This is a genomic window from Salinisphaera sp. RV14, assembly GCF_052044135.1.
Classification (GTDB): domain Bacteria; phylum Pseudomonadota; class Gammaproteobacteria; order Nevskiales; family Salinisphaeraceae; genus Salinisphaera.
The window spans coordinates 1-57,671 of sequence record NZ_JBQDYF010000002.1 but is presented as its reverse complement, the minus strand read 5'-3'; the positions used below and the strand labels follow the sequence as shown (position 1 = coordinate 57,671).

Below are 57,671 nucleotides of genomic sequence, written 5' to 3'. Positions count from 1 at the left end.
AAAAAGATCGGCACGTTGAGCGCATGCCGATAGATATGGGTATAGATCGCCAGGCCCCAGATCCCGACCACCAGATAAGCCAGCGCGAACAGCGGCGACGGCATCGGCACCTGCGACGGATCGGTCGCGCTGCGCAATGCATCCAGATAGGGCCGCAGGGCGCGCGTGGGGGCGAGCATGATCAGCGTGAGCACCGTCCCCGAGGAAAACAAGGCGGTCGCGGTCTGGTTGAAGCGATTCGACAAATGGCGCAGACGCAGGATCACCGCCACGTACAGCCCGAGCATGAGCGTTGCCAGGCCCGCCTGGACCAGCGCCGCCGCCAACGGGCCGACCAGCGCGACCTGAACGAACAGAACGATACAATAAGCCGCTATGCTGACCACCAATGTTGTCTGATCGCCGGGCATGTCCTGCGGCCCGCGGCGAAACAGCATGAGGTCGACGAGTCGGCGGACAAAATCCATGGTCAACGCGAAATCCCTATGAACGACAAGCTCGATGAAGCCAAGCGCATGATACCGAAGGCGCCGCAGCGCGTCGTCACGATCGAGGACGACGCCGCCCTGGCCGCGTTCGTGGCCGGACTGGCGGATCGCGACTGGATCGCCGTCGACACGGAGTTTCTGCGCGAGCGCACCTACTATCCGAAGCTGTGTCTGGTGCAGATCGCCGACACCGATCACATCGGCCTGATCGACGTCCTCGCGCTCTCCGACCTGACCCCACTGGCCGGACTGCTGACCGATGCGCGTGTGCGCAAGGTGTTTCACTCCGCCGAACAGGACCTCGAGGTGCTCTACCAGAGCTTCGGCACGATGCCGGCGCCGATCTTCGACACCCAGGTGGCCGCGCCGCTGCTCGGCTTCGACGACCAGATGGGCTATGCCCGCCTGGTCGAGGCGTTGCTCGACAAGAAACTGCCGAAGGGCCACACCCGCACCGACTGGAGCCACCGTCCGCTGCCGGACGGCGCGCTCGACTACGCCGCCGACGATGTCCGCTATCTGGCTGTCGCCTACCCGATGCTGCGTGAAACGCTCGCCGCCGCCGATCGGCTCGACTGGCTGGCCGGCGACTTCGAGCGCATGGTCGAGCCGGATCGTTTCGACGTCGATACCCGCGCCGCCTGGCGACGGATCAAGGCCTGGAACCGGCTCGCCCCGGTCGCGCAACAGGTTCTGGCCGAGCTCGCCGACTGGCGCGAGCGCGAGGCCATGGCCGCCGATCGGCCGCGGCGCTGGATTCTGGCCGATGCCCCCTTGATCGCCATCGCCGAAAGCCAGCCCACCCGCGATATCGACCTGGCGGACACGCCGGATCTGCCCGTGCGCACGCTGGAGCGACACGGCGATGCGCTACTGAACTGCGTGGCGCGCGGGCTGACGCGCCCGGCCGAGGTGCTGGACCCGAACGCCGGACCGCCGGACGAAGCCACGCGACGCCGGATCAAGACCGGCATGCGCGCCCTGGCCCGGGCCGCGGAAGCGGCCGACATACCACCGGCCGCGGTGGCCAGCCGGGCCGACGTGGCGGCGATCGTGGCCGGTCGGCGGGATGGCCGCCTGCTCCGGGGGTGGCGCGCGGAAGTTGCCGGACGCGCCGTGGTCGAGGCGGTGGAAAGCGCCCGCACCGACGCGGCCCGGGGCTGTTAATCCGGCATCAAAACAGCTGACTTCATCAGCTGTTTTCAACGCCTTCAAAAACAAACGACGGCACCTGCTCGTCTTTTATTTTCAAAGGCTTCGCGGCCAATGGCCGCGGCGATCATGCGGTCGCATACTCGCGCCATCAACCCGAAATCATCTATTTCCGGGCCGGGTAAATGACGCCGGGCGCGCCCGGTACCGGAGATCGGCGATACCGGCGCTGATGCGCGCAAAACCGCGCTTCAGACGTCGGCCAGGGCGGCCTTGATGCGCGCGTATATCTCGTCGACCGCGCCGACACCGGCCACCGGCTTGAGCAGACCGCGCTGCTCATAATAAGCCACGAGCGGCTGGGTCTGCTCCTGGTAAACCGACAGCCGATTGCGGATCGTTTCCTCGTTGTCATCGGCCCGGCCACGCGCCATCAGGCGACTCACGAGTTCTTCGTTGTCGACCTTGAGATGCACCACGCACTGCAGCGGGCGGCCGAGCTCGGTCAGCAGCTCGTCCAGGGTTTCGGCCTGGGCCTCGCTGCGCGGGAATCCGTCGAGGATAAAGCCATTTTCCGTGTCGGGCTGGTTGAGCCGCTCGCGCATCATGCCCACCACGATATCGTCGGACACGAGCTCGCCGGCATCCATCGCCGCCTTGGCCTTCAAACCCAACTCGGTCTGCTCCGCCACCGCTGTGCGCAGCAGATCACCCGTCGAGATCTGCGGCACGCCATATCCCTCGACGAGCTTGGCGCTCTGCGTTCCCTTACCCGAGCCAGGCGCGCCCAGCAGCACGATTTTCAGCATGATATCCCCGCCAAAAGACCTTTAAATTTCTAGGGTGGAGGCCGCCGCGCAGACTGCGACGTCCGATGCGCTGGCCGACGCTCGACGTTACTGTCTGCCCCCGGGCAAGTCAATTGTCTCAGGCTCTCGGGCTCACGTATGCTTGCCCGCAGACGATTGCGCCGGTCGCGGCTTACCCGCCGCTCGCGCGCTTCGACAGCCGGAGTTCAAGCCGGGGCCCGACCGTCGGCCGTGGCGCCGGCCAGCTCAAAAGGAAAGACACGGATGACGAAGAAGAACGCCTTCTATGCCCAGAGCGGCGGCGTGACCGCCGTGATCAACGCATCGGCCGCCGGCGTGATCGAGGCGGCCCGCGAGCACGGCGATACCATCGGCACGCTCTATGCCGGCCGCGACGGCATTGTCGGCGCGCTCACCGAGGACCTGATCGACACCTCGGCCGAGGACGACGCCACCATCGCGGCGCTGCGGCACACGCCCGCCGGCGCGTTCGGCTCGGCGCGCTACAAGCTCAAGGGCCTGGAGGAAAACCGCGCCGAGTACGAACGCCTGATCGAGGTGTTCAAGGCCCACGACATCGGCTACTTCTTCTATAACGGCGGCGGCGACTCGGCCGATACCTGCGCCAAGATCAGCCAGCTGGCCGACGCCCTCGGTTATCCCATCCAGGCGATCCATATCCCCAAGACCATGGACAACGACCTGCCGCACACCGACTGCTCCCCCGGTTTCGGCAGCGTGGCCAAGTACACCGCGGTCTCGATCCGCGAGGCCGGCTACGACCTGCACAGCATGTGCCGTACCTCGACCAAGGTGTTCATCCTCGAGGTGATGGGCCGGCACGCCGGCTGGACCGCTGCCGCCGGCGGGTTGGCCGCCGAGGAGGCGGGCGATGCGCCGCATATCCTGCTGTTCCCTGAAATCGCGTTCGATCGCGCGAAGTTCCTGGCCCGGGTCGATGAAACCGTCAAGACGTATGGCTACTGCACGATCGTGGCCTCGGAAGGCGTCGAGATCGGGGCCGAGTTCAAACGCGGCGACGGCCGCGAGGCCGATGCCTTCGGCCATGTACAACTGGGCGGCGTCGCGCCCCGGATCGCCGAGCTGGTCAAATCCGGGCTCGGCTACAAGTACCACTACGCCATTGCCGACTACCTGATGCGGGCCGCACGCCATATTGCTTCGGCAACCGATGTCGAGCAGGCCTACGCCGTCGGCCGTGCTGCGGTCGAGTACGCGGTGGCGGGCAAATCCGGCGTCATGGTGACCATCAAGCGCGAATCGGACGCGCCCTATCGCTGGTCGCTGGGCGAGGCGCCGCTGGCCGATGTGGCCAACGTCGAGAAATTCATGCCGCGCAATTTCATCAGCGAAGATGGCTTCCATATCACCGAGACCGCGCGCCGCTACCTCAAGCCGCTGATCGCCGGCGAGAACTATCCGCCCTATGTGGATGGCCTGCCGGACTATGCCCGGCTCAGGAACCAGGCGGTGCCGAAGAAGCTGAATACCGCATTCGAGGTCTGAATCCGTTGCCCGACGGCGGTTCAGACAGACTCGGCTTAGGCTTTTTGAGCCTATTGAGATAACCGCATTCTTGGTCGGCAAGCCGGCGGCACCAAGGCATCGACTTGCGGCCGGACCCGGTGCGCCGCCCCTGATCGAGGTTTCACGCGGGGTCGCCGGCTGGCCCGGCCGGGGCCAGCGCACATCAAGGCCGGCCCGGCGCATCCCGGCGGGCTTGCGCCGGTGTCGCGCGCTGTTCGGGTTTGCGCCCCGCCTTCGGTACACTAACGCCCGATTCTCAATCCACCAATCACAACGGAAGGCGCAGATGGGCTACGAAGCACTGACGCCGGGCAAGAACCCGCCCGAAGAAATCAACGTCATCATCGAAATCGTCGAGGGCTCCTCCTCGGTGAAGTATGAAGTGGACAAGGACAGCAACTGCCTGATGGTGGATCGCTTCATGAACGTCGCGATGCACTATCCGGCCAACTACGGCTTCGTGCCGAAGACCCTGTACGACGACGGCGACCCGGTCGACGTGCTGGTGCTCACCCCCGAGCCGATCGTGCCGGGCGCGGTGATCAAGTGCCGCCCGGTGGCCGTGCTGGGCACCGAGGACGAATCGGGCCTGGACGCCAAAATCCTGGCCGTGCCGACCGACAAGATCAGCACCGACTACTACAAGGACGTGCGCGATCTCGGCGACATCGACGACCGCCTGAAGAACAAGATCCAGCACTTCTTCGAACACTACAAGGACGAAGAAAAAGGCAAGTGGGTCAAGATCACCGGCTGGGAAGGCGTCGACAAGGCGAAGGCCGAGATCGAGAAATCCATCGAGGCCTACAACAAGGGCTGATCGCTGGCGCGCCATCCGATGCCCGGCCGAATGGCCGGCATTCGCGCGATGAAAATCCCCTGCCGAGCGCTCGGCGGGGGCTTTTTTCTGGCGACGCGGGCCACGTCGGCATGCCGGCGTGCCGGCCAACGCCCACACGGGCGACGATCACCGGCGGCGCACAATCAACGCTCCAGCAGTCGCGGCCGCAGCTCATGGAGATTGCACGGCCGCGTGCGAATATCGATCTGGTCGGCAATGAGCTTGTCCCAGCCGTCGGCCGCCGCGCCCGACGAACCCGGCAGGCAGAAGATGAACGTGGCCCTGGCCACGCCGGCGATCGCGCGCGATTGGAGCGTGGAGGTGCCGATGGCGTCGTACGACAACATCCGGAACATCTCGCCGAAGCCATCGATACGCCGATCGAACAGTACCTCGATCGCCTGCGGCGTGACATCGCGCCCGGTCAGCCCGGTGCCGCCGGTCGTGATCACCACGTCCGGGGCGTCATCGGCGATCCAGCGTGCGACGATCGCGCGCAATTCGTACACATCGTCCGGGCAGATACGCTTATCGTGCAGGATGTGGCCGGCCGCCTGCAGGCGTTCGACCAGAACGCGGCCGGACTTGTCGGTAGCCTCGGTGCGGGTGTCGGATACGGTCAGCACCGCAATTCGCAGCGGCGCGAATTCATCGGTCATGGGTCGAGCATTCCATGGCTGGGAAGGTTGAGCGCCACGATGCCATAAAACCGGGGCGTTGCCCGCGATGACGTGACGTCCGGTACGCGTTATACTTAAGTCGGTCGGTTCCACCCATATGCCATCGCACGGGCCCCGACCGAAGCCGCGCCGCCGAGCCTTCCGCTTGGCCGCCGAAGATCGACACGGACACTGCACAACAATCCAGGTCGGTCTGCTATTCACACCACCAGGACAATGCATGTCATTCGATTCCCTCGGCTTGTCGCCGCATCTGCTGGCGTCAGTCGCCGACTCGGGCTATAGCACGCCTACCCCGATTCAATCCAAGGCCATTCCGGCCATCATCGACGGCGCCGACGTATTGGGCGCGGCCCAGACCGGCACCGGCAAGACCGCGGCCTTCGTGTTGCCGATCCTCCAGCGCCTCGGCCAGACCCACGAGAAAAAGCCGCGCGTACTCGTGCTCGCCCCCACCCGTGAACTGGCCGCCCAGGTCGCCGAATCGGTGAGCACCTACGGCGCCAACACGCAGCTCAAGCGCACCGTCGTGTTCGGCGGCGTCGGCTATCAGCCGCAGATCACTGCGTTCAAGAAAGGCGTGGACATCATCGTGGCCACACCGGGCCGCCTGCTCGATCATTTGCAGAATGGCCACATCGATCTGTCGAATCTGAACACGCTGGTACTCGACGAAGCCGATCGCATGCTCGACATGGGCTTCATCCACGACATCAAGCGCGTGCTGAAGTATGTGCCGGCCAAGCGCCAGACGCTGTTGTTTTCGGCAACCTTCTCCAACGATATCCGCAAGCTGGCCGGTTCGCTGCTGACCCGGCCGATCGAGATCGATGTCGCCCCGCGCAACTCCACCGCCGAGCGTGTGGCCCAGCGCGTGATCATGGTCGAGAAGCCGCGCAAGCGCGCCGTGCTCAGCCATCTGATCGGTTCCAACAACTGGTCGCAGGTGCTGGTGTTCGCCCGCACCAAGCACGGTGCCAACCGGCTGGTGAAACAGCTGGAAACCGACGGCCTGACCGCCGCCGCCCTGCACGGCAACAAGTCGCAGAACGCGCGCACCAAGGCGCTGGACGGCTTCAAGAACGGCACGGTTCGCGTGCTCGTGGCTACCGATATCGCGGCCCGCGGCATCGATATCGACTCGCTGCCGCATGTAGTGAATTACGAGCTGCCCAACGTGCCCGAGGACTATGTGCACCGCATCGGCCGCACCGGCCGCGCCGGCGCCGAGGGCGAAGCCCTGTCGTTGGTGGGCCCGGAAGAACGCAAGGATCTCAAGAGCATCGAGAAGCTGATCGGCCGTCAGATCGAGCGCTTCCAGCCGGAAGGCATCGACCTGCGCGCACCGCAGGGCAGCACCGATACGGACGAAGACGATCGCCGGCCGGCGCGTCGCCCGGGCAACGGCAAGCCCTCCCGTGGGCGGCCCGGCAATGACAACAAGCCCCGCGCCAATGGCGACCAGGGCGCGCCACGTCAGGGCCAGCCGCATCACGAGCGCGCGCGCCACGAAGACGGCAGCGACAAACCGCGGCGCAGCAGCACCCGCCGGGGCAAGCGTGGCGGTCGCGGCGGCCAGCGCCAGGGCAACGGCGCGCCCAACTGATCGCGGCCCGCCGGCATTGATGCGCTTCGGCCATCGATGCGGCGCCCGCAAGGCGCGTCGGGCTTCGAGCCTGGCGCGCTTTTTTCATGGGCGCCGCGTCAGCCGGTCAGCGTGCTGGTACCGGCGAACAACACATACATGACTGTCATCGCCGTGGCGAAAGATAACGTGAGCGCAAAGAACGGCCCGGTTTCGAGCGCATGCTCGCGATACAGGCACAGCGCGAGATAAACACCGCCACTGATCAGAAACGACATCACCCAGTAGCACAGAGCGTAGGGCGCGCCGGCGACCACCAGCAGCCAGTAGATCGGCAGGGTGACGACCACCAGCAACACGAGACTCGCGATCGCGTAGGCCGCGCCGTAGAACCTGCGATGGGCCGTCATGGCCGCCCCCTGTGAGAACCCCGGGGCTTCAAATTAGCCTGCGCACAGGGCGACCGCAATAGCGCCCGGTCGCCCGGATGATGCGTCGGACCGGGCCCGCAAACCCGCGCGCATGCGCCACCCGGGCCGATGAATCGCCGATTGCGGTCGGTTCAGCCGCGGCGATCCTTTACAATCGCGCCCATGATCGCCTTCAAACATGTCACCCTCCGCCGCGGCCCGCGCAAACTCCTCGAAGATGTCGACCTGAGACTTCAGGCCGGCCAGCGCGTGGGCATCGTCGGTGCCAATGGCACCGGCAAATCCAGCCTGCTCGCCATGATGCTCGGCGAACTCGCGCCCGACGCCGGCGAGATCGATATTCCCGCCAGCGCCGAGATTGCCACCGTGCGCCAGCATGCGCCGGCCGGCGCCCAGCCGGCGATCGAGTTCGTGCTCGACGGCGATGTCGAATTGCGCGCGGTGGAGTCGCGTCTGGCCGAGGCCGAGGCCACCGGCGACGGCAACGCCATGGCCGAGCTGCACGGGCGCCTGGCCGAGATCGACGGCTATGCCGCCCGTGCCCGGGCCGCGCGGTTGCTGCACGGCCTGGGCTTCGCGCCGTCGACGCACGACGCCCCGCTCGACGATTTCTCCGGCGGCTGGCGCATGCGCCTGAATCTGGCCGCAGCACTCATGCGTCGCTGCGACCTGCTGCTGCTCGACGAGCCGACCAACCACCTCGACATGGATGCCGTGTTCTGGCTGCAGGAATATCTCGGCGCCCACCCCGCCACGCTGGTCGTGATCTCGCATGACCGCGATTTCCTCGATGCGCTGGCCACCCACACGCTGCATCTGGAACACGGCAAGGCGGTCCTCTACACCGGCAACTATTCCCGCTTCGAGATGATGCGCGCCGAAGCCAAGGCCCAGCAGCAGGCCGCCTTCGAAAACCAGCAGAAGAAGCTCAACCAGTTGCAGGGCTTCGTCGACCGCTTTCGGGCCCAGGCCACCAAGGCCCGGCAGGCGCAGTCCAAGCTCAAGCAGATGGAGCGCATGGAGAAAGTCGAGGCAGCACACTGGGATACGCCGTTCTCGTTCCAATTCCTCAAGCCCGACCGCCTGCCCGACACCCTGCTGCGCGTGGACGACGCCGATGTCGGCTATGGCGATGAACCGCTGGTGGCCGACATCAAGCTGCGGCTGATTCCCGGCGACCGGCTGGCCATTCTCGGGCGTAACGGCGCCGGCAAATCCACCGTCATGAAACTGTTGGCGGGCGAACTCGCGCCCATGGGCGGCGAAGTCCAGTACGACAAGTATCTCAACGTCGGCTACTTCGCCCAGCACCAGCTCGAAGTGCTGGACGATTCGGCCAGTGCCGCCCAGCATCTGCAGCGCCAGGACCCGAAGGCCTCCGAACAGCATATCCGCGATTTCCTCGGCGGTTTCGATTTCCGCGGCGACAAGGCGCTGGAGCCGATCGGCCCGTTCTCCGGCGGCGAAAAGGCCCGGCTGGCGCTGGCGCTGGTCGTGCACACCCAACCCAACCTGCTGCTGCTCGACGAGCCCACCAACCATCTCGATCTGGACATGCGCCATGCGCTCGAGACCGCCCTGGCCGGCTTCACCGGCGCGGTGGTGATGATCGCGCATGACCGCCACCTGATCGACGCCACCTGCGACCAGCTCTGGCGCGTCGCCGACGGCTCGCTGGAACCGTTCGACGGTGATCTGGACGACTACGCGAAATGGATATCGCGCCAGGCATCGGCGCGCGAAGGCAGCGATACGAAAAAGACCACCGCCGCCGGCGCCACGGGCGCGGCCAACCGGCGCAGCTCGGCCGAACAGCGGGCGAAGGAAAAACCCTTGCGCAACGCGCTGAAGAAGGCCGAGAACGAAATGGAGCGGCTGGCCAAGCAGATCGATAACGTCGAAGCCGAGCTCTCCAGGCCGAGCGTGTACGAAAACCCGACCGAGTCCGCGCGGCTGTCGCAGGAACAGGCCCGGCTGCGCAAGCAGCTCAATACCGCCGAGGCGACCTGGATGGAACACGCCGAAGCGCTGGATGCATTGCAAGCCGAAACGAGCGCTGCCTGATGGCCGAGCCGACCTTCTTCTGGCACGACTACGAAACCTTCGGCGCCGACCCCAGGCGCGATAAGCCGGCCCAGTTCGCCGGCATCCGCACCGATATGGATTTCAACGTCATCGGCGACCCGCTGGTGCTGTACTGCCAGCCGTCGGCCGACATGCTCGGCCACCCCGAGGCCACGCTGATCACCGGCATCACGCCGCAGTACGCGGCCGAACACGGCGTGCCCGAGCCCGAGTTCATCGAAACCATCGTCGCCGAAATGGCGCGACCGGGCACCTGCAGCGTCGGCTACAACAGCCTGGCGTTCGACGACGAAGTCACCCGCCATACCCTGTGGCGCAATTTCTTCGACCCGTATGCCCGCGAGTGGCAGAACGGCTGTTCCCGGTGGGACATCATCAACATGGTGCGGCTGACCTATGCGCTGCGCCCGGACGGCATCGAGTGGCCGAAGCGCGAGGATGGCGCCCCGAGCTTCAGGCTCGACCAGCTCGCCCCGGCCAACAACCTGGTCCAGGAGCGCGCGCACGATGCGCTGTCGGACGTATCCGCCACCATCGGCCTGGCCAGGCTGATCCGCGACAAGCAGCCGCGGCTGTACGACTACGTCCTCAACCACCGCGACAAGACCAGCGCCCGCCAATTGCTGGACATGGACACGCGCAAGCCGGCGCTGCACGTCTCGTCCAAATTCCCGGCCGAGAACGGCTGCCTGTCGCCGGTGATGCCGATCGCGGCCCACCCATCGAACAAGAACTGTCTCATCGTCTACGACCTGCGGGTGGACCCGGCGCCGCTGCTGGAACTGGCCCCCGACGAAATCCACGAGCGCATCTTCACCCCCAGCGCGGATCTGCCGGAAGACACGCCGAGAGTCGCGCTCAAGGGCGTGCATCTGAACAAATGCCCGGTTCTGGCGCCGTTCGAGATGATGCGCGAGAGCGAAGCCGCCCGGCTGAATCTCGACATCAACCAGTGCCGGCGCCACTGGAAGGCGATCCACGACCGGCTGACCGAGGTCGAGGCCAAGGCTACGGCGGTGTTCGATGCCCGCGTATTCGATGCCGACTCCGATGCCGAGGCTGCCCTGTACGACGGCTTCGTCTCCAACGACGACCGCAAGCGGGCCGACGCGGTACGCGCCACCGCCCCCGCCGAACTGGCCGACGGGGCCATTGTGTTCGCCGACAACCGGCTCAACGAACTGCTGTTCCGCTACCGCGCCCGGCACTTCCCGGATTCGCTGACCGACGCCGAACGCGACGACTGGCGCAACTGGGTCGCCAAGCGGCTGGAATTCGCGCCCGACGGCGGCCTGACGCTGGACGAATACGACGACGTCGTCGCCGCGCTCATGGAACGCGTCCAGGGCGATCCGGCCCGGCTGCAACTGCTGCTGGATCTGAAAGCCTGGGCCGACAAGCTGCGCGGCATGCTCTGACACCCCGCCCCGGGGCCCGCATGGCCCGTGAATCGGTGTATGGTGGCCGACGCCCCGCCGGCACCCGTCGGCAGCGCGACTTCATTTGAGCCGATATCCCTGCATGACCCCGAGCACGCCGAGCACTTCCCAGTTCGACCAGACGCTGATGGCGCTGGGCCAGGCCCGCCAGGCCGACCCGAATGCTTCCAATGCCCAGGCGCTGGCCGCCGCCGGCATGGTGCTGGCCGAGGAAGGCGGCCCCGCCGCCCTCTATCATCGCGTCAAACGCTTTGAGTCGGCGGGCGTGTTTCGCGGCACCGACTGGGACCACCCGGCTATTCTGCAGCCCGATATTGCCAAGCTCTCGCTACGCACCGGCGATGCGCAGACCACCGTCATCGAAGCACTCAGCCAGCTGCGCCTGCTGGCCGTCGCGCGCGGCGACTATGCGCACCCGCGCATCACCGCCGAGCACGCGCGCCAGTTCATCACCCAGGTCATGGCGCTCAACCTCGACCTGCTCTCCGGCCAGCTGCGGGAGGCCGACCGCGAACGGCCGTTTTCCCTCGGGCCGATGGTGGCCGCGCTGTACCAGTTCCAGGTCGAGGCGATGGGCTACGAGAGCATCCTCGACAGCCTGGTGGCGGAAGTCTGGCGTATTCTCGAACAACGCCCGATCGACGTCGACGACGTGCGCGAAATGGTCATCCAGATCGCCGAATGCCTGTTCGACCCGACGCTCGACACCGACAACACCGCCGCCCAGCAGCTCGTGAACTGCCTGTTCGCGCCCACGCCCGGCTGCGCCGAAGACCCCGGCGTGGATGTCTACCGCATGCGCCTGCCGACCTTCACCGACGACGAGCTGCGCGCCGAAGCCCAGGGGTTTGCCCAGGCCATGCACGACACCGGGTTGGTCTCGGTGTACAACGCCGTGTTCCTGCGCCACCTGCGGACCCCCGAAATCGGCGGCGAGCACCTGATCCCGGTCACGCTCGGGCTGGGCCGTACCGGCACCGATGCCTACCAGTGCCATACCGCGCTGGTGCACGAAATCATCGACGACATCATCTTCGTCGAGACCGCCCAGGCGGTCTATGGCCTCGCCCAGTTGCTCGAGCGCGGCACCCTGTTCAACGGCCCGGTCGCCGCCGGCCTGTCGCGCCAATTGCGCCTGCCCCTGTCGGCCGAGACGGAGGCCACGCTCAGCACCGCTTTCGGCGCGCGCCGCGCGCCGCGCGTATGGCTCATGGCCGGCGTGCTCAACCTGCTCGGCCAGCCGCTCGGCGTCGGCCAGGGCAACAACCCGACCTGCCAATCGGTGATCGGCCTGTCGATGTGGGCCGACAACGATCCGGACTACCTGCTCCAGCTCATCGCCTGGGCCGCGCGTGACAACGAAGTGCTGCTGCGCTTCGAGGGCGACATCGTCTCCTCCAAGGGCCTGGCGGCCGGGCTGGCCAAACAGCGCCCGCTGGACGTGGACCCGGTGTCAATGATTCTGGTGCCGCATCTGGACCGCATCTACATCGAAATGGGCCGGCTCTGCGGCGAACGCGACGACGACCTGCACCGCTGGATTCATCCCGAGTTCTACGGCTGGTGGGTCGGCAACGGCTTTCGCGTCGTCGCCAACGCCCGCACCGATCAGATCCAGGACCACGCCGCCTTCATCCGCGACTTCTACGCCAGCTACCACCCGGCCTATAACGGCGGTGTGCCGGTGATCCACCCGCAGCCGGCCGGCATCGCCGCCACCGACAGCGCCGCCCGCTACATCGGCCGCCACGCCATCGCCATCCGCCGCGTCGCGCTCGACCCGGACGGCGAAATGCGCGTCTATTTCTTCAACCCCAACAACGACAGCGGCCAGGACTGGGGCCAGGGGATCTGCACCGACACCCACGGCCACGGCGAACGCCATGGCGAGGCCAGCCTGCCCTTCCACCAGTTCGCCTCGCGCCTGTTCGTGTTCCACTACGACCCGCTCGAACAGGGCAATCGCGAGGGCGTGCCCGCCGAGGCCGTCGACACCGTCCTGGCACTGGCCAACGACAGCTGGACCGTCGCCTTCAAGCCGTAGCGCGAATTCACGCCGGCCGGGTACCCCATCCCGCCCGCTTTATGCGTAGCATGGGGGCGGATTCCACAACACCCTGCCCATGCTCCCTACCCTCACCGACATCGAAGCCCGCCTCATCGGCTGCCTGATGGAGAAATCCGTCACCACGCCCGACCAGATGCCGCTCACCCTCAACGCGCTTACCAACGCGGCCAACCAGAAGTCGGCCCGCGAACCGGTGATGTCGCTGACCAAGATCGAAGTGCAACGCGCCGCCCGCGCCCTGGCCGCGCGCAGCCTCGTTCAGATCGACGAAAACTTCAAAAGCGGTATCGAGAAATACAAGCAGCGGATGTGCGGCGCCGGCCAGTTCACCGACATCAAGCTCACCAAAGCCCAGTTCGCGATCCTGACCCTGCTGCTACTGCGCGGGCCGCAGACGCCCGGCGAAATCCGCTCCCGAGCCGGCCGGCTCTACGACTTTGCCACCAACGAAGACGTCGCCGCCGCCGCTCGGGAACTGATTGACGACGACGATCCCGACAACTCGGTGCTCGTCGAACTACCGCGCATGAAAGGCCGCAAGGAGGCCGAGTTCATGCATCAGCTCTGTGGCGCCGTGGATCTGGAGGCTCATGCCGGGATGGCGGCCGAAGGACCGGGGCGGTCGGCCGATAAGGAAAGGATTGCGGAGTTGGAGAAGCGGGTGGCGGAGTTGGAGGCAGAGAAGGCGGAGTTGTGGGAGCAGCTTGATGCACAGGGCAAGATCTGACCCCGGAAGCCGCGCGAACCTTTGGAGCCATGTCTTGTGGCGTGCATGGCTACCGAATGGATTAGCCTTTAATCACATCAGCATCCTGATTCCCGACTCCAACCCAGCGGCCTGCCCCATACCGTCTTGAACCTTCAGGGCCATATCTTGAATTGAAATATTTGCACAACACAAGACTGCCCCGGTAATTGCTGCAAAACATAGCGCGCTGATCTGTGGGATGCCCGTCGTGGATGTGCCTGCAACAGCGGCGATCGATTCGGACTCGGCTCAAGCCATGTGCGCAGCAACGGGATATCACCCGGCATTCTTCCGGGCTAGGATGAGCATCGGGCATTATCTAGGCTTGGGTCGGCTGACGGTTTCGGCAAGCTCAAGTCATCCATCGCCCTCGCGATGCCCGACCTCACCCCGCCGTATTGCACCTAGATTTATCAGTCCGCCGTTAGCCCAGGGAACGCCCGATGACCAGTGATGCCGAACCGGCTCTCTCCGCTACAACGGCCCGCGACCGTATCGCGAGCGGCGCGCTGTCCTGCGAAGCCCTCGCCCGGCAATGCCTGGCGCGTATCGAAGCCCGCGAATCCGGGATCCGGGCCTGGACGAACTGCGATCCACAAGCCGTGCTGGACGCCGCCCGGCAGCTCGACCGTGTGCCGGTGCAGGGGGCGTTGCACGGGCTGCCCGTGGGCATCAAGGACATATTCGATACCCACGACATGCCCACCGCCTACGGTTCGCCGATCTATACCGGGCGCACGCCGGCCGCGGACGCCGCGGCGGTCGCTCTGATCCGACAGGCCGGCGGGCTCGTCATGGGCAAGACGGTGACCACCGAGTTCGCTTTCTTCAATCCCGGCAAGACCCGCAACCCACACGACTGCCAACGCACACCGGGGGGATCGTCCAGCGGCTCGGCGGCCGCGGTCGCTGCCGGTCAGGTACCGCTGGCCATCGGCACCCAGACGGCGGGCTCGGTCATTCGGCCGGCGTCGTTCTGCGGTATCGTCGGCTACAAGCCGTCTTACGGCTGGATCAGCCCGGCCGGCCTCAAGCCCGCGGCCTGGTCGCTGGACACCGTGGGCGTTTTCGCCGCCGATGTCCCCGGTGCCGCGCTACTTGGCAGCGTGCTCAGTGGCCGCGATCTGAGAATCGATACCGCATCCGGCACGCTGCCGCGCTTTGGCTTTTGCCGTACCCCGCAATGGCACGCAGCCCGTTCGGCCACGCGCACGGCCTGCGATACGGCGATCAACCGTGTAACCGCGGCCGGCGGCGATGTCGAGACCGTGACCCTGCCGGCTATCTTCGACGACCTGCTTGCGGCCCAGGAAACGATCATGGCCTTCGAAGCCGCGCGCTGCCTGGCGTTCGAGCACGACCGGCACCGCCGCCAACTCAGTGACCGGCTGGCCGCGCTGCTCGATCACGGGGCGACGATCGCCGCCGGCCACTACGAGGCCGCGCGCCGTCTCGCCGCGCAGTGTCGCGCTGCGTTTGCGGATTGCCTGGCCGAGGTGGATGTGTTGCTTACGCCCAGTGCGCCCGGCGAGGCGCCGCTGGCGACCTCGGGCACCGGCGATCCGGTTTTCAATCGGATCTGGACGCTGCTCGGCGTGCCCTGCGTCAACGTGCCCGGCCTGACCGGCCCGAATAACCTGCCGGTCGGCATTCAGCTGATCGGATCGCGCGACGGGGATGCCGCGCTTTTACGGGCCGCCCAATGGCTGGCGCAGGCGTTCGAAAGCGCCCCCGCCGATCCCGACCGAAAAGTCCGGTAAGGCAAGTTCACGCCATGATGGGCAACGCATGGGGCTGCTGGGAGTCGGGACCAAGGCGTGTTGCTGCCTCACACAGCACCGCGCCCGGCGCTACGACTTCCGTCTATAAGTAAAAACGCAACCCTATGAATCCTCATTACTCTTAGGCTTAAGATAAGACCATTAACGAAGTCTCTGTTGATCCCCGGTCTCGGCTGCACCGACAGTAGCTCAGTGGGTGACGCGAAAATAAATCAACAAAACCCTCTTGTTGCAAAGGCACCGGATGCGCGCGGATGACTTCGGTCACCGGCGCATACGGCCGTGACAAGAGCGTAAGCCAGATAACGCGTGACGCCATGGGGCCGCTCGCCGATCCGCGGATCGGCATATCGTCGCCGTCTATTGAATCCAGGTTGCAACGGACGCCGGCAGGGCGCGACGTCAAAGGCTGTACGGCACCCCGGGTGCCGCCTATCGGAGGAATCGAAAATCATGTCAACTCGTAGATCGAACGGGTTCGGACCGGCCACGAGCCGCCGCGCCTTCATGAAGACCGGATTGGGCGCGGCGGGCGCGCTGATGTTGCCCGGCGCACTGCTCAATACCGCCTGGGCCAAGGACTACCCCAGCCTCGGGACCTTCCCGGCCGGGGCGAGCGGCGACAGTGTCTTCGTCGGCCTGAGCGTGCCGTTGACCGGCGCCTATTCCACCGCCGGCCAGGATGAGAAGAAGGGCTACGAGCTGGCCTTCGAGCACATCAACAACGGCACCGGCATGGCCGCGATGATGGATTCGCTCAAGGGCAGCCAGGGCGTGCTCGGCAAGCACGTGGAGTACGGCATCGGCGACTCGGAGACCAAGCCCAACAGTGCTGTCCAGGTGCAGACGCGTTTCATCCACGAAAAGAAAGCGATCATGATCAGCGGCTGCTCGAGCAGTGCGGTGGCGATCGCGCTTGAGAAACTCGCCCAGCGCGAGAAAGTGGTCAACATGGTCGGGGCCAGCGGCTCCAACGACACCACCGGCAAGGACTGCCAGCGTTACGGCTTCCGCTCGCAGCCCTCGGCCTATATGGCCGGCAAGGCGCTGGCACCGGTCGTGGCCAAGGAAATCGGCACCAACGTCAAGGCCGCTTACCTCGTGCCCGATTACACCTACGGCCACACCGTGTTCGACTCCACCCGCGAGTTCACCGAGAAACAGGGCTGGAAGACGGTATCGAAAGTGCTGGTGCCGGTGGGGGCCTCCGACTACAGCTCCTACCTGCTCAACATCGCCAACAGCGGCGCCGATGTGTTCGTGAACGTGTGCTTCGGCAACGACTCGGTGGCCTCCAGCAAGCAGGCCCAGCAGTTCGGCATCCTCGACAAGATGAAGATGGTGGTGCCCAACATCTCGCCCTTCCAGGCTTCCGAGCTCGGCCCCGACATCATGGCCGGCGTCTACGGCACGCTCGATTTCTGGTGGACGATGGCCGATCGCAACGACTACGCGAAGACCTTCGTCGATTCGTTCGAGAAGAAATACGGTTCCAAGCCGCGGTGGACGGCCCACATCGCCTATCTGCAGTCGATGATCTGGGCCGATGCGGTCACCCGTGCCGGTACCTTCTATCCGCCCGAGGTGATCAAGACCCTGGAAAGCGGCAAGCACATCCAGAGCACGCTGGGCGAGGTCTACTACCGCGCCGAGGACCACCAGATGGTGCGTGAAGTGCCGGTGGTCGTCGGCAAGAGCAAGAGCCAGATGAAGAGCAAGGAGGACTACTTCGAGATCGTCGGCGTCACGCCGGGCAAGGATGTCATGCCGCCGCCCGGCACCTTTGCCTGCAAGCTCGGTTCCTATACCTAGACCCGTGCCGCCGGCGGTGCCGGTGCGGCGGTCGATCGCCGTGCCGGCGCCGCACTCTTGCCGAATACCGGATCATCCCGATTCACGGGCTCTGATCCGGCGCTTTGATGGGCTTGTCCCGCGGGTTCAACAGGACTTGTCATGCCGAATCTCTCGCTGTTGCTGTCGCAGCTGTTCAACGGGCTGGCGCTGGGCACGCTGCTGGCGCTGATCAGTACCGGTCTTACCATTATTCTCGGCACGCTGGGCGTGCTGAATTTCGCGCACGGCGCCCTGTTCATGGTGGGCGCCTATGTCGGCTATGCGGTGATGCAGACCACGCATTCCTTCGTGCTGGCCGTCACCTGCGGTGCGTTGTTCGTGCTCGTGCTCGGCGTAATCATCGAGCGCGGCCTGATCCGGCTTTACTACGATCGCCCGCCGGAAGACCAGATCCTGATGACCTTCGGCCTGGGCATCGTGATCGTCGAAGTCGTGCGTCTGATGTTCGGCGGCATCAGCCGCCGCATGGCGGTGCCGGACTGGGGCAACGGCATCTTCAACATGGGCTTCATGATCTACCCCAAATATCGCTTGATCGTGATGGTGATCGTCGCGGTCACGCTGCTGATCCTCTACCTGGTGTTGTATCGCACGCGGCTGGGGCTGGTCGTGCGGGCCGGTATCGAGGACCAGCGCATGGTCGGCTTGCTCGGCCTCAACGTGCAGCGCACCTTCATGGTGGTCTTCGGCCTGGGCGCGATGGCGGCCGGCTATGCGGGGGCCATCGACGCGCCGATCGTGTCGGTCACGCCCGATATGGGCGAGCAGGTGCTGGTGGAATCGTTCGTCGTGGTCGTGATCGGTGGGCTCGGCTCCTTTCCCGGCGCCATCCTAGGCGGGCTGATCGCCGGCGAGATCATCAGCCTCACCTCCATGTTCAATCCGGCCTACTCGCAGGTCATGCTCTACGCGGCCATGGCGCTGGTCCTGGTACTGCGGCCCCAGGGGCTGTTCGGTCAGGAGGGGCGGGAATGAGCATGCTATTGCCGCGACGCGGCGCCGGGGGCGGCGGCTGGCGGGTGGAGTTGACGGTGGCCGCCGGTCTGATCATCGCGCCCTTCATCCTGCCCTGGATCGGGCTCAACGCCGATACCATGGCGCGCATCATGATCTGGGGGCTGTTCGGTCTCGGCTTCGACCTGCTGTTCGGCTACACCGGCCTGCTGTCCTTCGGCCAGGCCGCCTTCTTCGGGACGGGCGGCTTCATCAGTGCGTATCTGCTGGTCAACGGGCTGGTACCCAATGTCTACGCCGCGCTGCTGATCGGCACGTTGCTGGCCGCGGTCTACGGGGCGGTGATCGGGGTGTTCGCACTGCGCCGGATCGGCATCTATTTCGCCATGATCACGCTGGCCTTCGGCGAGATGTCGTTCTTTCTGGAAAACTCGCCACTGTCGGCCTTCACCGGCGGCGAGAACGGCCTGCCCGGCGTGCCGGCGCCGGTCCTGCATCTCGGCGTGGCCACGATCGTCGTGAAGTCCGGCGAGTGGAGCATGTACGGCTTCATGGCTGCACTGTTCCTGGTCGGATTCGTGCTCGCCCGGCGCATCGTCAAATCGCCGTTCGGCGCGGTGCTCATGGCCATCCGCGAAAACACGCCGCGCGCCATCGCCTGCGGCCACAGCGTGCAGAAGTACAAGCTCACGATATTCATCGTGGCGGCGGCCTATGGCGGCTTCGCCGGCGGCCTGCTCGGCATCCTGCAGGCCTACATGCCACCCGACGCCTTCGCCCTGCAAACCTCCGGCCAGTTGGTGATGCAGACGGTAATCGGCGGCAGCGGCACGCTTATCGGCCCGCTGCTGGGGGCCACGATCTGGCTGTACCTGCGCGAGGTACTGCAGCATATTCCCGAGATCGGTGCCCTCTGGAAGCTGATCCTGGGCGCGGTTTTCGTGATCCTCGTGACCCTGTTCCGTCGCGGCATCTGCGGCGAGATCCTGCGCTACATGCAGCCGCGCCCGACCGGCGGCCCGGTCGAGCCCGCCTCCGGTAGCGAATCGCCACCCAGACCGCGATCCGCAGATCAGGCAGGCGCACAACCGGTATCAGCCCAACCGAGGACGACCGACGATGCACCGGTCGTGCTCGAAACACGCGGCCTGAGCAAGCACTTCGGCGGCGTGCATGCGGTCACCACCGTGGACTTCACGGTGCGGGCCGGCGAGGTGCGCGCCCTGATCGGCCCCAACGGGGCCGGCAAGAGCACGTTCTTCAAAATGCTCACCGGCGAACACATCCCCACCGCGGGCGACATCTTCTTCCGCGGCGAACGAATCACCAAGCACGGCCCCGCGGCGGTCTCACAGCTCGGCATGAGCAAGAGCTATCAGATCAATCAGCTGTTCGTGAACCTGACCGTGCGCCAGAATCTGACCATTCCGGTGCTCGCGCGCCGGCGCGGCGCATTCCGCCTCGACATGCTGCGGCGGCTGGAACGCTGGGATGAGATCAACACCAAGGTCGACTCGCTCATGGCCCTGATGGGCCTGTCCGAACGCGCCGACCAACCCACCAGCGTACTGGCCTACGGCGAAAAACGCAGGCTCGAGATCGGCCTGGCGCTGGCCATGGAGCCCGAGGTGCTGCTACTGGACGAGCCACTGGCCGGCATGAGCCCGTCGGAACGCGCCGATACGGTGGCATTGCTGCAGCGGCTCCGGGTCGGTCGCACGCTGATCGTGGTGGAACACGATATGGATGCGATCTTCGAACTGGCCGAGCACATCACCGTGTTCTACGAAGGCGAGAAACTGGCCGAAGGCACGCCCGAGCACATCAAGGGCCACCCGAAAGTCCAGGAAGCCTACCTCGGAGGGATGGAAGAAAATGAGCTTGCTTGAGGTCGACCGCATCGACAGTTTCTATGGCGACTCGCATATCCTGTTCGGCCTCGACCTGCACGTGGAGCGCAACGAAGTCGTGGCCCTGCTCGGTCGCAACGGTGCGGGCAAGACCACCACGCTCAATTCGCTGATGGGTGTAGTCCGGCCCCGGTCCGGCACCGTCACCTTCGACGGCGAACCCATCCAGGGCCGCCCGCCCTACCAGATCGCGCGGGCGGGCATGCAACTGGTACCGGAGGAACGGCGCATCATTGGCGCGCTGACCGTCCACGAGAACCTCAAGCTGGCGGCACTGACCGCGACCGACGCCTGGTCCTTCGACCGTATCTACGACACCTTCCCGCGGCTCGCGGAGCGGCGCCGCAGCGGCGGCCAGGACCTGTCCGGCGGCGAGCAGCAGATGCTGGCGATCGCACGGGCACTGATCCGCAATCCCAAGCTGATTCTGCTGGATGAGCCGTTCGAAGGCCTCGCGCCCTTGATCGTGAAAGATCTGGTCCGGATTTGCGGCGAGCTGGCCGCGGCCGGCCAGACCTTCGTCGTGGTCGAGCAGAACGTGGCGGCCGCACTGTCCCTGGCCACTCGCTGCTATGTCATCAATAACGGCCACAAGGTCTACGAGGGCACGCCCGGCGAATTACGCGCCGACAAGGACGTCATGAGCCGTTATCTCGGGGTCTGAGGCCCGGAGCTGGGCGGCGAGCCGCCATTTCGACGCCAGACGGGCTTCGTGGGCGGTAACCGCGACCAGGCTTGCAACCGTCCCGGGCGGGGCGGGGCGGGCAACCGGCCTGTTGGGCGGAAAGCCGAATTTGGCGAATAAATCACTAAACTGACGGTTTTCGGATCACTCGTGCGGTGATACCGCATAATACATATTGCCGCAGCGGGACCAGCGTAATAACCGTGGCCGTCATTGCCCCACAAGACAAGACTGTCGCCGACACGGCGCCGCAGCAACCGGGCCGCCTGGCGCCCGATAAAGACCACTTCCCAGCGCGCCCGAGGGAGCCTCACCACTGGGCGGCAAGGGGGAAACCCCAGCGCTGACCGGCAGGAAAAGGACGGCATCCGCACACCCGATATGGCGCATACGACTAACGGATTAATCGTCCCGAAAAGGCCCGAAAAAAGGCCGCTTGACGGCCGCCCATACCAAATCCCTTTGTCATTTTTTCATAATCGCATGACCGCGACTTGACACTTTTGCTCGCCCCGCCTTATACCACTTGGCAAGTTGGATATGACGGCTTTCGCGAGACACATAGCCTTGCGGCAGCGCGGCCGATCAAATCGTGCCTCGGCGTACGGACTGAAGCAGGGAGATACGTTCCAGTCCGCCACGCCCGGCACGGCCTGCCATGGCAGGATATCCAGCAATCGGGTTCGGGCCGATGGGGCCCGTGTAATCAGCATGCTCAGGGGGTTCTAAACCAATGCGTTCCATCAACAAATACCTGCTGCCGTCGGCAGTTTCGCTCGTTACCGCCATGGGCGTCGCCGCCCCGGCCGCACAGGCTTTCGATTTCAAGGTATCCGGTCAGGTCGACCGTGCCGTGACCGCCGTGGACAACGGCAAGAACACCGACGTCGGCTTCGTCGACAATACCGGCTCCAACACCCGGTTCCGCTTCACCGGCGACCAGATGATGAGCAATGGCATGAAGGTCGGTTTCGACTACGAAGTCGGGCTCGGCAACAACTCCAGCGGCGGCTGGGATATCAAGAATGCGGGTAACGAGCAGAACAACTTCTACGATAACCGCGAGGCCAATATCTACGTGGAAGGCAACTTCGGTCGCTTCACGCTGGGCAAGGTGGATGGCGCGGCCAATGCCGGTTCCGAAGTCGACTATTCCGGCCTGACCTACCTGGGTGGTGGCGTCGATTTCGCGGATTATGCGGGTGGCGTTGCATTCACAGGCAAAAACGGTAAGTACGTCGTTGACTCTAGTGGCAAACCGGCAACAGTCGGTCGCGTTTTCAACGAGTTCGATGCCCTGTCGCGCCAGAACGCGATTCGCTATGACTCGCCCACATTCAGCGGCGTGACGTTGTCCGCCAGCGTCGACAGCGGCCATGCCTACGAACTAGCCGGTCGCTATGCGAAGGACTTCGCGCGCGGGGGCAAATTTGGCTTGGCCGCCGTTTATGTCGACTCCCAGGATCATGGCCAGAAAATCAATTACGCCACCAGCACCTACATTAACGGGGATCGCTTCAAGGAAATGGGTGGGTCAGCGTCGCTGCTGCTGCCTTCGGGTATTGTGTTCACCGTCTCCGGCAAGCATCGCGACTACGTGAACTCCGGGCACAACAGCGCCAACAACTACTTCGCCGGCATCGGCTACGTGAAGGGCAACAACCATTTCCAGGTCAACTATGACCGTACGGATGGCGCCTACATGGATGGCAGCAAGGGCAACCAGTACGGCCTGGCCTACCGTCGTGACTGGACCAAGAGCATCCAGCTGTATGCCTCCTACCATCTGTACACGGCCAGCGGCCTGGGCACGAGCGTCAAGGACATCAACCAGATCTATACCGGTGTCCGCCTGAAGTTCATGTAGTCTGAGCCGACTATTCGGTGTATTGGGGAGTTGCTGTGAAGCATTACGGATGGGGCACCCTGGCGGTGGCCGCGATCATCGCAACCGCTGGCTGTGCCAACGGTCTGCATGGGCATATGCAGAGCTATGATCAGCTGCCGGGCTCCGGCGACCACATGGCCCAAGGGCCCGGGCTGATTCATTTGCGCAAGACAGACCAGAACTATCAGGGCGGCATGCGTATTTTCTCGGACAAGCCGGGGCAAGGCGCCTTGATCAATCCGAGCGCCAATCAGCAGTCCACGGACACGGCGGCCAATCAGAGCCAGGCGGCGTCGCCATCGACGCCACCTGGCTCGAGCCCGGAGCAACAACAGGAATATCGTCAGTTCGAGAAGTATCAGAAGTTCCAGAACTTCCAGCACATGTCGAAGGATTCACCGCAATACCGGAAATTCCGCGAATGGCTGCAATGGAAGCAGTATCAGCAGTGGCAAAACAGTGCCCATCAGTAGCTGAACGATTGAGTACCTGAACCTTGAAAGGCTTTCTCCGGAAAGCCTTTTTTTATTCGCTGCGACCCTGGGACAGCAAAGGCCGTCCTACCGGCCCGCTCCCGGTATAGCCGCGCAAGCCGGCATTCCGAAACGGCGCACAAACAGCCTCTTTCGCCCTGCGGCGACAAGCGCCTCTCCCCTATCGAGGTTGCGGCGCCCGCGCCGATGGGCCTGACTGGCCGCGCCAACGGTGGTAAGCAATGACCGCCCAGCAAGCAGCACGATGCACCCGAACGCCGGCAAGGCCGCCCGGCTTGAGCATCAACAACGCCCCTCCGCTGCTACCGGTGCATGCGGGTCAGCAGATAGCTCTGGGGGAGACCCGATCAGGGCGGTCAGGATCACCCGGGCCGCGTTGTACCCACTGCCGACGTTGATCAACAACCGCTGGGAATTGCAGAAGAACAGGAACGGCAGGATAGCGCCCCTGGACGCCGGTCGCGATCGGATCCGCGCGGGATCGCCGCCGCCGCATAAGCGGCCAACCCCACCGGCGGTATATCGTCGGCGAGGGTGGTGGTCGCAGTGATCGCTATGGCGATCGTCGCCACGTCGCGGGGGTCGAGTCCCGGGCCCGGAACACTTCCTTGCCCACACGCCCGAGGCGACCGCGAGCGACGACCTCAGCACCACCTACCCGATCACCGCCCTCGTTGCTCGATGGCGCCGCGCACAAGGTGCGCGGCTCGCTGTTGGCACCCGGGCCGACCTCACAGCCGGCCCGTTTGCGGCGCGGCTTCACCGAATTCCTCGTCGCCGCGATCCGCCATCGCATTGTCCCGAGGCGCCCCGCCCCTGGCCGCGGATGCGGCGGTATCCGCATCGGCCGCATCGTCGAGTGACATGCGGACCTTGAAGCTGCTCACCGTTTCCGCCAGTAGCGACGCTTCCCGCTTCAGCGACTCGGATGCCGCTGCGGACTCCTCCACCAGCGCCGCGTTTTCCTGCGTCATCTGGTCCAGTTGCGTGACGGCCTGATTGACCTGGGAAATGCCGGTTTTCTGTTCGTCGGCTGCGGAGGTGACTTCGTTGATCAGATGATTGACACGCTGGACCTGTTCCACGATGTCTTTCATCTTGTCGCCGGCCTGCTGGACCAGGGCTTCGCCGCTGGCTGTTTTCTCGGCCGACGTATCGATCAGCGTCTTGATCTCCTTCGCAGCCTCGGTGCTGTGATTGGCCAGGCGCCGGACTTCCTCGGCCACCACCGCGAAACCCCGTCCGTGCTCGCCGGCGCGTGCCGCCTCGACCGAGGCATTGAGTGCCAACAGGTTGGTCTGAAAGGCAATCGAATCGATCACATCGATGATCCTGACCACTTCCTGGGAAGACGCGCTGATGTCGCGCATTGTGCCCACGACATCGGTCATCAGGCCATTGCCGCTTTCAGCCGCCGTTACCGCACTATCGGCCAGGCTCGCGGCATGACGCGAGGATTCAGCCGAATTGGCCACCGTACTGGTGAGCTCCTCCATGGCGGCGGCCGACTCTTCCAGGTTGGCCGCCGTGTTTTCGGTACGTCGAGAAAGATCCATGCTGCCGGCGGAAATCTCGACCGAGGCCAGTTTGACGTTCTCACTGCTATGGCGAACGTCGACCATGACCCGCTCGATCTTGTCGACAAAGGAATTGAACTGGGTGGCAACGGCCGCTAGTTCATTGCGCCCGGATACCGGCAGGCGCTGCGTCAGGTCGCCATCGCCGGTGGCGATATCCCGCATACGTCCCGCGAGCTGGCCCAACGGCCGCGCGATACCGCGCCCGACCCACCAGATGAACACCAGACCCAATCCCGCGACCAGCGCGCTGATGAGGGCCATACCCACAATGTCGTGCGTGCGTTGCTGCGTCAGATCACCGTGCATGGCATTGAGATCCGCCATCACCGCCGAGACGGGCAATTGCAGCACCAGCGTCCAGATGGTGCCGGTATTACCGACCCGGATGGGGTGATAAAGCTCGATCATCCCGGCCTTGTGATCCGTCATGCGTATCGCTTTATCGCTGTGCCGGGCCTGCTTGAGGCGCGTCATGCTGGCGTCGCCCAGCACCTGGCTGGCCGGTTTGCCGAGCTTGGAGGCATCCCCGGTATAGGCGACCAGCCGCCCCAGGGGCGCGACCAGCGCCATGCGGCCGGCGCCGTTGTAGAGCGCCTTGTTGGCCTGCGAAAGCAACGACTGGATGAAATTGACGGCCAGGTCCGTCCCGGCCACCCCCTTGAAAACACCGTCGACCATGATCGGGACGTTGAACGATGTCACCAGTTTGTTCTTGCCGCCATAGTTGTAGATGGCCGGATCAATGATGCAGATCTTGTGGGTTTCCCGGGGGCACAGATAGTACTCACCCTTGCGCACGCCGGACGGCAGCATCTTCTGGCTTTCCATGCCATTCTGGATACCGAGCGCCAGCACCTTGACGTCACCATTTTTGGTCCGGTACCACCACGGCCGGAAGCGCCCGCCCCCGTCATAGCCCTTGCCGTCCTGTTGCGGCGGAACATAGGCGGTATCCGCACCGAAGGCATTCGGCTGCCAGCCGATAAACGCGTCGAGCAGAAACGGGTTCTTGACCACCGCCTGCCTGGTCAATGCCGACATCTCGTCGCGGCCGATGCCGAGCGCCGGCTTCTTGTCCGCCCCGGCCCCCATCAACTCATTGGCGTGGGCCAGGGACTTGGCCACATCCAGCGCCTGCTCCAACTTGCCGTTGATCTTCTCGGCCTGGGCATCGGCCAGCGACGTCAGGCGCTTGTCTATACCCGCTTTCAGCAACGACGAAGTCCGCGCCTGGACCATCCGCTCCGTCCGCGTCGTCGAAAAATAGTTATAAATCAAAAGCACAGCGACCACGCCCAGAATACAGGCGCCGGCAGCCAGGACAACGAAGTGCTTGATTGACTTGAAATGCTTCATCGTGAGCGCGAACTCGGCTGACCCACATCCGTGCGCATACGCCGGTTCAATACAGAAAGGCGTCGGCAACGGACTGCGGTAAGTTGCAGGGGACGGAAAGTAACGGCGCGTCAGCGGAAAGCTTGAGCCTATGGCCGCGATAGCGAAGCCGGCCTGCGCGAAGGAGAGCACGCGGCCGGAGCGGCTTGTGTTTCTGTCGCGGCGGTTGCCGTTTCACGCCGCGCCGCGTGACGGCCGGAAAGCAGGTCAGCCGGCGGGCCGGTCTATTCCGCGGGCCGGCCCTGCAGACCGGCGCCCGGGCTATCGATGACGGGCCGCAATCCGAAGGGCCGACTCATGACTCTGGCCGCCTGGGCACAGCCGAGGCAGCGTTCCGTGTTTCAGCGGCGAGGGCCGGCCGGCTGGGGGGCGCGTCCTATGCGGGCTGTCCGGCCCCCGCCCGCCCCGCTGGACGCTGCCCGCGGCATGGTGGCGATATCCGGGGATCCGCCTTGCCCGGCCCCTCGGCAAGCGGGCAACCGAGGATGGAACAGGCGGCTGTTTGTGCGCGCCGCGCCGCGGTATCACCCGGGGCGCGGCGTCGGGCGGCTGCACCGGCCAATCAATGAACCGACACCAATCCGCGCCACCGTCAGCCGGTCTTGTGGTCGCGATACACAATAATCGCCGCCTGCCGCGGGTCGCAGACGTAGGCATGATCGTGATCGTCGGTGGCCACGCAGTGCGCATGCCTGGCCGTGGGCACGGTCGCGACTTTCTGCAATTGGTCGTGCGCGGCAAGCTTGAGCACGCTGAGGGTGGCGCTGCTCGCACCGGGCGCGTACAGGTGTTGCAAGTGCGGGTTCCACGCGATCAGGTCGACACCGGCCCCCACCGCGGCGTGACTGACCTCCTTGCCGTTTTGCGCCGTATCCAGCGCCACGACCTTACCCTCGTGACAGCCGACGAAAAGCAGGTTCCGCGCCGGGGCCAGGGCCAGTCCCTGGTCACGTTGGCAGCTGTTCGGCCAGGAGGCCACGACCTGCAACGAGCGCAGGCTGATTTTCAGCGTGGTAGCGGGCCGCTGGTTGGCATAGACCGCATGATGGGCCGGGTCCACGGCGAGCAACTCGGGCGAACCTTTCGGCAGCGAGATCGCACCCAGCAGTCGCAGCGACGGATGCGCCCCGGCGGTGGCCTTGAACCGCTGGATTTCATGCGTTTCCGGCTCGGTGACCCACACCTGATCGAGCGGCTTCACGTAGCGGATGATATCCGGGCCCGAGGCCAGCCTGGCGCGCGCCACGACCTGCCCCCCATGCGGATTCACGGCAACAATCGCTTCGTCCTTGTGATCGCTGGCAAACACCAGCCCGTCGCCGGAATCGGCCGAGGTCGTGCCGGCATCGTCGTGATCGGCGCCCTGGCCCGACGGCACGATGTGTCGCCATTCACTCAGCGTCTGGCGCGCCGGGTTGATCAGCGCCAACGCGCCGCTTTGCGCCGCGGGAACCAGTACGCGATGCAGCGACGGCGCGTAGGTCATGTCGTCGAAATCCAGGCCGCTGCCTTGATGCGGCAGCTGGATCCGATGGGTGGCCGCCGCCATGGCACTGCCGGCACCGGCCATCAAGATCATGCCAAACAGAACGACGGCCGCGGCAAGGGGAACGGAGCGGCGATAAAACATGCGGAATACCGAACGATAAAGATTGTCGTTTGCAGTCTAGCGGCCCCGCGCGACCCGGGGAAACGAAAAATGTACGCCTTGTTTTCAATGCCCTCCGGCAGGCGCGCGGACCCCGGATACCCGCAGCCCGCCCGGCCGGCCACCCGGCCGGCTGGCTTGCCACGCCTGTCCCCCGTCCCGGAGCCCGGCTGCCGTCCCGTGCCGGCCAGCCAATGCGAAACAAGCTATCGGCACATGCCGGCGCACGGCGTGGCAGCGGCGGCGATGAAACCGGCGACCGGCCGCTTGGCTACCATCAGCGGTGGCTAGTGATGCCGTATACCGCCTCGGCGAAAAAAAAGTACGTCGGATACCTAAATCGAGGTGCGCGTCGGCCGAAATATAGGCGCCAGACGCGCCGATTCCCGGCGGGCTGTGCAGACCATCCGACCCGGAGCTTCGTCCGAAAATCATGCGCCATAACACGCCAGTAACCCAGAACGAGTATGTGCTCGGCCCCGATCAGTATCTGATTTCGCAGACCGATCTTGACAGCTACATCGTCTTCGCCAACCCGGCCTTTATCGAGGTCAGCGGGTTCGACTGGGAAGAGCTTGTCGGCGAGCCGCATAATGTCATCCGCCATCCCGACATGCCGCCGGAAGCGTTCGCTGATTTCTGGGCCACCATACGCGCTGGCGAAACCTGGACCGGCATCGTCAAGAACCGGCGCAAGAACGGCGACTTCTATTGGGTTCACGCCACCGTGATACCGGTCATGCAGAACGGCCGGGCCGTGGGCTATGCATCGGTTCGGCGTGGCGCAACGAACGAGGAAAAAGCCACCGCAACCCGGGTGTATGCTCGGCTGCGCGCTGGCGAGAAGCCGAAAGCCCACCTCGACCAGGGCGTCATTATCGAGCACAGCTTGCGCGCCCGCGTCGCGCGGCTGCGCAATATCACCCTCGGCTGGCGTCTCGGCCTGTTGCTGCTGGCGACATGGCTTGGTCTGGGCGCTACCGCGGCGGCGGGTGCGCTCGGACTGCATGAACTGACCACTCCCATCGCGCCCATGGCCCCGGACCACGGCCCGGGTTCGGGCGTGTTCGGCACGCACGCGCTCACCATTCAGATCGCCCTGGCGGCGATATCCGGACTGGTGTTGACCGGCTGGATCGTACAGCTCGGCCTCAGCATCCGCCGGCCGTTGCGTTCGGCGCTCACGCTGAGCCGTCAGATCGCCGCCGGCAATCTGGTCGCCGCGAGCGAAGCGCACCGCGACGACGAGATCGGCGCCCTGGTGGCTTCGCTCAACGTCATGCGCGCCGGCCTGACGCATGTCGTCACCGACGTCAAACACGGTATCGGCATCGTGGCGCCGGCCACCACCGAGATCGCCGCCGGCAACAACGACCTGGCGCGACGAACCGAGGAACAAGCCGCCTCACTGGAACAGACGGCGGCCAGCATGGAGCAAATCACGGCGACCGTGAGCCAGGGCGCAGACAGCGCCCGGCAGGCTTCCGAACTGGCGCGCACGGCCTCTGACACAGCCGAGCGCGGGGGCGAGGAGATCGGGCGCATGGTGCATACCATGCAGTCGATCCACGAGTCGTCAACCGAGATCAGCGCCATTGTCGGCATGATCGACAACATCGCCTTTCAGACCAATATGCTGGCGTTGAACGCGGCCGTCGAAGCGGCGCGCGCGGGCGAACACGGCCGGGGCTTTGCCGTGGTGGCCAGCGAGGTGCGCGCTCTCGCCGGGCGCACCGCCGAATCGGCGCAGCAGATCAAAACCCTGATCGAGGCATCCAGCAGCCGGGTGGAAGCCGGCAATACGCTGGTGAGCAACAGCCGCGAAACCATGGATCAGATCGTGTCCGCCATTCGCGAGGTGAGCGGGCTGATGGAACAGGTCTCAATGGCCGCCGATGAACAGAAATCCGGCATCGAGCAGGTCAGTCAGGCGGTCACCCGGATGGACGAAATGACACAGCAGAATGCCGCACTGGTGGAGCAATCCGCTGCGGCGGCACAGTCGGTCAGTGTCCAGGCTGGCGAACTCGGCAAGAGCGTGTCGATCTTCCGTGTCGACGACCGGCCCATGACGGCGGCGCGCCCGCCCAGAACCCACAGTCTGCCACGGGCCAGTAATCGCCCTCCGAGCCCCGCGCGCCCTGAGCACGCGCCGACACAGCGCGCCGCGGCCGAGGCCGCCTGACAACGCAGCGCATCCGGGCACCTCGGCACAGTCGTATCATGGCGATAGGGCACACCAATGGGTCCACCGATGACGATAAGAGTCCGCCACGGGGTCTGGCTGGGAATGCTGGGGTTGCTGGCGTTGTCGGGATGCGCGCTGATGCAAAGCGCCGCCACGGGCACGGCCCCCCTCCATTCAGCCGGGCAATTGCAGCTGCCTGGCGGCCCCCATGGGCACAACATCGCGATTGCGTATCGGACGCCGGGCGGCTACGACGAATATCACCGCCGCCGGCGGCAAGGCGCGATCACCGAAGCCATGTACCTGGAGGCCAATGGCATCCAGACCGCGCTCGATTTTTCCGTGTATCGGCTGCATGCACTGACCGCCAAGCAATGGCGATTCAACCGCGACCCGGCACAATTGACCTGGCACAGCAAACATCTGGTACCCGTCGGCAACGGCGCTGTCCATGCCAAGGCGATCCTGGCCCGATTCACACGCTCGGCGCCCGCGCCGGCGTCTGCGGCCCTGCGCCAGTGTGTCGCCTTCGTGCGCGCCTGGGACATCCCGCCCGACGACCCAAGGCGACGACCGAGCCGGGCTTACTTCGGCTATCATTGCGCGCCCGCCGGGCAGCCCCTGTCTCGCGCCGCGGCGCGGCGATACGTAATGCATATCCACACGGCCGCGCAAAAGCTCGCGCCGGTCCGATTCGGCGACCATGTGCCCGATGAACCCGACGCGGTCGCCAAGGCACACGGCAACCACAGCCATTATGGCGCGCCCGGGTTTCCGCTACGGCGCGTGGTCGATTATGTCGATAGCGATCATAAAATGAATTGACGCGAAACTTGATCCCGTACGACACGCAGCGTGCTGGATAAGCAGGGGCATTCTGTCCGCCAATGCACGCGAATGCGCGCAAACAAGAACGCAGACCAAGGCATTGCTGCTTCAGGTGCGCGAGCAATCGCGTCATCGAGCCTTTGCCTGAACTCTGGACGTTCAAGACGCGGGGAAACCCGAATGCCGGGCGCATGCTGCCCGGCGTGGCGGGGCCGTATTGTCGGGCGTAATTGCCATTTCGGCGCGCATCAGTCCCGGCGTTCCGGCGACGGCTCCAGTAGGCGCTGTTGACGCGCCTGCGGGGCAACCGGCTGGCTCTGGGTACGGTCCCGCCCCTCGCGCTTGGCCTGGTACATCCGCGCATCGGCCTCGGCGAAGATTTCCTCGAAGCTGTGCCCGGCCAGCGAAAAACTCGCCACACCAAGACTCATGGTCACCGCGACCGCATGATCGCGTGCCGCCACCGGCGGTTCTGCAACGGTTTGACGCAACCGTTCGGCCTGCTGGACCGCGTCGGCATGATCGAGATCGAACAGCAGAATGGCCATCTCCTCGCCGCCGACGCGGCCCACGATATCGACCTCGCGACACTGGTGGAGCAACCGCATCGCCACCGCTTCCAGCACGATGTCGCCGATATCGTGGCCATAGCGGTCGTTGATGCTTTTGAAATGGTCCAGGTCGACGAGCACCATCGAGACGCGGGTGGGCGCCCCGGGTTCGCCACGCCGGGCGGCCCGTCGGGCCTGATCGAACAGTTCTCGGAATCGCGCGCGGCTGACCAGATGGGTGAGACTGTCGAGATCGGCACGCTGACGCAACTGATGATCGGCGCGCGTGATCTCGGTCTCGTGCGCCAGCGAGATCGCGAACAGCGCCGCGGCACACAGCAGCACGTCGCTCATCTCGGCCCATTCGACGACCGTGGGCGCGAAGCCGAAACGCAGGAGCATGAGCGCGGCCGCCAGCGCGAGAAAAACCAGCCCGACAATGGACCCGTCTCGGCGCCCGAGCAGGCGGTGCGAGACCAGCGGGATCACCAGCGCCCAAACGAATACCGACACATTCGCCGCCGTGGCCAGCGCAAAAACGAGCACGGACAAAAACGGAACCAGATAGGCCCAGGTCGCAGACCGAAGCGACAGCCCACGCCCGAGCAAACCATAGATCACGCCCGCGTAGATCATCATGCCGACCTCGGCCAACGCCAGCGCCCGCCGGTCCTGAAGCAGGTTGATCGGCACGAACACCAGGCCGAACAACATCGGAAGTATCAACACCACACGCAGAACCGCGGCGCGGCGCGTATCGTCTCCACTGGATAGATGACGTAAAGACATGGCGATCTAGTGTCCTATCTCGCGAGTAACCTTACACCGCGCGCGCCCGTCACCGCGTCCGGCGGCGTTGCGAAACCAGGCCGTATGATCCGATACGACCGGGTTTCGCGCCTGGCCGGCCACGCCGACGGCCCACGCTCGTTTGACAAGAAACTTACGCGACAGAACACTGGTATGGATTGCATCTCAAACATCGGTGCCAAAAATATTTTTTTTGGCACGGATTCAGGCCTATACCAAGGGCATCATGGATTACGATGCAATCCATTTGGTCCAGCGCTCGGACGATACAGCGGACGACGTGCCGGGCACACCGGGTCGAAACAAAACATACGTTGGCGCACGCGCGGCCCGCCTACCGTACTGGCCAGCTGCCAACGCGACCATCGGCGATAAGTCGCGGGCCCCGAGAGGACACGCCCGCCCCGGAGCGCGCGGCATGGCATTAAACGCGAACGAACCGGTTTTGGACGCGGCGCCCGGTGTAGCCGTCATCCCGCGCGAGCCATGGTCCACGCGCCCCACTGCACACGGACGATATCGACGGTATAGATCGACAGCGCCAGCCAGATACAGGCAAAGGTCGTGATATCGGCCGTCGTCAACGGCTCATGGAACAGCACGACACCGGTCAAAAAATGCAGGGTCGGCGTGATGTACTGAATGATGCCGATGGTCGCCAGCGGCAGACGCCGGGCCCCGGCGGCGAACAGGGTGAAAGGCACGATCGTGAGGACACCGGCGCCGAACAGCAGCGCATCGGTACGCATGCCGTCGACACCGAACGCGGCCCCGCCGTGGGCGTACAGCCAGCCCAGCCACACCAGCGCAAGCGGCGATAACAGCAGCGTCTCGACCAGCAGGCCGGTGACGCTGTCGACGGACAGCCGCTTGCGAATCAGGCCATAGAAGCCGAAACAGCCGGCCAGGATCAACCCGATCCAGGGCACCTGTCCATAGGCGACGACCGAAAACACGACCCCCGCCGCGGCCACTGCCACCGCGACCCACTGCAGTCGGCGTAGGCGCTCGCCAAGGACCGCGAAGCCCAATGCCACATTCAGCAATGGATTGATGTAATAACCGAGACTCGCCTCGATCACGTGATCGTTGACCACGGCCCAGATGAACGTGCCCCAGTTGGTGGCCACCAGCGCCGCGCTCAACACCAGCATGGACAGCAGTCGACGATCGGCGAACACGGCCAACACCCGGTCCGTGCGGCGCAACAGCACGACCGCGATCCCGAGCAGGGCCGCCGTCCACAGAATGCGATGCGCCAGGATCTCCCACGGCGAAACCGATGGATCGATCAAATGAAAATACAGCGGCAGGACGCCCCAGGTCAGAAAGGCGCCGAGAGCCGCCCCCAGGCCCAGGGTGGGTTGCGAAAAAGGCGATGGCGACGGGCGTGGCGTCACGGGGCGCTCCTGGCAGTACCGCCGGCCGGGGATCCTCGGTTCACGACGGGCGTTGCAGTGTGCCACGACCGGCGCGCAGGTGCCGCCGCAATCGCCCGGCGGCACCGCGCCGCCCGTGTTCGTCCGGGTCGACGACGATAGGTCGCAACAATCGAAGACCAGTAATTATTAGACGATGCTTCCACCGGCCACACCATGACTCGCAACCATAACTTCATGGCTTGAAAATAGAGATTAAAACCATTCAATAACAACGGGTTGATAACAGACGCATCCTTTTTTATCGCAGCAATTGTATTGCGCACCATTTGGACTGGTTCTGGAACTTACTTCAAGTCCCGGCCGTATTCGTTTATCAACGCATGGAAACCGAGGGCGTTCGCGTTGCAACGACGGCGTGTTGCGTTGGCGAACGTAGCGGCATCAATCGACACGCATACGACACCCGAGCCGCGTCGGTGCCAACACGCCGGGGCATTTCTATGGATTCATCCACGCTCGAAACGCGACGACTGGCCGCGCTGGATCGCCTGCAATTGATGGATACGCCGCCCGAGGAACGCTTCGAGCGGCTCACCCGAATCGCCCGGCGCTCCTATCACACCGGCATCGCGCTGTTCACGCTGATGGACGCCGACCGCCAGTGGTTCAAGTCCCATCCCGGCGTCAGCGAATCCGAGGTGGCGCGTTCGGCCTCTTTTTGCAATCAGGCGCTGCGTGACAGGCAGGCCATCGTCGTGCCCGATGCCCGCCTCGATCCGGCGTTGGCCGGCCACCCCTGGGTGACCGGCGCGCCCGGCATCCGCTTCTACGCGGGCGTCGCGGTACACGCACCCGGCGGCTTCAAGGTCGGGACATTGTGTGTGATCGATACCGCACCGCGCCGTCTTGATGAGGTGGAACTGGACGTGCTTTACAGCCTGGGCGCGATCATCGAGGAGGAACTCGCGCGTCACCGGCCCGCGCCCACGGCAAGCGGGCGATACATGCAGCAGTCCGACCTCACCGCGGCGATCCAGCGCGCCCAGCACGCATTTCTGGCCGGCGTGGACGAGCGCAGCGCCTACGCCGTGGTGCTCGATGACCTGATCACGCTGACCGGCAGCCGGTTCGGTTTCATCGGCGAGATGCGGCACGACGCGGCGGGCAATCCGTATCTCAAGGTCCAGGCCATTCACAACCTCGACTGGACGCCGGACACTCAGGCGCTCTACCAGCGTGTGCGTGAGCACGGCATCCGCTTCGAACGCCTGGACAACCTGGTCGGCGCCCCCATGACCAGCGGCAAGGTCGTCATCTCGCAAGACCTCGACGCCGAACCGCTGAGCATCGGACTGCCCGCGGAGCACCCGCCGATGTCGACCTACATCGGCATTCCGGTGTTCTCGGGCGAGCGCCAGATCGGGCTCGTGGGGCTGGCCAACCGCGACATCGACTACGAACTGGGGCTGGCCCAGGAACTCGAGCCCCTGCTGCAGACGGTCGGCAACCTGATCGAGCGTGACCAGCTGTATCGCGAAAAACGCGAACAGGAGAAAAACCTGGCGCGCGCCACCCACTATGACGCCCTCACAGGCCTGCCCAATCGCTATCGCCTGAGCGAGTTATTCGGTTGCGCGCTGGTCGCGGCTGCGCGGCGCAATACACGGCTGACGGTCGGCCTGCTCGACCTGGACGATTTCAAGACGATCAACGACACCCATGGCCGTGCCGCCGGCGACATAGTGCTCTGCGCCGTGGCGGAACGGCTCCGCCGTAGCGTACGCAAACCGAATTTAGTCGGGCGGCTGGGTGGCGACGAATTCGTAGTCATCCTGCGGGACGTCGAAGACGAGCGCGCCTACGCTCATCTTCTGGCCACGATCCACGAGCCGATCCGATATCGCCGAACCACGCTGCAGATCAGCGCCAGCATGGGCTTGACAGTCTATCCGGACGACGATGCGAGCGTCGATCTGCTGCTGCGTCATGCCGACCAGGCGATGTGCGCCGCCAAGGAACTGGGCAAGAATCGTTATGAGCATTTCGATCTGGCGCGTTATTTTTCGCGCCAGGAACGCGGACGTGTGCTCGACCGCATCGCCGAGGCGCTGCGCGAGTCGCAGTTCGAATTGCACTATCAGCCCAAGATCGACCTCATCGGCCGGCGCGTGGCCGGTTTCGAGGCCCTGCTGCGGTGGAATCACCCTACCGACGGACTGATCGCGCCGGGTTCGTTCCTCAACCATCTCGAATATACCGATTTCGCCGGGGCGGTCGGGCGCTTCGTGATCGAGCGCGCGATCACCCAGTTGCAGCGGCTCGACGACGAAGCGCTCGATTTCACCATCAGCGTGAACCTCAGCCCGTCCCATTTCCTGAGCCCGGGCTTCTGCAGCGACCTCTGGCACGCACTGCAGGACTGCCCGGTCCGATTGCGTGGGCGCCTGATTCTCGAGTTGCTGGAAACTACGGCGCTGGACGACTCCAATCGTGTGATCGAAACGCTGCAGGCCTGTCGCGAGCTCGGCGTGCAGGTCTCGCTGGACGATTTCGGCACCGGCTATTCGTCGCTCGATTACTTCCGCCGCCTGCCGGCCCACGAAATCAAGATCGACCGCTCCTTCGTCCAGGACATGCGCGACAATGGCGACGACGAAATGATCGTCGACGCCATCATCAGTCTGGCCCAGAGCTTCAAGCGGCGGACCGTGGCCGAGGGCATCGAGAATATCGCCACCCACAATCGCCTGATCGAGATGGGCTGCGAGTACGGCCAGGGCTTTCTCTACAGTCGCCCCCTGCCCGCCGGCGCGGCGCTGGAGTGGGCACGCGGCTTTCGCTGGGCAGACATCGTCTGATCGCTCGCCGAAGACGGGTGTCGCATGCGGCGCCAACCGCCGGGGTGTGGCTTATGCCGTCGCTCCGGAACCGGGCACCGCGGGTCGGCGACGCGGTCAACCGGGTGTCTGGCCCGTCACGGCGACGGCCCGGGCCGCTCGGCCTGCCACCCCGTCGACTATGGTGCCCGTTGCTTTTGCGCTACGTTGTGGCCTTGTCCCATCTGCGAATGCTCCATGACACTGCTTCCCGAAGTACAGGCCGTGGTCGACAAGCTCAACGGCGCCGAGATTTCATTCACCGATCTGACCGTGCCCGAGGCGCGCCAGCTCTACGTGGATACGCTGGCGCGATCCGGCGGCGAGCCCGTAGCCATGGGCGCGGTCGAGGATCATCGGATACCCGGTCCGGCCGGCGATGTCGCCATCCGCCGCTACCGGCCCGAGGGGCTCGGCACCACCGCCGCTCCGACCGTGATCTATTATCACGGCGGCGGCTGGGTGCTGGGCGATCTCGACTCGCATGACCGCATCTGCCGGCAGATCGCCCGGCGCTGCGCTTGCCAACTGATCGCCGTGGACTACCGCCTGGCACCCGAGCACCCATTGCCGGCTTCGAGCGCGGATGCCATCGCGGCCTTTGCATGGCTGACCACCCACGCGGCCGAGTTCGACATCGACCCGAAGCGCCTGGCCGTGGCCGGCGACAGCGCCGGCGGACACCTGTCGGCCGTGGTCGCGCTGGCGGCGCGCGATCACGGCTGGCCGCTGGCCTTCCAGGCCCTGATCTATCCGGCGACCGACCTGCGCGGTGTCGCCCGGCACTATCCCTCGCGCTTGCGCAACAGCCACATCCCGCCGCTGACGGCGGAACTCATGGCATGGTTCGGCCGCCATACCACCGATCAAGCCACCGACACCGGCGACTGGCGCGTGTCACCGTTACTGGCCGGCTCGCTGGCCGGTGTCGCCCCGGCGCTGGTGCTGACCGTTGGCGCCGACGTGCTCATGGACGAGGGCGCGCTCTACGCGACGCGTCTGCGCGATGATGCCGTGGCCTGCGATCACGCTCATTTCCCCGGCGTGATTCACGGCTCGATCGAAATGTATGCCTGGCTGTCGGTCACCACCGCCATGCTCGATCGCGTGGCCGACGCCCTGCGCGGCGCGCTGGCGCCCGGCTGACGCTAAGCCGCGTCGTTCCAGCGGCGCGGTGAATGCGGCGCTGGCTTGCTGTTCCGGCCGGCCGAAGTAAAAGCCCTGCAGATGCGAGCAGCCGTCGCTGCGCAGCCGGGTGGCCTGATCGATATGCTCGACCCCCTCGGCCGTGATCTGGATCCGCAGACTGTGACCGAGCGTGGTGATCGCCTTCACGATCGCCTGCGCCTCGGCATCGTGGCAGATCTCCTTGACGAAGCTCTTGTCGATCTTGATGCGATCGAAGGTGAACGAGCGCAGATAGTGCAACGACGAATAGCCGGTGCCGAAATCATCGAGCACGATCTTCACGCCCAGCGCCTTGAGCGCTTCCAGCAGGCGGATGTTGTTACGCGAGGCATCGAGCAGGATCGACTCGGTGATTTCCAGTTCCAGGCGATGCGGGGCCAGCCCGGAGTTCGACAGCGCATCGCGCACGTGATCGACCAGCGCGTGATCGTCGAACTGCACCGTCGACAGGTTGACCGCAATCGTTGCCTCGCCGCGCCAGTCCGCCGCCTCGGCACAGGCCTGCATGAGCACGCGCGCACCGATGGCCCGGATCAGGCCGGTCTCCTCCGCGACCGGTATGAATTCCAGCGGCGGCACCACGCCGCGCTCGGGATGATGCCAGCGCAGCAGGGCTTCCATGCCCGACACGGTCAGACTGTCCGAGTCCATGATCGGCTGGTAGTACAGCACGAATTCGTCGGCGTCGTAGGCCCGACGCATGTCGGTCTCGATCTCCAGTCGTTGGCGCGCGGCGCGGTGCAGCTCGGGATGAAAGACCGAACAGGTGCCCTTGCCCCCGCGCTTGGCGTCGTAGAGCGCGAGATCGGCGCAACGCAGCAATTCCTCGGTGTTGTCGACATCGGCGCTGGAAAGCACCAACCCGATGCTCACGCCGGACTGCACGATATGCTCGCCCACCAGGAGCGGCTCGTGCATGTCGGCGATCAGACGCCGGGCGACCGCCTCCAGCTCGCCCGCATTGCTGCAGTGGGGCAACACCACGCAGAATTCGTCGCCGCCAATGCGCGCCAGCATGGCCGTGTCATCCAGCGCGGCCCGTAGCCGGCAGGCCACCTGGATCAACAGCTGATCGCCGACGGGGTGACCGAGCACATCATTGATGTTCTTGAAGTTATCGAGGTCGATGAGCAGCAGGCCGACGCTCGTGCCGTCGTACTCGGTGGCTTTCAGGGCCTGGCTCAGACGCTTGTTGAACAGGGTGCGATTGGGCAGATGCGTCAACGCATCGTGATGCGCCATGAAATGAATCTTCTCGTGGGCGCGGTGCTCCTCGGTGACGTCCTCGACCAGATACATCAAGTTGGCCGCGCCCCCGGCCGCATCGTCATTGACGCGCAACACGCGGCACTTGAGACGCGCCGTGCCCTCGGCCGTATCGATGCCGATCCGCATCTCGCGGATCTCGTCGTCGTCGAGCGTCTTGGCGGCCGCCCCGCGCAGCCGCCGGACGATGGTATCGGCGTCGATGGCCGGCGCCGTACTCGAGGCCGAGCGCGCCGCGTTGTCCATGAGAATCTGGCCGGTCTGGCTATCCTCGACCAGCACACGGATCGGAATATTGCCGATCACGTTGTCGAGGAATGCCGACATCGAGCGCGATTCGCGATAGCGATGCTCCGCCGCTCGCTTGGCCTTGAGGATTTCGTTCTCGTGTTCCTTGCGACGGGTCATGTCACGCGTGATCTGGGCATAGCCGATCAAATGCCCGTGTTCACGAATCGGTATAACGATCACGGTGGCCCAGAAGGCCGTACCATCACGACGGTAGCGCCAGCCCTCGGCCTGGTGGCGTCCATTCTCGCGCGCACAGCGCAGCATTTCGTCCGGCCGGCCGCGCTCGCGATCATGCGGACTGTAGAAGATGGAAAAATGCCGACCGATGATTTCGTCGGGCGCGTACCCCTCGATCGCCGCCACCCCCGGATTGCTGCTGGTGACCCGACCCTCGCGATCGAGCATGAGGATGGCGTAGAGCGTCACCCCCTCGAACAGCAATCGAAACTGGCGCTCGGCCAGGCGCGCGTGACCGTTGCGCCAGGTCTCGCCGCATGCACGCTCGACCACCGCGAAGCCGGTCAGGCGATCGGCATCGAACACCGCTTCGGTCACGCTGTAAGCGGGGAAACAGCCGCCGTCCTTGCGCCGGCGCCAGACCCGGCCTTCGCGGCGACCGTGCTGGCGCGCCGCCGTCAGCACCTCTCCCGGGGGCGGCCCGAGTTCGTGCAGCATGGACACGGGGGCGCCGATTGCTTCGCGCTCGGCATACCCGGTCAGACGCTCGGCGCCCGCGCTCCACGAAAGAATACGGCCCTCGGGGTCGAGCATATAGATCGCGTGATCGCTCAGTCCGTCAACGAGCTGCCGATGGATCGTGATGTCTCGACCAGGAATCTGCATTCCAGCGTGCCAGTTCGCGGTAGTACGCTACCTTATCGGCCGCGAATTACAGGACTTGAAAACGAACGTACACCCGGCGCGGGTTGCACCCGTCCCGATCGATCAGCCGGTCACGTCGCCGCTCATTGCGGGCGTGATCGCCCGACCACTAGGGGCCTGTTACCCGGGACCGGCGGGTTTTGCGCCGCGGCGCGGAGCCGGGCCATGACACCGGCCCTATTCGTTATGCGTCTCGACATGGCCGCCGAACTGGTGGCGCATCGCCGACTGCAGCTTGTCGCCGAAGCTCGGCGTGTTGCGCGAGCGGAAGCGGGCGAACAACGCCGCCGACAGCACGTTGGCGGGCACCGCCTGCTCGATCGCTGCATTGATCGTCCAGCGGCCTTCACCGGAGTCGGAGACCTCGCCGGTGAACGCCGCCAGGCTCTGGTCCTCGGCCAGCGCGATCGAGGTCAGATCCAGTAACCACGAGGAGATCACGCTGCCCCGCCGCCAGACCTCGGCAATATCGGCCAGGTTGAGGTCGAACTGCTCGTCCTCGGGCAGGAAATCGGCGGCGCGGTTCTTCAGGATATCGAAGCCTTCCGCATAGGCCGCCATCATGCCGTACTCGATGCCGTTGTGGACCATTTTCACGAAATGCCCGGCACCGACCGGACCACAGTGCAGATAACCCTGTGCCGCCCGCGGCTCCAGTGTCTCGCGCCCGGGCGTATCGTCGATATCGCCGGGGCCGGGGGCCAGCGTGGCGAAGATCGGATCGTGTCGCTCCACGGTGTCCTTGTCGCCGCCGATCATCAGGCAGTAGCCGCGCTCCCGGCCCCAGACACCGCCCGAGACGCCGACATCCATGTAACGGATATCGCGTTCGGCGAGCATTCGGGCACGGCGGACGTCGTCCTTGAAGTTCGCGTTGCCACCATCGATCAGGGTATCGCCGGGCGCCAACAGCGGCGCCAATTCGGCGACCGTGTTGTCGGTGACTTCGCCCGCGGGCAGCATCAGCCACAGCGTGCGGGGCTGAGGCAGGGCCCGGATCATTCCGGCCAGAGATTCGGCGGCCTCGCCGCCGGCATCCGCGATACGCGACACCGCCTGCGCATGCGTGTCGAAGACCACGCATTCATGGCCATCATCCATCAGACGGCATGCGATGTTGCCGCCCATGCGGCCGAGCCCGAGCACTCCGATCTTCACGACGACCTCCTTGCTGGCAAACCGACCGGTGTGGCGGTCCGCCCCGACTGCCATACGAGAGGACTCATTTTACAGCGCGCGCGGCCGTCACCGCGTCGGGCGGCGTTGCGAAACCCAGCCGTATGATCCGATACGACTGGGTTTCTCGCCTTGCCGGCCACGCCGACCGCTCTCGCTCGTTTGATACGAAACTCACGAGACAGGACGCTGATATGGATTGCATCGCAACCATCCGTGCCAAAAAGACTTTTTTGGCGCGAATTTTGGCCCATCCCAGGGTCATCATGGATTGCGATGCAATCCATGTGGTCTAGCGACGGCGCTTGAAATCGCTGGCGTCGTGCCGTTCCGGCAACTGTTCCGACTCGTCGCCCCACAGACGGTTGACCATGCGCCCGCGCACCACGGCCGGGCGTGCATCGATGGCCCGGGCCCAGCGCTGAACGTGCTCGTAGTCCGCCACCTGCAGGAATTCGCCGGCGTCGTAGAGCCGCCCCAGCGCGAGCGCGCCGTACCACGGCCAGGTGGCGATATCGGCGATGGTGTATTGGTCGCCGGCGAGGTAGGCATGATCGGCCAGGCGCCGATCGAGCACATCGAGCTGGCGCTTGACTTCCATGGTGAAGCGATCGATCGCGTACTCGATCTTCTCCGGCGCGTAGTTGTAGAAGTGGCCGAAACCACCGCCGAGGTAAGGGGCGCTTCCCATCTGCCAGAACAGCCAGTTCAGCGTTTCGGTGCGGACGTCCGGATCGTTGGGCAAAAATGCGCCGAAACGCTCGGCCAGGTAAAGCAGGATGGCGCCGGATTCGAACACCCGCCGCGGCTCGGAGAGGCTGTGGTCGACCAGCACCGGAATCTTGGAGTTCGGATTGACGGCGACGTAGCCGCTGGAGAACTGCTCACCGTCACCGATACGGATGGGCCAGGCGTCGTATTCGGCCTCGGCGTGGCCTGCTTCAAGCAATTCCTCGAACAGGGTGGTGACTTTTACGCCATTCGGCGTCGCCAACGAATACAGTTGATAGCGATGTTTGCCAACGGGCAGCTCGGCTTCGTAGCGGGGCCCGGCGTAAGGCCGGTTGATACTGGCAAACTGGCCGCCGCTTTCCTTTTCCCAGGTCCAGACCTTCGGGGGTGTGTACTCGGTGGAATCACTCATGATAAATCACTGTAGAATGCAAAGGCGGGCAGTGTACTACTGCCGCGGCCCCCGGATCATCCGGGCCGTGTCGTTTCGGCTGCCCGGAATCGGGCTTCCCCGGGTCGCATTGCCGGTTCACAGCGCGCCGCGCATCAGAACAGTGGCCCGTGGCCGACCCACGCCGGGTTCTGTCGGTATTCATCCGCGCCGCCTATACTCGCCGATACAAGCCGAAACCGGTTGATTGTCATGAAACGAGTACTGCATTCCTCCGCCCTGGCCGCTGCCATTGTCGTGCTCGGCGCCTCGCTCCAGGGCTGTGTTCTGGCGGCCGGCGCCGCGGCCGGCGCCGCAGGCGGCTACGAGGCAAAGAAGCACGGCTATGACGTGCAGTCACCAGTGAAAAAGGATTCCGCCGGCGGCTACAAGGGGCAGTCCCCTGTGGTCAAGCATCCCCAACACGACACCGCGTCATCGCCGCGCAATAGCAACGACAGCGATGACGCCGGCGACGGCACGTCGACGCGCAAGACCCCGAGCGAACAAAACTAATCGCATATTTTCGGCGCGGGTTCGTGTCCTCCGGCGTTGCGCCCCGGGCCGTATCCGCCAGCCTTTGCGCTACCGCGCCCGGCCGGGCGCGCGATCGCGCATGGGCGTTGGCTTGCCCGGGAGGCCAGCGGCCGACGTCACGGCGAAACAGCCGCGGCCGCTGGCATACTATGATGAAAGTCGCGGCGCGCTGCGCCGGTGCATGCCAGCCTCAGGGGGCTTATGAGTCAATCCTCGAAACACGCCACGCGTACCGATTCGCTCGAAACCCATCTCAAGCGCGAGAACCCGCTGCTGCTTGAGCCGCTGGCGGAGTTCCGCCGACTCGATCGCATCGCGCATCGCATGGGGCTGCTGGCGCCGAGCGAGAGCTTCACCCGGCGCGTGCCGTGGTGGCCCGTGGTTTCACTGCTGGGCACCTTCTCGGCCGGCAAGTCGAGCTTCATCAACAGTTATCTCGGCACCACACTGCAACGCACCGGCAACCAGGCGGTCGATGATCGCTTCTCGGTGATCTGCTACAGCGAGGACAAGGAGCCGCGCACCCTGCCCGGCTCGGCCCTGGACGCGGATCTGCGCTTTCCCTTCTACCGGATCAGTGGCGACATCGAGGATGTCGCGGCTGGCGAAGGACGGCGCATCAACAATTATCTACAGCTCAAGACCTGCAATTCCGAACAGATCCGCGGCAAGATCCTGCTCGATTCGCCCGGCTTCGATGCCGACAGCCAACGCTCGGCGACGCTGCAGATCACCGATCGCATCATCGATCTGTCGGACCTGGTACTGGTGTTCTTCGACGCGCGCCATCCCGAGCCCGGCGCCATGCGCGACACCCTGCAGCACCTGGTCTCGGACACCATCAACCGTGACGACGCGAGCAAGTTCCTGTTCGTGCTTAACCAGATCGATACCACCGCCAGCGAAGACAACCCCGAAGACGTGGTTGCCGCCTGGCAGCGGGCGCTGGCGTCGGCGGGCCTTACCGCCGGGCGATTCCTGCGTATCTACGACGAGGGCGCGGCCGAGGCCATCCCGGACGAATCACTCGCAGCCCGCTTCAAAGCCAAGAAGGATGCCGACATCGCCGAGATTCATCGGCGCATGAAAGGCGTCGAAGTCGACCGCGCCTATCGCGTGGTGGAACTGATGACCGGCGCGGCCGATACCCTGGCCGGCGAGGCCGGCGTCGGGCGGCTCAAGGGCTATCTGCGGCGCTGGCGCCAGCGCACGCTGCTCTACGACGGCCTGATGCTGTTGCCGATCGTGCTGGCCTGCGGCGCCGCCTTGATCTGGGCGCATGGCGTGGCCATGGGCGTGGTCGATCGTGTATTCGGCAACACCATCAGCGGCTGGCTGATCGTGGCGGTCGTCGCGGTGCTGCTCGGAGCGCTGCATTTCGTCAGCCGTTCGCTGGCAGCGAAGCAGATCGCGCGCCGGATCGATCCGGCCTCGCAACAGGCCTTCAGCCTCGACCTGCGACGCGCCTTCCGGCGCAATACCCGCTGGTGGCGCGGCCTGTTCAGTCTGCAACCCAAGGGCTGGCACCTCTTCGCCCGACGCCGCGTGGCCAGGATCCGCGACAAACAGGAAGCCATGGTGCGGCGTCTCAACGATCGCTTTACCCAGCCTTCGGGCTAGCGCCAATTAGCACCCTGTATTTCGCGTGTTTTTTCACGCCAAGCAAGTCGCGGCGGTGAACCGTGACAGGGAATACGGCAAAGCACCGCGGCGCCGAAGTCGGGCGATGAATTGACGTGACGGGACACAAGGGCCGGTTGCCGTTTCGTACACGTGCCGCGTTGGAGACCGCAAATCGGTCGAGACAACGCGCGCGTCGCCGGTCGTGGCGTGCCACGATCAAGACGCGCAACGCCGTATCGGCGCCCTGGTTGATTTTATGGGCGGCCCAACCCGAAGGGACAAGCGCTGTTTTGCGGCAATCCAGCGTTGGTGCTCTCTCACGTAGAACGACTACGCGACGTTCGCTACGCCTCGTCTTGCCGCCCCTAGTAATTTTTCAGGAAGCGCTTGGCGCGGACGCGCACGAAACGGCAACAGGCCCTAGCAGGCGGTGTCGTAATAACGGGCCATCTGCCAACCGAGTTCGGCCAGTTCACCGACCTGACGGGCCACACGCGCGGCCTGGTCGCCATGGCGACCGCCCGGCGCGCGGGCCTGCCCGGCCTGGGCGAAGGCCGCGATACCGAACAAGGCAAAGGCGATGAACGCCGGCCATTGTTCGATCGGGGCCAATCCACGGGCGCGGCTATAACGCCGCAGTAGCTCCGATTCATCGGGAATGCCCCACGCCACCAGATCGAGCCCCGAGATGCCGGGCAGCACATCGATGTCCGGCGGCAGGTAATAAGGCAGACAGGCATAGGCCAGATCAGCCAGAGGATGGCCCAGCGTGGCCGACTCCCAATCCAGTATGGCGACCAGTTCGGCCCCCTCCGCGGCCAGCATCAGATTCGCCAGGCGATAATCGCCGTGCGTGATGACGGGCGCGGCGTCCGCAGGCAGGTTGTGCTCCAGCCAGTCCGCCAGCGCGGCCATGGCCGGCTCCGGATCGGCCGCCGTCTGCGCGTACTGTCGCCGCCACGCGGCGACCCGGCGTGCCAGATAACCGCGGACACAACCGAACGACGACAGGCCCACGATATGGACATCGACATTATGCAATGCCGCCAGCGCATCGATCATGCCCGTGTATACGGCGCCGCGCTCGGCACGCGTCAGGTTCTCGAGCCGGGGATCGGCAGGCACCCGGCCGGCCACATAATCCATGATGTAGAACGGCGTGCCGAGCACCGACTCGTCCGCACAGAACGCATGCACTGCGGGCACCGGCACCGCAGCCACGCCGGCCAGCGCCCGCATCACGCGATACTCACGCGCCAGCCCATACGCCGCGACCGACGCCTGCACGGCCGCACTCTTGCGCAATACGAATCGTGCAGCCCCCGCCCCGTAACCGGAATCGACCACGAAGGTCGGGTTGGATTGCGCGCACGCGAACTGTCGCACGACCAGCTCGCCGTAATCCAGACCGCAAGCGGCGAGATAACGCGCAAGGGCATCCACATCGAAACCCCGGCCGGCGCCGACATCGATCAGCTCCGGCGGTGGCCCACCCCGGTTTTCATTGCGAATCGATGGCATCGAACGCATCGCCGAAATGGGCCAGGCCCGACACCCAGCGACGTGCGCCCGGCGGACGGATATCGCCACCGATCCCCACGACCCGCGGCCGCGCCACACGCATCAGCCGCGCCGTCCCGACCGCAGTCTCGCGCGTCAGCGATGCGTCGGGAGCGGCCACACGCCGCAGCGACTGCAACCGCCGCCGGTCATTGGATCCCTGCATCGCCTGCTCGTTTTCCCGACAGCGCCGACGGCTGCCCACGCGAACCTCACTGGAAATTCGCACGCCCACGCAACCCAATCAATGCGCCGTTTGGCGAATAACCCGGGCAACAACCTCGACGCCCCGGTGAGCTCACAACCGCGGGCTCCGCCGTTGGTTCTCCCGAGATCACTGTAGGCAAGGCGTGGGCGGGCGGCAGCGACAAAAAAAGCCCGACCGCTACCGGGGCCGGGCTTCTGACGATTCATGGGCTCATCGTCGATTCGGATTGAACGATCAGCGTTCGTCCGACATCGCGACTTCGTGCCTGGCCATGCCACCGCGGGTCTCGATCTGATCGGTGTTACGGCGCGTGGCGTGCGGGACTACGTGGTCCTGATAGTTGCCCGCTTCGACATGGCTGTTCGCTTCGGCGAGACGCGCATAGTGGGCATGCGTGCGATTGTGGTGAACGTTGGCCGTGTGCCGGGTGGCGCTGGGCAGCTTATGATCCTGATAGTTGCCGACAAAGGCGTGGGCGTCTGCATTGGCGCTGGCCAGACCGATCACGGCTGCGCTGGCGGTAAGGGCGATACTGCGAAACAGGTTCCGATGCGTCATGATTTTGACCTCGTTATCGACTAAGACTTTTGTCGTACGGCGGACAGTCTGCAGCCGAAACCGTCGTTTGCAAGGCGTTTTATGCGACTAAAGTTTAATGTTTCCGATAGCCTTTATTTATCCCGATCGTGCCAGCGATAGCTACCCCCATCCAATAGCTTGATAATACAGCTATTTGCCGAGGCGACACGGCCTTCGTCGCTGCCGGTCATCGGCACTGCATGCGCCCCGGCCGGCTCAAAAAGATTCGCGCCGCAGACCGGGGATGTCTTCCATGGCCGGGTCATGCGCGCCGGCGAAGCCGCGCTCGCGCGCCTCCCCGACGCTGCCCGAAGAGCCGAGTGCTCAGACCTGATCGCGCCTGAAACAGTTGAGCGCATGATCGTTGACCAGCCCCGTCGCCTGCATCCAGGCATAGACGATGGTCGGCCCGACATACTTGAAACCCCGTTTTTTCAGCGCCGCCGCCAGCACGCGCGAAGGCTCGGTCTCGGTGGGCACATGGCGGCCGTCGCCGACCTGCACCCGATGGTCGACGAACGACCATACGAACGCGGCGAAGTCTTCCCCGGCCGCCTGCATCGCGAGATAGGCGTGGGCATTGCCGATCACGGCCTCGATTTTCGCCCGCGAACGCACGATGCCGGGGTTGGCCATAAGTCGTTCGATGTCGGCCGCTTCGAAGCGCGCGACGCGCTCGGGATCGAATTCGGCGAACGCCTGCCGGAACGCCTGCCGTTTTCGCAGGATGGTCAGCCACGACAGGCCGGCCTGAAAGCCGTCCAGCATGAGCTTCTCCCACAGGGCGCGCGGATCGGTTTCGGGTACACCCCATTCGGCGTCGTGGTAGGCGACCAGCAACGGATGACTGCGCGCCCAGGCGCAACGCGCGGGCTCGGCATGCGATGAGCTCATGACGTTCATTCTCCTTACATGACGGACCGGGCTGCCGACGCCGCGACGCGCGCCAGCGGCCAGCGGACGCCACGCCGAGGCGCCGCGAAAGCAGGCGTTGCGCTGCCGGGCCGATGGCTTGCCCCGCAAGATCATGCCATGCGGCGCGGCTCGGCTGGCCCGGCATGCCTTGCGACAGCGACGCGGGGCTCGTATGAAATGGCAACAGCCCCTACCATTCCATGGCTGGGCTGCCGCCACAGACCATCGCAAGCGGTGGCATACGGCGGCAGCGCGCCGCAACTGTGACTCCGGAGCCCACTCATGTCCGAATCGATTCCGACCCAGATGGCTGCAATGCAGCTGGTTGGCCACGGCGACGTCGATCAGCTCGTGTACAACGAACAGACGCCGGTGCCCGAACCGGGCCCGGGCGAAGTGCTCGTCCGGGTGACCGCCACCGCCAAGAACAATACCGACCGCAAGGCCCGCGAGGGGCTGTACCCGACCAAGGACAAGGGCGACGTGACGTCGTTCGCCATCGGCGGCGCGCCCACGCTGACTTTCCCGCGCATCCAGGGCGCGGACATCGCCGGCCGGGTCGCCGCGGTGGGCGAAGGCGTGGACGCGTCGCGCGTGGGCGAGCGCGGGCTGCTGGATTTCAATATCTATGGCAGCGACCGACGCGATATCAATCTCACGCCCGATTATTACGGCCACGGCGCCGACGGCGGCTTTGCCGAATACGTAGCCGTGCCGTCCGACCAGTTCCACACCGTGGACAACGCCGAGCTGTCCGACGCCGAGCTCGCATCGATGGGCATGTGTTCCTATCAGACGGCTTATCACATGATGACGGCCGCGCGCGTATCGGCCGGCGAGCACATACTCGTCACCGGTGCCAGCGGCGGCGTGGGCACGGCCCTGATTCAGCTGTGTCGCATCGTCGGCGCCATTCCCTATGCCCTGTCCACGCCGGAAAAGGCGGATGCGCTGCTCGAACTCGGCGCTGAACACGTCTTCGACCGGCGCGCCATGGACGATTTCCCGGACCAGGTACGCCAGGCCACGGGCGGCGTGCCGTTCGACGCGGTCATGGATCTGGTCGGCGGCGAGGCGACCATGCGTTTCATCGAGGCCATGACCTTCGACATGAACGCGCGCTCGACCTACCCCCGGCTGTCGATCGCGGGCGCGAGTGCGTCCAACGTCACGGAAGTCATGTGGACCGTGATCTATCTTTACCAGGTGCATATCTTCGGCGTATCGCACGGTACCCGCGAAGAAGCCGAGCAACTGATCGAATGGATCCGCGCCGGCGAACTCAAGCCGGTGCTGCATGCCGCGTTCAAGCTCTCGGAGCTGCGCGAATGCGAGCGCTATTTTACCCATCGCGGCTCGAACTACCTGGGCAAGATCGTGGTCGTACCCGATGCCCTGTGGGCCGAGCACGGCGCCCCCTACGCCCTGGAGAACACCTGATGTCCCGACAATACGCCCTTCGCCTGATGGATACTCATGCCGGCGGCGATGTCTCGCGCATCGTCACGGGCGGCGTGCCCGAGCTGCCCGGTGACACCGTGCGCGCCCAGATGGTGTATCTGCGCGACGAAGCCGACGACCTGCGCCGCCTGTTGCTGGAAGAGCCCTATGGCATTCCGGAGATGTCGGTGGATCTGCTGGTGCCGCCCAGCGACCCCAGGGCGATCGCCGGCTACATCATCATGGAAGTGATGGGTTACCCGATCTATTCCGGCTCCAACACCATCTGCACCGCCACCGCGGTGCTCGAATCCGGCATCGTGGAAAAGGTCGAGGGCATTCAGCACTTCACGCTGGAAGCGCCGGCCGGGCTGGTGGAGATCGAGGCCCGGGTGAAAGACGGCGTGGTGGAGGCGATCACCTGTCAGGGGCTGCCGAGCTACATCGATACCTACGACGCCCGCATCGATGTGCCGGGCATCGGCGAGATCACCTATCACGTGGCCTACAGCGGCGGCTTCTATGCGCTGGTCGATGCCACCGAACTCGGCTTCGAGCTAGTTGCGCCGGAGGAACGCCGGCTGGCCGACGCCGCGCATACCATTGTCGAGGCGATCCGCGCGGATCGCGTATTCTCGCACTACAGCCTCGGCGACGTCGGGCCGTTGCCGTTCCTGCATTTCATGGGCCCGGTCGACAATCCCGCCCGGGGCTTCTACCGCTCGCGCTCGGCAACCTACGTGCATCCGGGCGTGATCTGCCGCAGTACGACCGGCACCGGCACCTCCGCGCGTCTGGCGCTGATGAACCATCGCGGCGAAATCGAACCGGGCGATCGTCTGGAAACCGTGTCGTTGCGCAACACACGGTTTGTGGGCGAATTCGTGGCCCGCGACAATGCCGAGGGGCAGGATGTGGTGCGTAACACGATCACCGGCCGGGCCCACGTCATAGCCGAATCGGAAATCATAGCCAACGCCGACGACCCGATGATCCAGCATCTGACGCTCAACCACGTGGTCGAGACACGCGGTTGAGGCGATTGCCGCGGCGCACCCGGCTTGATTTTGATACCCGCGCCATCATTTTATCGGCTGAACAGGCGGTCAATCGGGAACAGACATGGCGGAATACAGCAGGAACGAAGACGCGGTATCCCGGCTCACGCCGGAACAATATCGCGTCACCCAGGAAAACGGCACCGAACGCCCCGGCACGGGGGAATACCTGCATAACAAGGAACCGGGCATCTACGTCGACGTGGTGTCCGGCGAGCCCCTGTTCGCGTCCTCGGACAAATACGAATCGGGCTGTGGCTGGCCGAGTTTCACCAAGCCGGTCGAGACCGCCCATGTCAGTGAGCTGACCGACAATTCGCTGGGCATGCGCCGCACCGAAGTCCGCTCGGCGCACGGCGACAGCCATCTCGGGCACGTTTTCCCCGACGGCCCGCCCGATCGCGGCGGACTGCGTTACTGCATCAACTCCGCGGCGCTGAAATTCATCCCCAAGGATGAAATGGACGCCGCGGGCTACGGTGAGTATATCGATCAGGTGGAGGACATCGGATGAGCGCACAACGAGCCATTCTGGCCGGCGGCTGTTTCTGGGGCATGCAGGACCTGATCCGCCAGAAGGACGGCGTGCGGGCCACGCGGGTCGGTTATTCCGGCGGCGAGATGGCGAATCCGACCTATCGCAATCATGGCCATCATGCGGAAGCGATTGAAGTCGTGTTCGACGACGAACGCATCAGCTTCCGCGAGTTGCTGGAATTCTTCTTCCAGATTCACGACCCGACGACGAAAAATCGTCAGGGCAACGATATCGGCGAATCCTATCGCTCAGGCATCTACTATCTCGATAACGCCCAGCGCGAGATTGCCGAAGACACGATTGCTGACGTCGAAGCCTCCGGTCTCTGGCCGGGCAAGGTCGTGACCGAGCTCAAGCCCGCCGGTGAATTCTGGGAGGCCGAACCGGAACACCAGGATTATCTGGAGAAATTCCCGCACGGATACACCTGCCACTTCCCGCGGCCGAACTGGGTTTTGCCGCGCCGCAAGAGCGCCTGACTTAACAGCGTCACCGGCGGCATGGCGCTGTGCAGCGCTCATGCCGGCGCCACAACTACGGCCTCCGAGGCGGCCCCATCGCGATCGTCGGTAATCAGCCGCTGGCGTTCGCCTGGCCGCCGCCCTCGGCGAACTGCGCGCTGTAGCGCGCCGGGAAACGCGTTTTCAACGCCGCGACCTTGGGCTCATCGTTGACCCGCAGGTAGTAGCTGTCCGGATGCTTGACCGCATAGTTCTGGTGGTACGACTCCGCCGGGAAGAACTTCTGGCCCACGCTGACCCGGGTCGCGATCGGCCGGTGGAAGACATGCGCGCGATCGAGCTGCCGGATGTAGGCCCGGGCGACCCGTGCCTGACCGGCGCTCGCGGCAAAGACCTCCGAGCGATACTGTGGGCCCCGGTCCGGGCCCTGGCGATTCACCTGGGTCGGATCGTGGGCCACCGAGAAATAGATTCGCAACAGATCCGCGTAGCTGATCCGGGCCGGATCGTAGGTGATGCGCACCGCCTCGGCATCGCCGTAGCGGCCGGAACTGGAGTCCGAATAATTGGCGTGCGCCTTGTCCCCGCCCGCATAGCCTGACACGACGTTGGTGACGCCCTTGACGTGCGAGAACACTTCTTCCATACCCCAGAAGCAGCCGCCCGCCAGGACGGCCTGCGCGGTCTGGCTGCCGGGCCGCGACAAATGCGCACGGGCCGCCGGCACCTGCGTCCCGTAGACCGAATCGGCCGACCGGGCAGGCGTGTCGTACATCGCGGCCCCCAACACCACCGCGGCCGCCGCGCCGAGGGCGGCCAAAGTCGTGGATCGTTTCAATCGAGCGTGCATATCAACCTCCGTTGATGTCGTGCCCGGCGCGGTCAGGCCGCGCCCGTGGGTATGAAACGCAGGGCGACCGAATCCATGCAGTAGCGCAGGCCGGTGGGCTTCGGGCCATCGTCGAACTTGTGGCCGAGATGGCCGCCGCATTGCGTGCACGCGATCTCGGTACGGGTCATGCCGAAGCTGTGATCCGTGTGCTCGGTGACGTTCTCGGCCGCGATCGGCTGGTAGAAACTCGGCCAGCCCGTGCCGGAGTGGAACTGCGTCGCCGAATCGTACAGCGCGTTACCACAGCCCTGGCAGCGATAGATGCCCTGCTGTTCGGGCGGGTTGTAGTAGCGCCCCGTAAACGGCCGCTCGGTACCGTGCTCGCGCAGGATATGGTATTGAGCCGGGGTAAGCTCGGCCCGCCACTGGGCCGGCGTCTTGATTACGCGTTCGACCGTACGCTTGCCCAGTCGCTTGCCGTGATCGTCGAAGGCCACGATGGTTACCGGCCCGGTCGCCTCGGTGCCGGCCTGGCTGTCACCCGCGGCGCTGGCGGGCAACCAACGCGTCAGGCCCACCAGCAGACCGGCGCCGAACACGGTCGACGCCCCGATCAGAAAACGGCGCCTTGGATTGTTGATGCGCTGGTTCATTTCGCTCTCCCGCAGATCGCTTCAGGGGGCCCGCGCCATCGGGGTGCCCAACATGGACGCGGCACTCGCTCGCATGCTTGTCGACGGTATACTCGGCGCGCCAGCGACTGCGCCATTGAATATACGCCGCAAGGCCGGCAGTTGATGCGGCGTTGCCCCGGCCGCTGCGGCACGCCCTGCCCGTCTGGCGCTGACGTCAGTCGGGCTCCGGCCCACTCTGGCCCGCCCCGGCGCGATCAATAACAGGCCGCCTTCCCGGCGCGCCGAACAGCCCCGGCCATGAGCTCGGGCCACGAGTCAGGCAAGATGGCCGGCGGCAACCCGCCGGCCGATCAAGACTGGACGTTTTACTTGGTCTTGCTGGCCTTGGTGGCGGTCTTGTGCTTTTTGTGGGTGTGACTGGTCTTCTTCTTGTGGGCCATCGCGCTGTGGTGCTTGGTGGCCTTTTTATGGGTCATGGTCTTGTGCGCCGATGTCGCGCTTTCGGCGGCGCTCGCCGTGGCGGCAACGCCCAGGGTCGACAGGGCCAGAATCAGGGCGGTCATCACGGCATGCTTGCGAACGTTCATGGTCGATTCCTTTGTCATTGTTCGAATCCCGGCCCGGGTATCGGGTCGTGGCATTGAGATTAGGCGCCCCGGCCCGGGCAATCATCACGAATCGATCACATCGATCGTGAAGCTTTCGTGATGATGCGAGCTCTGCTCTGGGCTAGCGTAGATACATCGTGTAACGGAGTAAGTCGTGACCCGCCCCATTCTCTGCGTCGAAGACGATCCCGATATCGGGCGCTTGCTGATCGCATTACTGGGCGATGCCGGCTACCCGGCGATCTGGGTCGACGACGGCGAAAAGGCACTGTCGCGCTGGCGCGAAGCGTCGCTGGTGATTCTCGACCTCATGCTGCCGGGCATCGACGGTCTGGCGGTCTGCCGCGAGATTCGGACCGCGGACGCGGCGCTGCCGCTGATCATGCTGACCGCCCGGGCCGATACGCGCGAGGTCGTGCATGGGTTGGAGATCGGCGCCGATGACTACATCACCAAACCGTTCGACGGCGCGATACTGCTCGCGCGCGTGTCGGCGCTGCTGCGCCGACACGCCCGGGCCGGCGCCGGCCAGCTGCCGCGCGGCGCCGCGCCGATCGCGGTGCACGATCTGGTCATCGATATCGATGCTCATTACGCCACCCTGCACGGCGAACCGCTCTCGCTGACGGCCAAGGAGTTCGCATTGCTGTCGTTGTTTGCGCGCCATCCGGGCCACGGGTTCTCGCGCTCCGATCTGCTGGACGCGGTCTGGGGCCCGGAGTTCGATGGTTTCGACCATACCGTGAACACGCATATCAACCGGCTGCGCAACAAGATCGAGGCCGATCCATCCGATCCGCGCTATATCCTGACCGTCTGGGGCGTGGGCTATCGCTTCACCGACGCCGACCGACAGCCGTCCTCGTGAACGTTCTGCGCACGCTGCGCCGCCTGTCGCGTAGCCTCTATGGGCGCCTGGCGCTGGCCTATCTCGCCAGCCTGCTGGTGATGTCGCTGGCCACCGCCTGGATCGCCGTCGGCCAGTTCGATCTGCTCGGCCGGGAATGGCTGCAGCGCAATCAGCTGCATCTGGCCTCCCATCTGGCCGCGCGGCTGGCCAGGCCGTTGTCCGAGGGGCTGACCAGCCGGCCCGCGCGGCGGGCCGTGCAGCACATCAAGAGCATCAACCCGGCGCTGTCGATCTATGTGCTCAACCGCTCGGGCGAGGTGGTCGGGGCGTGGGCAGACGACCGCTGCGCGCTGGGCGGCCGGATTGCGATCGCCACGATCCGGCGCCTGCAATCGCATCTGCCGATGCTGCCGGTCTACGCCGATCTGCCGTGCGATGACGGCCGCAACGTATTCTCGGTGGCCAACATCCACTACGGACCGCAACGACATCGCGGCTATCTGTTCGTCGTCCCCGAAGCAGATACCAATATGTCGGTGGCGCGCATGTGGCAGACCAGCAGTATCTCGCGTTCGCTGGTGGTGGCCGGCGTGGGTGCCCTGCTGGTATCCGCCGCCCTTGGCCTGCTGCTGTTCGCCTTGCTGACCCGGCGCTTCTCGCGGCTCACGCGCGCCATGCAACGCTTCGCCGAAGGCGACCACAGCCAGCGTCTTTCCATGCAGACCGACGACGAGGTCGGCCGTGCGGCGCGGGCATTCAACGACATGGCCGCCACCATCGAAGCCCAGGTGTCGGCGTTACGCGAGAATGACCGGCAACGCCGCGACCTGGTCGCCAGCCTCTCGCACGATTTCCGCACGCCGCTGACCGCGCTGCGCGGCTATGCCGAGAAACTCCGGGCGGACGTACCCGAACACAACCGGCCCGGGGTCGATGCCTTGCTCGCCAATGTGGCGCGCCTGACTCGCCTGGCCGAGCAACTCTCGCTGCTGGCCTGCATCGATATCGATGAACGCGCCCTGCACGTCGAGACTTTTCCGGCGGCCGAACTGATCCATGACATCGCGAACAAATTCCGTCCCGAGGCCGAGGCCGCCGGCATCGTGCTGACAGTCGACTGCGTCGAGCCGCTGCCGGTCGCCGCCGACCTGGAACTCGTCGACCGGGCGCTGACCAATCTGGTCGACAATGCCCTGCGCGCGACCGACCCCGGCGGCCAGGTAACCTGCTCGGCTGCCGTGACCGGCGAACGCGTCCGCATTACGGTGACCGATACCGGCATCGGCATACCGGCCGAGGAGATCGGACTGGTCGTCCAGCGCTTCTACCGTACACGCGAGGCCCGCAGCCGACATGCCGGCAGCGGTCTCGGGCTCGCGATCGTGGCCGAAGTCTGTACGCGGCACGGCACACGACTGGAACTGACAAGCGACACCCACGGCACCGTCGCCGCCTTCGAGTTGCCCCTCGCCTAGACCACTTGGCTTGCGGATGCGATCCAGGCCCCCTGCCAGCCCACCGACCGCTGCCGAAGGCATCGATGAAGCTGTCGCGCGATTCGGCGAGCGGTCGAGCAATGGCGGCTGGTGTTTGCCGAACTACATCCGGTGACGGTCACCGAATACGGTGCGCATTGCACAGGTCGACCGGCATATCGATGCTGCATCGCGGTTCGTCCCTCGCCCCGAACATGGGCGCGCACTCGATACGCGCGCCCGGCGGATGGCTTGCTGGGCCTGGGCACTCGGCGATGTACGGCGCGCGCCCCGAGGACATCGAGCCCGCAGCACGGCAACCGGCGCGAGCGACGACAGGACGGGCTCGATGACCGGCCCGGCCCGGGACGGCACCGCACCTGGGCGATTTGACGATGGCTCGGCACGGGCGGTGGACGAAAATGGCCGGCCGCCCCCATCTGCAACCTCAACCCCGGTTGCGGTCAAACGGGCCGCTCAGCTGGCTGTGCCGCTTTCCGAGTCGCGCACAACCGCATCCGCGGGCAGATCGAGTACGAAACAGGCGCCGCGTTCGCGGTCCGGCTCGATCCAGAGTTGTCCGCCGTGATACTCGGCCAGTCGACGACTGACCGACAAGCCCATGCCCATGCCATCGCCGCCGGAACGAAAGGCCTGAAATATCACGTCCAGATCATCGGCCGGCACGCCGGGGCCGGTGTCGGCGACACGAATACGGATGGCCCGATCGTCGAGTGCTTCAGCGTCAATACGTATCGCCCGGATGTCGCTGTTCGCGACCGCCTCGATCGCGTTGCCGATCAGATTGACCAGAATCTGTTCGAGCTGGCCCGCATGCCCGCGACAGGGCGGCAACGCCGACTGGGCGGCGCAACGCACTTCCACGTCGGCCGCGCGGGCCGATCGCTCGGTGATTTCGATGCTGCTGTAGATCACCTGCAGGACATCACATTCGCTGAATGTATCCGCACCCCCGCCCACCAACTCGCGCGCCTGGGTGATGATGTTGCTCGCACGCGTGGCCTGTGTCTGGATGGCCCGCACCAGCGTGCCGATCCGGCTCGCGGGCTCGCCGGCCTCCAGCATTCGGGGCAGCACATCGGCGTAATTTCTGATCGCCGACAGCGGCTGACGCACCTCGTGCGCCATGCCGGCCGCGATCTCGCCGAGCCTGGCCATGCGTTGCATCTGCACGAACCGGTCATCGCGCGTCGCGGCCGGCACCGGGGCCCGGTCCTCGATCCGGCCGAAGATCATGAACGCGCCCCACAGCCGATCACCCTCGGCGTCCGGCACGATCTGAACACGCAGGCGCTCGGTCGGCTCATCGGCGCGGCTACAGTAAACCAGGCCGGTGAACGACTTGCCCTCGGCAAAGGCGCGGTCCAGGAATTCCTCGATATCGGGCGAACAGAGGCCCGCAAAGAACTGCGACGGCCGGCTATTGGCCGCGGGCGCGCCGAAGCGACGCTGGAAGGCGCGGTTCGTGAAGCGGAAATGCCCGGCATCGTCGAGATAAGCCACCGCAAGCGGCAGACTATCCGCCAACAAATACAGCCGCCTATCACCCACAGGCCCATCCGGCATCGAATCACCCTGAAAGATAGCGGCGCGTTATGATGCTGTAGTCTGCACTAGGGCCTGTTGCCGTTTCGTGCGAGCGCCGCGTTGGAGACCGCAAATCGTGTC

The 57,671-nt window shown here is 65.1% G+C and carries 45 protein-coding genes and 1 pseudogene (1 of these 46 running past the window's edge); 27 read left to right on the top strand and 19 right to left on the bottom strand.

What is annotated here, in order from left to right; translation table 11 throughout:
* Positions 1 to 467, bottom strand: the 5' portion of a protein-coding gene (locus ACS8Y6_RS03130; RefSeq protein WP_440850221.1) for a hypothetical protein. 64 nt of this gene lie to the left of the window's left edge; only the first 467 of its 531 coding nucleotides appear in the window; the start codon lies at positions 465 to 467; its stop codon lies beyond the left edge, outside the window.
* A gap of 18 nt (positions 468 to 485) precedes the next feature.
* Here ACS8Y6_RS03130 and rnd point away from each other — a divergent pair, with 18 nt between their 5' ends.
* Positions 486 to 1,655: a ribonuclease D gene (gene rnd / locus ACS8Y6_RS03125; protein ID WP_440854958.1), complete on the top strand. Its 1,170-nt coding sequence runs from the start codon at positions 486 to 488 to the stop codon at positions 1,653 to 1,655.
* A gap of 236 nt (positions 1,656 to 1,891) precedes the next feature.
* On the opposite strand, the gene ACS8Y6_RS03120 is transcribed toward rnd, so the two are convergent.
* Positions 1,892 to 2,449 (bottom strand): adenylate kinase, encoded by a 558-nt coding sequence (locus ACS8Y6_RS03120; protein WP_440850219.1) that lies wholly within the window; start codon positions 2,447 to 2,449, stop codon positions 1,892 to 1,894.
* Positions 2,450 to 2,713: 264 nt separating this feature from the next.
* Here ACS8Y6_RS03120 and ACS8Y6_RS03115 point away from each other — a divergent pair, with 264 nt between their 5' ends.
* Entirely contained in the window at positions 2,714 to 3,976 is a 1,263-nt protein-coding gene (locus tag ACS8Y6_RS03115; RefSeq protein ID WP_440850218.1) for a 6-phosphofructokinase, read from the top strand.
* Between the two features lie 307 nt (positions 3,977 to 4,283).
* The gene (ppa, locus tag ACS8Y6_RS03110; protein ID WP_109993932.1) at positions 4,284 to 4,817 is read left to right on the top strand and encodes an inorganic diphosphatase; all 534 of its coding nucleotides are present in this window, start codon (positions 4,284 to 4,286) and stop codon (positions 4,815 to 4,817) included.
* Positions 4,818 to 4,981: 164 nt separating this feature from the next.
* On the opposite strand, the gene moaB is transcribed toward ppa, so the two are convergent.
* Complete coding sequence (moaB, locus tag ACS8Y6_RS03105) at positions 4,982 to 5,497, bottom strand: molybdenum cofactor biosynthesis protein B (protein ID WP_440854957.1); 516 nt, start codon at positions 5,495 to 5,497, stop codon at positions 4,982 to 4,984.
* Positions 5,498 to 5,738: 241 nt separating this feature from the next.
* Here moaB and ACS8Y6_RS03100 point away from each other — a divergent pair, with 241 nt between their 5' ends.
* A complete protein-coding gene (locus ACS8Y6_RS03100; RefSeq protein WP_440850216.1) occupies positions 5,739 to 7,124 on the top strand; it encodes a DEAD/DEAH box helicase in 1,386 nt (461 codons plus the stop codon).
* Positions 7,125 to 7,222: 98 nt separating this feature from the next.
* Here ACS8Y6_RS03100 and ACS8Y6_RS03095 read toward each other — a convergent pair whose 3' ends face one another.
* The gene (locus ACS8Y6_RS03095; protein WP_440850215.1) at positions 7,223 to 7,513 is read right to left on the bottom strand and encodes a hypothetical protein; all 291 of its coding nucleotides are present in this window, start codon (positions 7,511 to 7,513) and stop codon (positions 7,223 to 7,225) included.
* Positions 7,514 to 7,696: 183 nt separating this feature from the next.
* On the opposite strand from ACS8Y6_RS03095, the gene ACS8Y6_RS03090 reads away from it, so the two are divergent.
* From ACS8Y6_RS03090 to ACS8Y6_RS03040, 11 genes are all read left to right on the top strand, one after another.
* On the top strand, positions 7,697 to 9,598 hold the full coding sequence (locus ACS8Y6_RS03090) for an ATP-binding cassette domain-containing protein (RefSeq protein WP_440854956.1): 1,902 nt from the start codon (positions 7,697 to 7,699) through the stop codon (positions 9,596 to 9,598).
* Entirely contained in the window at positions 9,598 to 11,037 is a 1,440-nt protein-coding gene (gene sbcB / locus ACS8Y6_RS03085; RefSeq protein ID WP_440854955.1) for an exodeoxyribonuclease I, read from the top strand. The genes ACS8Y6_RS03090 and sbcB overlap by 1 nt, the downstream gene beginning before the upstream one ends.
* Before the next feature lie 103 nt (positions 11,038 to 11,140).
* Positions 11,141 to 13,102 (top strand): hypothetical protein, encoded by a 1,962-nt coding sequence (locus ACS8Y6_RS03080; protein ID WP_440854954.1) that lies wholly within the window; start codon positions 11,141 to 11,143, stop codon positions 13,100 to 13,102.
* A 79-nt stretch (positions 13,103 to 13,181) separates the two neighbouring features.
* Positions 13,182 to 13,853, top strand: coding sequence for a YceH family protein (locus tag ACS8Y6_RS03075; protein ID WP_440854953.1), 672 nt, complete (start codon positions 13,182 to 13,184; stop codon positions 13,851 to 13,853).
* Between the two features lie 464 nt (positions 13,854 to 14,317).
* Positions 14,318 to 15,634, top strand: coding sequence for an amidase (locus tag ACS8Y6_RS03070; protein WP_440854952.1), 1,317 nt, complete (start codon positions 14,318 to 14,320; stop codon positions 15,632 to 15,634).
* A gap of 474 nt (positions 15,635 to 16,108) precedes the next feature.
* Positions 16,109 to 17,467 (top strand): ABC transporter substrate-binding protein, encoded by a 1,359-nt coding sequence (locus tag ACS8Y6_RS03065; RefSeq protein ID WP_440850203.1) that lies wholly within the window; start codon positions 16,109 to 16,111, stop codon positions 17,465 to 17,467.
* 141 nt (positions 17,468 to 17,608) lie between these two features.
* Positions 17,609 to 18,484, top strand: coding sequence for a branched-chain amino acid ABC transporter permease (locus ACS8Y6_RS03060; RefSeq protein WP_440854951.1), 876 nt, complete (start codon positions 17,609 to 17,611; stop codon positions 18,482 to 18,484).
* Positions 18,485 to 18,486: 2 nt separating this feature from the next.
* Entirely contained in the window at positions 18,487 to 20,352 is a 1,866-nt protein-coding gene (locus ACS8Y6_RS03055) for a branched-chain amino acid ABC transporter ATP-binding protein/permease (RefSeq protein WP_440850250.1), read from the top strand.
* Positions 20,339 to 21,037 (top strand): ABC transporter ATP-binding protein, encoded by a 699-nt coding sequence (locus tag ACS8Y6_RS03050; protein WP_440850201.1) that lies wholly within the window; start codon positions 20,339 to 20,341, stop codon positions 21,035 to 21,037. Before ACS8Y6_RS03055 ends, ACS8Y6_RS03050 begins: the two co-directional genes overlap by 14 nt.
* Before the next feature lie 754 nt (positions 21,038 to 21,791).
* Positions 21,792 to 22,925 carry a porin gene (locus ACS8Y6_RS03045; protein WP_440850200.1) on the top strand — a complete coding sequence of 378 codons (1,134 nt, stop codon included), beginning with the start codon at positions 21,792 to 21,794 and terminating at the stop codon, positions 22,923 to 22,925.
* A 35-nt stretch (positions 22,926 to 22,960) separates the two neighbouring features.
* A complete protein-coding gene (locus ACS8Y6_RS03040) occupies positions 22,961 to 23,419 on the top strand; it encodes a hypothetical protein (RefSeq protein WP_440850199.1) in 459 nt (152 codons plus the stop codon).
* A gap of 752 nt (positions 23,420 to 24,171) precedes the next feature.
* Here ACS8Y6_RS03040 and ACS8Y6_RS03035 read toward each other — a convergent pair.
* Complete coding sequence (locus ACS8Y6_RS03035) at positions 24,172 to 26,376, bottom strand: methyl-accepting chemotaxis protein (protein ID WP_440850198.1); 2,205 nt, start codon at positions 26,374 to 26,376, stop codon at positions 24,172 to 24,174.
* Between the two features lie 631 nt (positions 26,377 to 27,007).
* A complete protein-coding gene (locus tag ACS8Y6_RS03030; protein WP_440850197.1) occupies positions 27,008 to 27,994 on the bottom strand; it encodes a hypothetical protein in 987 nt (328 codons plus the stop codon).
* A 502-nt stretch (positions 27,995 to 28,496) separates the two neighbouring features.
* Here ACS8Y6_RS03030 and ACS8Y6_RS03025 point away from each other — a divergent pair.
* Both ACS8Y6_RS03025 and ACS8Y6_RS03020 read left to right on the top strand, forming a co-directional pair.
* Complete coding sequence (locus ACS8Y6_RS03025) at positions 28,497 to 30,248, top strand: methyl-accepting chemotaxis protein (protein ID WP_440854950.1); 1,752 nt, start codon at positions 28,497 to 28,499, stop codon at positions 30,246 to 30,248.
* A gap of 69 nt (positions 30,249 to 30,317) precedes the next feature.
* A complete protein-coding gene (locus ACS8Y6_RS03020; protein WP_440850195.1) occupies positions 30,318 to 31,076 on the top strand; it encodes a hypothetical protein in 759 nt (252 codons plus the stop codon).
* 251 nt (positions 31,077 to 31,327) lie between these two features.
* On the opposite strand, the gene ACS8Y6_RS03015 is transcribed toward ACS8Y6_RS03020, so the two are convergent.
* Positions 31,328 to 32,419 (bottom strand): GGDEF domain-containing protein, encoded by a 1,092-nt coding sequence (locus ACS8Y6_RS03015; RefSeq protein ID WP_440850194.1) that lies wholly within the window; start codon positions 32,417 to 32,419, stop codon positions 31,328 to 31,330.
* A 491-nt stretch (positions 32,420 to 32,910) separates the two neighbouring features.
* Positions 32,911 to 33,840, bottom strand: coding sequence for an EamA family transporter RarD (gene rarD / locus ACS8Y6_RS03010; RefSeq protein ID WP_440850193.1), 930 nt, complete (start codon positions 33,838 to 33,840; stop codon positions 32,911 to 32,913).
* Between the two features lie 482 nt (positions 33,841 to 34,322).
* Between rarD and ACS8Y6_RS03005 the strand changes: the two genes are divergently transcribed.
* On the top strand, positions 34,323 to 36,680 hold the full coding sequence (locus ACS8Y6_RS03005; protein WP_440854949.1) for a sensor domain-containing phosphodiesterase: 2,358 nt from the start codon (positions 34,323 to 34,325) through the stop codon (positions 36,678 to 36,680).
* Between the two features lie 216 nt (positions 36,681 to 36,896).
* On the top strand, positions 36,897 to 37,844 hold the full coding sequence (locus ACS8Y6_RS03000; RefSeq protein ID WP_440854948.1) for an alpha/beta hydrolase: 948 nt from the start codon (positions 36,897 to 36,899) through the stop codon (positions 37,842 to 37,844).
* Between the two features lie 66 nt (positions 37,845 to 37,910).
* On the opposite strand, the pseudogene ACS8Y6_RS02995 reads toward ACS8Y6_RS03000, so the two are convergent.
* The 3 genes and pseudogenes from ACS8Y6_RS02995 to yghU form a co-directional block, all read right to left on the bottom strand.
* Positions 37,911 to 40,286: pseudogene (locus tag ACS8Y6_RS02995) on the bottom strand (sensor domain-containing protein); the annotation flags it as partial.
* 216 nt (positions 40,287 to 40,502) lie between these two features.
* Entirely contained in the window at positions 40,503 to 41,483 is a 981-nt protein-coding gene (gnd, locus tag ACS8Y6_RS02990) for a phosphogluconate dehydrogenase (NAD(+)-dependent, decarboxylating) (protein ID WP_440850189.1), read from the bottom strand.
* Between the two features lie 310 nt (positions 41,484 to 41,793).
* On the bottom strand, positions 41,794 to 42,645 hold the full coding sequence (gene yghU, locus ACS8Y6_RS02985; RefSeq protein WP_440854947.1) for a glutathione-dependent disulfide-bond oxidoreductase: 852 nt from the start codon (positions 42,643 to 42,645) through the stop codon (positions 41,794 to 41,796).
* A 231-nt stretch (positions 42,646 to 42,876) separates the two neighbouring features.
* Here yghU and ACS8Y6_RS02980 point away from each other — a divergent pair, with 231 nt between their 5' ends.
* Both ACS8Y6_RS02980 and ACS8Y6_RS02975 read left to right on the top strand, forming a co-directional pair.
* Positions 42,877 to 43,179, top strand: a complete 303-nt coding sequence (locus tag ACS8Y6_RS02980) for a hypothetical protein (protein WP_440850187.1) — start codon at positions 42,877 to 42,879, stop codon at positions 43,177 to 43,179.
* 222 nt (positions 43,180 to 43,401) lie between these two features.
* Positions 43,402 to 44,820 (top strand): dynamin family protein, encoded by a 1,419-nt coding sequence (locus tag ACS8Y6_RS02975; protein ID WP_440850186.1) that lies wholly within the window; start codon positions 43,402 to 43,404, stop codon positions 44,818 to 44,820.
* 423 nt (positions 44,821 to 45,243) lie between these two features.
* On the opposite strand, the gene ACS8Y6_RS02970 is transcribed toward ACS8Y6_RS02975, so the two are convergent.
* From ACS8Y6_RS02970 to ACS8Y6_RS02955, 4 genes are all read right to left on the bottom strand, one after another.
* Positions 45,244 to 46,344 (bottom strand): phosphotransferase family protein, encoded by a 1,101-nt coding sequence (locus tag ACS8Y6_RS02970; RefSeq protein WP_440854946.1) that lies wholly within the window; start codon positions 46,342 to 46,344, stop codon positions 45,244 to 45,246.
* Positions 46,325 to 46,549, bottom strand: a complete 225-nt coding sequence (locus ACS8Y6_RS02965; RefSeq protein ID WP_440854945.1) for a hypothetical protein — start codon at positions 46,547 to 46,549, stop codon at positions 46,325 to 46,327. Before ACS8Y6_RS02965 ends, ACS8Y6_RS02970 begins: the two co-directional genes overlap by 20 nt.
* Before the next feature lie 276 nt (positions 46,550 to 46,825).
* Complete coding sequence (locus tag ACS8Y6_RS02960; protein WP_440854944.1) at positions 46,826 to 47,149, bottom strand: hypothetical protein; 324 nt, start codon at positions 47,147 to 47,149, stop codon at positions 46,826 to 46,828.
* A 345-nt stretch (positions 47,150 to 47,494) separates the two neighbouring features.
* Entirely contained in the window at positions 47,495 to 48,064 is a 570-nt protein-coding gene (locus tag ACS8Y6_RS02955) for a DNA-3-methyladenine glycosylase I (protein WP_440848963.1), read from the bottom strand.
* A gap of 303 nt (positions 48,065 to 48,367) precedes the next feature.
* Here ACS8Y6_RS02955 and ACS8Y6_RS02950 point away from each other — a divergent pair, with 303 nt between their 5' ends.
* From ACS8Y6_RS02950 to msrA (ACS8Y6_RS02935), 4 genes are all read left to right on the top strand, one after another.
* The gene (locus tag ACS8Y6_RS02950) at positions 48,368 to 49,525 is read left to right on the top strand and encodes a zinc-binding dehydrogenase (protein ID WP_440848964.1); all 1,158 of its coding nucleotides are present in this window, start codon (positions 48,368 to 48,370) and stop codon (positions 49,523 to 49,525) included.
* On the top strand, positions 49,525 to 50,562 hold the full coding sequence (locus ACS8Y6_RS02945; protein ID WP_440854943.1) for a proline racemase family protein: 1,038 nt from the start codon (positions 49,525 to 49,527) through the stop codon (positions 50,560 to 50,562). The genes ACS8Y6_RS02950 and ACS8Y6_RS02945 overlap by 1 nt, the downstream gene beginning before the upstream one ends.
* 85 nt (positions 50,563 to 50,647) lie before the next feature.
* Positions 50,648 to 51,097: a peptide-methionine (R)-S-oxide reductase MsrB gene (gene msrB, locus ACS8Y6_RS02940; RefSeq protein WP_440848966.1), complete on the top strand. Its 450-nt coding sequence runs from the start codon at positions 50,648 to 50,650 to the stop codon at positions 51,095 to 51,097.
* A complete protein-coding gene (gene msrA / locus ACS8Y6_RS02935) occupies positions 51,094 to 51,600 on the top strand; it encodes a peptide-methionine (S)-S-oxide reductase MsrA (protein ID WP_440848967.1) in 507 nt (168 codons plus the stop codon). Before msrB (ACS8Y6_RS02940) ends, msrA (ACS8Y6_RS02935) begins: the two co-directional genes overlap by 4 nt.
* A gap of 94 nt (positions 51,601 to 51,694) precedes the next feature.
* Here msrA (ACS8Y6_RS02935) and msrA (ACS8Y6_RS02930) read toward each other — a convergent pair whose 3' ends face one another.
* The 3 genes from msrA (ACS8Y6_RS02930) to ACS8Y6_RS02920 form a co-directional block, all read right to left on the bottom strand.
* Complete coding sequence (msrA, locus tag ACS8Y6_RS02930) at positions 51,695 to 52,432, bottom strand: peptide-methionine (S)-S-oxide reductase MsrA (RefSeq protein WP_440848968.1); 738 nt, start codon at positions 52,430 to 52,432, stop codon at positions 51,695 to 51,697.
* Positions 52,433 to 52,464: 32 nt separating this feature from the next.
* The gene (msrB, locus tag ACS8Y6_RS02925; RefSeq protein WP_440848969.1) at positions 52,465 to 53,067 is read right to left on the bottom strand and encodes a peptide-methionine (R)-S-oxide reductase MsrB; all 603 of its coding nucleotides are present in this window, start codon (positions 53,065 to 53,067) and stop codon (positions 52,465 to 52,467) included.
* Positions 53,068 to 53,414: 347 nt separating this feature from the next.
* Positions 53,415 to 53,636, bottom strand: a complete 222-nt coding sequence (locus ACS8Y6_RS02920; protein ID WP_440848970.1) for a hypothetical protein — start codon at positions 53,634 to 53,636, stop codon at positions 53,415 to 53,417.
* A 175-nt stretch (positions 53,637 to 53,811) separates the two neighbouring features.
* Here ACS8Y6_RS02920 and ACS8Y6_RS02915 point away from each other — a divergent pair, with 175 nt between their 5' ends.
* Positions 53,812 to 54,525 (top strand): winged helix-turn-helix domain-containing protein, encoded by a 714-nt coding sequence (locus ACS8Y6_RS02915; RefSeq protein ID WP_440848971.1) that lies wholly within the window; start codon positions 53,812 to 53,814, stop codon positions 54,523 to 54,525.
* Positions 54,522 to 55,982, top strand: a complete 1,461-nt coding sequence (locus tag ACS8Y6_RS02910) for a sensor histidine kinase (RefSeq protein ID WP_440848972.1) — start codon at positions 54,522 to 54,524, stop codon at positions 55,980 to 55,982. The genes ACS8Y6_RS02915 and ACS8Y6_RS02910 overlap by 4 nt, the downstream gene beginning before the upstream one ends.
* A 477-nt stretch (positions 55,983 to 56,459) precedes the next feature.
* On the opposite strand, the gene ACS8Y6_RS02905 is transcribed toward ACS8Y6_RS02910, so the two are convergent.
* Entirely contained in the window at positions 56,460 to 57,569 is a 1,110-nt protein-coding gene (locus ACS8Y6_RS02905) for an ATP-binding protein (RefSeq protein WP_440854942.1), read from the bottom strand.
* Between the last annotated feature and the right edge of the window lie 102 nt (positions 57,570 to 57,671).

Coding starts and splice junctions, on each gene's coding strand:
- rnd (WP_440854958.1), top strand. CDS start 486: ATGAACGACAAGCTCGATGAAGCCAAGCGCATGATACCGAAGGCGCCG.
- ACS8Y6_RS03120 (WP_440850219.1), bottom strand. CDS start 2,449: ATGCTGAAAATCGTGCTGCTGGGCGCGCCTGGCTCGGGTAAGGGAACG.
- ACS8Y6_RS03115 (WP_440850218.1), top strand. CDS start 2,714: ATGACGAAGAAGAACGCCTTCTATGCCCAGAGCGGCGGCGTGACCGCC.
- ppa (WP_109993932.1), top strand. CDS start 4,284: ATGGGCTACGAAGCACTGACGCCGGGCAAGAACCCGCCCGAAGAAATC.
- moaB (WP_440854957.1), bottom strand. CDS start 5,497: ATGACCGATGAATTCGCGCCGCTGCGAATTGCGGTGCTGACCGTATCC.
- ACS8Y6_RS03100 (WP_440850216.1), top strand. CDS start 5,739: ATGTCATTCGATTCCCTCGGCTTGTCGCCGCATCTGCTGGCGTCAGTC.
- ACS8Y6_RS03095 (WP_440850215.1), bottom strand. CDS start 7,513: ATGACGGCCCATCGCAGGTTCTACGGCGCGGCCTACGCGATCGCGAGT.
- ACS8Y6_RS03090 (WP_440854956.1), top strand. CDS start 7,697: ATGATCGCCTTCAAACATGTCACCCTCCGCCGCGGCCCGCGCAAACTC.
- sbcB (WP_440854955.1), top strand. CDS start 9,598: ATGGCCGAGCCGACCTTCTTCTGGCACGACTACGAAACCTTCGGCGCC.
- ACS8Y6_RS03080 (WP_440854954.1), top strand. CDS start 11,141: ATGACCCCGAGCACGCCGAGCACTTCCCAGTTCGACCAGACGCTGATG.
- ACS8Y6_RS03075 (WP_440854953.1), top strand. CDS start 13,182: ATGCTCCCTACCCTCACCGACATCGAAGCCCGCCTCATCGGCTGCCTG.
- ACS8Y6_RS03070 (WP_440854952.1), top strand. CDS start 14,318: ATGACCAGTGATGCCGAACCGGCTCTCTCCGCTACAACGGCCCGCGAC.
- ACS8Y6_RS03065 (WP_440850203.1), top strand. CDS start 16,109: ATGTCAACTCGTAGATCGAACGGGTTCGGACCGGCCACGAGCCGCCGC.
- ACS8Y6_RS03060 (WP_440854951.1), top strand. CDS start 17,609: ATGCCGAATCTCTCGCTGTTGCTGTCGCAGCTGTTCAACGGGCTGGCG.
- ACS8Y6_RS03055 (WP_440850250.1), top strand. CDS start 18,487: ATGCTATTGCCGCGACGCGGCGCCGGGGGCGGCGGCTGGCGGGTGGAG.
- ACS8Y6_RS03050 (WP_440850201.1), top strand. CDS start 20,339: ATGAGCTTGCTTGAGGTCGACCGCATCGACAGTTTCTATGGCGACTCG.
- ACS8Y6_RS03045 (WP_440850200.1), top strand. CDS start 21,792: ATGCGTTCCATCAACAAATACCTGCTGCCGTCGGCAGTTTCGCTCGTT.
- ACS8Y6_RS03035 (WP_440850198.1), bottom strand. CDS start 26,376: ATGAAGCATTTCAAGTCAATCAAGCACTTCGTTGTCCTGGCTGCCGGC.
- ACS8Y6_RS03030 (WP_440850197.1), bottom strand. CDS start 27,994: ATGATCTTGATGGCCGGTGCCGGCAGTGCCATGGCGGCGGCCACCCAT.
- ACS8Y6_RS03025 (WP_440854950.1), top strand. CDS start 28,497: ATGCGCCATAACACGCCAGTAACCCAGAACGAGTATGTGCTCGGCCCC.
- ACS8Y6_RS03020 (WP_440850195.1), top strand. CDS start 30,318: ATGACGATAAGAGTCCGCCACGGGGTCTGGCTGGGAATGCTGGGGTTG.
- ACS8Y6_RS03015 (WP_440850194.1), bottom strand. CDS start 32,419: ATGTCTTTACGTCATCTATCCAGTGGAGACGATACGCGCCGCGCCGCG.
- ACS8Y6_RS03005 (WP_440854949.1), top strand. CDS start 34,323: ATGGATTCATCCACGCTCGAAACGCGACGACTGGCCGCGCTGGATCGC.
- ACS8Y6_RS03000 (WP_440854948.1), top strand. CDS start 36,897: ATGACACTGCTTCCCGAAGTACAGGCCGTGGTCGACAAGCTCAACGGC.
- yghU (WP_440854947.1), bottom strand. CDS start 42,645: ATGAGTGATTCCACCGAGTACACACCCCCGAAGGTCTGGACCTGGGAA.
- ACS8Y6_RS02980 (WP_440850187.1), top strand. CDS start 42,877: ATGAAACGAGTACTGCATTCCTCCGCCCTGGCCGCTGCCATTGTCGTG.
- ACS8Y6_RS02975 (WP_440850186.1), top strand. CDS start 43,402: ATGAGTCAATCCTCGAAACACGCCACGCGTACCGATTCGCTCGAAACC.
- ACS8Y6_RS02970 (WP_440854946.1), bottom strand. CDS start 46,344: ATGCCATCGATTCGCAATGAAAACCGGGGTGGGCCACCGCCGGAGCTG.
- ACS8Y6_RS02965 (WP_440854945.1), bottom strand. CDS start 46,549: ATGCAGGGATCCAATGACCGGCGGCGGTTGCAGTCGCTGCGGCGTGTG.
- ACS8Y6_RS02960 (WP_440854944.1), bottom strand. CDS start 47,149: ATGACGCATCGGAACCTGTTTCGCAGTATCGCCCTTACCGCCAGCGCA.
- ACS8Y6_RS02955 (WP_440848963.1), bottom strand. CDS start 48,064: ATGAGCTCATCGCATGCCGAGCCCGCGCGTTGCGCCTGGGCGCGCAGT.
- ACS8Y6_RS02950 (WP_440848964.1), top strand. CDS start 48,368: ATGTCCGAATCGATTCCGACCCAGATGGCTGCAATGCAGCTGGTTGGC.
- ACS8Y6_RS02945 (WP_440854943.1), top strand. CDS start 49,525: ATGTCCCGACAATACGCCCTTCGCCTGATGGATACTCATGCCGGCGGC.
- msrB (WP_440848966.1), top strand. CDS start 50,648: ATGGCGGAATACAGCAGGAACGAAGACGCGGTATCCCGGCTCACGCCG.
- msrA (WP_440848967.1), top strand. CDS start 51,094: ATGAGCGCACAACGAGCCATTCTGGCCGGCGGCTGTTTCTGGGGCATG.
- msrA (WP_440848968.1), bottom strand. CDS start 52,432: ATGCACGCTCGATTGAAACGATCCACGACTTTGGCCGCCCTCGGCGCG.
- msrB (WP_440848969.1), bottom strand. CDS start 53,067: ATGAACCAGCGCATCAACAATCCAAGGCGCCGTTTTCTGATCGGGGCG.
- ACS8Y6_RS02920 (WP_440848970.1), bottom strand. CDS start 53,636: ATGAACGTTCGCAAGCATGCCGTGATGACCGCCCTGATTCTGGCCCTG.
- ACS8Y6_RS02905 (WP_440854942.1), bottom strand. CDS start 57,569: ATGCCGGATGGGCCTGTGGGTGATAGGCGGCTGTATTTGTTGGCGGAT.